Below are 53,266 nucleotides of genomic sequence, written 5' to 3'. Positions count from 1 at the left end.
TAGACCGAACGCTTGTCGTGGAAAGCCTTGTAGAAGGAGCCACGGGAAATTCCCATGGCATCCAGCAGGTCCGGCAGCGTCGTCGCCTCGTAGCCCTTCGACCAGAAGACGTGCATCGCCATTTCCAGGGCTTCGTCGATCTCGAATTCGCGCGGTCTTGCCATCCACTTTCTCTCTGCCGCCAGCCTGCCGAACCTGTATCACCGCCTCCGCGGCCGGTGCAATTTGGCACCGGTATACAGGATTGCGCCTCTCACGCCTGTCTCACGCGCATGTGTTTTGTACCGATCGGTTCCTAATTGTACGGTCACGTACCTTTACCGGCCGCGACAGGCCGGTTCGGGACTGATCAGTACATTATCACGGCCATACGGGAGGCGCGAGCGCCCTCGCTGGCTGTGAGACGCTGGAGAGGACATCAAGATGAAGACCTTTATCCGCCGCGGCCTTATCGCCGCCGCTTTCGCTGCCACGCTCGCCACCAACGCCCTGGCCGCCGGTTTCGACGTCAACGCCACTTCCACCGGTCTCGCCCTGCGCGGCGTCGACCCGGTCTCCTACTTCACCGCCGGCCATCCGGTCGACGGCAAGGTCGATATCGTCTCCGTCTACAACGGCGCCACCTACCGCTTTGCCAGCGAAGACAACAAGAAGGCCTTCGACGCCGATCCGGCCAAGTACGCCCCGCAGTTCGGCGGCTACTGCGCCTACGGCATGGCTCTCGGCCTGAAGTTCGACGGCGATCCGGAGCTGTGGAAGATCGTCGACGGCAAGCTGTACCTGAACCTGTCGCCGAAGGTCGTTGAGCTGTGGAGCGAAGACACGGCTACCAAGATCCACGACGCCGACGGCAACTGGACCAAGGTCAAGGACGCCAGCCCGGCTGACCTCCTCGCCAAGAAGTAATCGTCTGACCCGAGGGTTTCCCTCCAGACGCGAGGCCGCCTGACCGGAAGGACAGGCGGCCTTTCCATGTGTGCGGGGACGATCGCCGCGCGTGGAATTATTGGTGGGCCGACCGCCTGGTTGCGCGGGTGGACAGCCGACCCACCTCCCGGGGTCCGCCGCTTGTGCGACAGGCTCCGGGCAAGGCCTCCTCCCCCTCAGCCCCCTGGAAAGGGGAGGAAGATATCGCTTACGTGGTGGCGGATTTGGTCGCCAACATGCCCGCACCCTTGGCGGATGCCGTGCCGAACATGGTTCCCACCGCCATCGAAACGATGACGAGCGGCAACACATTGCTGAAATTCGCCGCCAGAAGCGCATCGAGCGAGAAGGCGCCCGGCGTCTGGCTCAGATAGGCGAAGGTCGTCGCGTAGCCGAAGACGATACCGGGCACGAAGCCGAGCGCCGGAAGCTGCGAGCAAAGCACGAAGAAGACGATGCTTGCGGCAACCAGGATCCCGAGCCAGATCGGCATGGACAGGCCGGGCACCGGATTGAGCAGTCCAAGCACCGCAACAGCCCAGGCCACGAACGACCCGAAGGAGTTGCAGGTAATATTGAGGGCGATCGCCTTATTGTCGCCGCCGGCGGCAAAATAGGAAGCCCAGGCGGTGAAAACGCCCCATAACAGGATTGTGCCTATCGACAGAAGCGACCATGTCGCCACTCCGCCGAAGAACCCAACACTCAAAGCCATAGCCCAAATACCGGACATCGTCTTAGTCCCCTCTGCTGGTGTACCTCTTGCCTTCCCGGTACGCTTGACGGAGTGGACGATCACACCGTCAAGCGCCGCCGAAGCCTGATTCACGCGCCAACGATGAACCGTGACGCGAACTCCCGCAGCGGGCTGTTGCCCCCTCGGTATCAGAAGTGCCGCCAGTCGACCGAAGCCTCGAAGGCTGCGGCCGCCTGGTAGATCTTGCTTTCCTGGTAATCCGCCGCCGCGATCGACAGCCCGATTGGCAGGCCGTCGCCCATGCCGCAAGGAATGGACATCGCTGGGTGGCCTGTAACGTCGTATTGCGCGGTCGCCCCCAGCATCTCCCAGGAGCGGGAAACGATCTCGGCGATCGGTGCGTCGGGGCCCGGCAGGCGCGTCGCCTTCATGCCGACCGTCGGCGTCAGGATGAGGTCGTATTTGGCGAATGCCGCGTCGTAGATCGCCTTCATGCGCCGCGCGATGTTTTGCGCCTTGCCATAGAAAGCGCCGCGATACTGCTTCTGCATGTAGCGTCCGACGATCATCGCGATCGTCAGCGTCTTTGAGAGGTCGTCAGCCCGATCGCGCCAGCCGGAATGGGCCTCCATCAGGGCGACGTCGTAGAAGCCCTTCCAGTTGTAGCCCATGCCGTTGCCGAACATCATCTGGACGGCCAGGCCTTCCATGCCGATGGGGCCCCAGAGCGCGGCAAGCTGCGGATGCTCGGGAATGGAAACCTCTTCCACGATGGCGCCGAGGCTTGCGAAGTGGTCAGCCGCCGCGCGGACTTTCGCCGCGACGTCGTCTTCCAGCAGCGGCACCTCCAGACCTTCCTTCAGCAAGCCGATCCGCATGCCTTTCACGCCACGGTCGAGCACGTCCGCATATGGCGTGACCTTGGGCGCGTACTGACGAGGATCGAGGCCATCCGGGCCGGCCAGCACCTCGAGCATGAGTGCATTGTCGAGCACGTTGTTGGTGATGGGGCCGGTGTGGTCCACCGTCATTTCGATCGGCATGACGCCGGTATAGGGAACGAGGCCATAGGTCGCTTTCATACCGTAGACGCCGCAGAAAGCTGCGGGAATGCGGATGGAACCGCCCTGGTCGCCGCCGATTGCAAGTTCCACTTCACCCTTGGCGACCAGGGCGGCGCTGCCGGAGGAGGAGCCGCCAGCGGAGTAGCCGTATTTATGCGGATTGTGCACCGGGCCGGGATCGGAGGAGTGGCTGCCGGCCGACAGGCAGAATTGTTCGCAGGTGGATTTACCGACGACGGTTGCGCCTGCGTCCAGCAGTCGGCTGACGATCGTCGCATCATAGGACGGCACGAATCCTTCGAGCGTCGAGGAGCCGTTCATCATCGGAACTCCGGCGACGGCAACATTGTCCTTGATGACGACCCGCTTGCCGGCAAGCTTGCCCGATGGAGCACCCTTGATCTCGCTCTTGAAATACCAGGCGTTCAGGGGGTTCTCGTCCGGACCCGGACGGTATCCGGGCGTCCGTGGATATTTCACCGGCGGCAGGTTGTCCGCCATCGCGTCGACCATGTCGTACGGATCGAAGTTCGCCTGCATGACTGCGAGATATTCCGCAGCCTTTTCCGCAGACATGCTCATTCCCAATTCGCGAGCGATCTCGACGATCTGGTCAACATTTGGCCGGTTAATGGTCATCTCTTTTTCCTTTCGCGGATCCCGGTTGGAACGCATGATTTCAATGAATTTTTTATTGTTGAAATTTCATATATCTACACGCACTTCTCTCGTATGAGGGAGCTTTCCATCGCTCCCGCATCCCTTTGATGCGGGAGCGGTGGAAATGGAGGATCTGTCTGCCCCGGCGGTCCAAAGAGGATCCGCCAGGGATATTCAACTTACCCGCGCCGGCCGCCAAGACCCGCCCGGTAGCGACAAGGCGTCATGCGTCTTCTTCTTTCCCGCGTGACCACAGCCAGCCAAGGCTCGATCCGAGAACCGCCCAGAACACGGCGCTGCAGACAAGCGATGCCGCTGCGAAGTGGCCGGCAAGTTCTGCTGGCGCCGTTGCCTCGAAAGCTTCCGGATGAGGCGCTCCGACGACGTGTGGCACCAGGATCAGGGCGACACCCGCAGCCTTCAAGGCCGGACCGCGTCGAGAAGCAAGCAGCAGCCACAATCCGCCTGCGGTAGCGATGACGGTCGACCACCACCAGGTTTGACGACCGGCCAGATCGGCAGCGGCGGAACCGGGGATTTCGGGCGGCAGGCCGAGGGACGGTGCCAGCGAGAAGGCTGCAAACCCGGCGATGCCCCAGGCGAGCCCGACACTGGCATCGATGCGCTTCGTACCCAGCAGCATGGCCGCAAGCGCCATCAACGCGAAGCCAAAGCCGACAACCAGACTCGAGACGGTGGTGTAGAACGTCCGCTCCAGTCCGTCTTCCGGCGCCCATTCACCGAAGACCCTGTCGAGAAAACCGGGGGCTGCCTCGTGGGCGGCATGCGCCTCGCCGCTGCTCGCCAGCCAGATGCCGACATCATTGGCATGGGCAATGGCGTGCTGCAGCCCCGGCGTCAATGCGGACGCGGTTTCATAGGTTTCCGCTTCCAGAATGATCGGCACGGTAAAGAATGCCTGCAACACCGAAAGCGTCAAACCGGCGATAAGGCCCGCGCCAAGGGCAACACCGAAAAGTCGATTGATCATGTTCCCCTCCCCGTCAACAAGTGACGGTTTGCCGCTGTCGGGTCAGTGGCAAGGAAATCCGAGCGCATGACGGCTGTCATGCGCGGCGTTGTGCAGTACGTTGGGATGGGCGAAGCCCGTGGCATAGACGAGGCCGAAGCCGAAGACCAGTGCCAGCATGGCTGCCTTGAGGACATCTGCACGGGCGCGTCCCTTGACGGAAACGGCCGAGATCGCGGTCACTTGTTCCATGGTATCCTCCTCTACCGCGAGCCTTCCTTCCGGACGCCCTGGTTTGCGGCAAATGGTTGCAACTTTCCCGTCCCCGGCGACGTGGCAGGCACGCCGCCGGGCTGTTTACTCGTATTCCTGGACCCTGAACGCCGTTTCAGCCGGCCTTGGCCATGATTGGCTTGCTTACCGAAATCGGCTCCGGCCGCCGACCGCCATGACCATGATGGTGATGATCGTGATCATCGTCATGATCGTGCGGTTTCTCCAGCCCCCGGCGGAATTCCACCGGATGCCCGTGCGGCGTGACCAGATAGGATCTCCGCCAGTCTTCGGCGGCCGCCGCTATATCGGCATCGCTCAGGACGCCGGACGCCTGGAGGAGGGTTTCGAGCGCGGTTTCCCACTGCCGGTAGTAGGCGGCATTGCTCTCCTCGCCCGGACGCTGCGGTTCCTCGCGAATGACCCGGCTGAATGTGTCCACCCAATCTGCCCAGGTGAACAACCCGGCGCGACTCAGCGCCATTGCGGTACCGAATGCCTGGGCATGCCATGGTTGGGCGAATTTCGGCGCCCCCAGCCCCTCGGCAAGCCGCAGATCGGCTTCCCGATCGGCAGGATCGATTGTCGGAACCGTCGTGGCGGGATCGGCGTGCATCACGCTTTCTCCAGATAGCTCTCGTAGAGATCCGCATAGATCACATCCTTCGGACCGGCGTCGGGCCCCCAGATGTCCGATCCTTCGAAGCGAATGCAGTAGAGATGTTGCGGATGGTCTCCTTCGAGGATCGCCCGCGTGTCGGCGAAGACGAACCCGCCATAGTAGGTGACCACCGTTCCGACCCGGCCACGCAGGTAGCGGGGCAGACGCGTGTGCGTCGGCTTCGCCATGATCTTGGTGTTCACCTTGTCGCCGACCTTGAAGGCGGGCGCATCGGCAACCTCGGCCATCGGCGAGAAGTTCGTCGCGATGATCCCGGGGATCATGTCAGGTGTGACGGGCATCACGATTCTCCCTGGCTGCGCAGCTTCTCGATGCGGGCATCGATCTCGGCTTCGGTGAGGATGTTCTTTTCCAGCAGGCTGCGCGACACGCCGTCCACCCACTGTTCGTAGTAGGAAGACTGCAGCCAGCGCAGAGCGGGAATGCGTTCCATCGCCCAGCGGGTTTCGTCGATGTTGTAGACGCCCTCGATCGCCAGCGCGACTTTGACGCCGAACATCCGCCTTTCCCACTCCTCGTGGAAGAAGGGCTCGTTTTCCTCGAGCGGCAACGGGCCGACGCCGTCAAGGCCGCCAATGTCATGCATGCTGTTCATCAGAAGCTCTCCCTTGCTTGGGATGACGCGCTTGCGCCGTCAGGCCGCCTTGCAGACGCCGGTGCCGATCATGCTGTCGCGGGTGACGAGCTCGGCGAGTTGCTCCTCGCTCCAGCCCTCGGTTCCCTTCGGCCGCTCCGGCAACACCATGTAGCGGACGTCGGAGGTGGAATCCCACACACGCACCTCGACGTTGTCGGGCACATGCAGGTCGAATTCCTCCAGGACGGAGCGCGGGTTCAGCACGACACGGCTGCGGTAGGGAGCAGTCTTGTACCAGTTGGGTGGCAGCCCGAGCACGGGCCACGGATAGCAGGAGCACAGGGTGCAGACGAGGACGTTGTGAATGTCCGGCGTGTTCTCCACCACGACCATGTATTCGCCCTGGAAGCCGGAAAAGCCGAGCGACTCGATCGCCGCCGTACCGTCCTTCAGGAGCCATTCCTTGTAGGCCGGGTCGGTCCAGGCCTTGGCAACGACCTTGGCGCCGTTCTTGGGACCCAGATTGTGTTCGAACACGTCGACGATCGCATCGACGACGCCCTGGTTGAGAACGCCTTTTTCGACAAGCAGCGTCTCGATTGCCTTGACGCGCAGCGCGATCGGCGCCGGCGGCTTTGTATGGGAATGCGACATTTTTCGCCCCTCTGGTGGCTTTCTTGTCGGATCTTGTTAGCGGACTATGAACGCCATGATCACGAAGCTTCTCCGGCTTCGCCGCAAGCGATCATGACTGGTTTCATAATGCCCTCGCGTCATTATTTGACGCCGCAATATCTGAAAATGCAACTACTTTTTTCGATTGCCGCCGAAAGAGTTTATGCTGCGGCGCACAATGCTCTGAAATCCAGTTTACTTAACTACTTTGAATTCAAGGCCTGAAATCAAGTAATGCGCTCGATAACCCTGAATTCGATACCGTCGACCGTGGCCAGATGAACCGGCTTTGGAGCACCGGCAACGGCCGTGGAGTCGTAGCCTCGAGCCGTACGCTCCTGCATGGCGCGCCCCACGCGGCGCTGAATGTCGTTGGGATCGAGAGCGCCGCTGGCGGAGGCCAATCCCGCCAGGCAGTGAATGCCTTCGTAGCAGGACTGGCCGAAGCCGTTGGTCGGTGGCGGGCAGGTGCCGAAAGAGCCGTGATAGCGCTCCAGGAACGCATCGTTGTTGCGCGACCGCAAGGAGGAGAAATAGGCCGAAGTCACATAGAGGTTCTGCGTGCAGTCCGGCCCGAGCGCGCACAGCACCGTCTCGTCGATGGCCGAGGTGAAGCGCAATACGTGGTGGTCGAGGCCGGCCTCCACGAACGCCCGGTCGAAGCCGAGCGCCTCGTAGCCGAGGAGATAGGGCATGACCACATCGGCGCCCGAACGGCGGATCTCCTCCAGCAGGGGTTCGTAGTCGCTGAAGCCGAAGGGCAGGATTCGCTCGCCCACCACCGCGCCGCCCATGCCGCGAATGAGGCGGCGGGCCGTCGCCAGCGTGGACCGCGGCCAGATATAGTCGTTGCCGAGCAGATAGTAGCGGCTGGCGTTCTTGTGTTCGCCCAGCCAGGCGATGCCGGGACGCAGCAGCTCTTCCGACGTCTCCCCCACCGTGACGACGGAAGGGTCGCTCTCGAAGCCCTCGAATTGGGGCGTGTAGACAAACGGGATGCGGGAGTCGATCGCCTTGGAGACCGGCCAACGCGCAAAACTCGGCAGCAGGGCGACGATCGCCTGGACCTCGTCCAGCTCGACGAGATCGAGCGCGGCGCTTGCCGCCTCCCGCGCGGTCGAGCCGCCATTGCCGAGGATAAGTTCGACCTGCCGCCCCAGAAGGCCGCCCGTCTCGTTGATTTCCGCAACAGCCAGGACTGCACTCGCCTGAGCAGACGGTGTCCAGATGCCCGCCGGGCCCGCACCGGGCGTCAGCAGGCCGATCCTGATTGACCCATGCACCATCCCGCTCGCCACTCCTCCTGGCTTTACCCCGGTGCGTTGGCCTCTCGGCCAATCATTCCTTTCCGTCTCCGCGATGCGTCAGGTGGCCTGCGTTCCCCTTATTGTGGCTCACCCGGCATCGAAGCCGACCCTACTCTGCGTCCTTCGTCCGCTCCATTCTTGCGGCGCCTTCCGGCCCTGCTGCCGTCCCCTGTATTCACGCTTTGCGGAATACCATCGAAATCAGCGACGTTTCCGCAATTTTTTCGTCCCCAATCGTCAAATCTACTAAGGAAGCGTCAGGCCAGCAAGTTGTTGATCGATCAAGCACGGCCGTTCATGCCGCGCATGCTCATCGATATCGATATCAAATTCAACCAGAACGCAACCGAGTCAGCCACCGGGATTTTGTCCCGCAGTACTCCATCTTCTTCTTTCCCAAAAGAAAGATCGGCACTTCGTCAGGTCGGCCGGGATCCGCATTACGGGCGCTCCGGCGAGGGAAGCCTGACCGCAAGGTTGCGTAACGGGCGTAGCGCGCGCAGCCATTGCGTTTTTTCTTCGATGACAATAAGCCCTGTAACAACAAATAGTTGACCCCATTTCCGGCGATCGTCGCGAGCAACCCAAGCTTGAAGAAAAATCGCAAAAGAGGTATTTATCTGAACTTGCTGATGTTGAAACAGAGATTTTCAGCCGCTTCGGGATTGAGTCCAATGGAAGACCAACTGGCCTATCTGATCGCCAGCGTGAACCGCCAGCTCGAGGAAGAACTGGCGGAAAAGCTGCGCCCGGAAGGCGTACCGATCGAGCAGATGCGCATTCTGAGCGCGCTTGAGCGCAACGACGGCCTCGCCATGGGTGACCTCGCCGCGCAGGTGCTTGTCGATTCCACCACGCTGACCAAGATCATCGACCGGATGGTGACGGCCTTGCTGGTCTACCGGGCGCCGGACCCTCACGACCGCCGCAAGGTGATCATCTTCCTGTCGCCGCAGGGGCGCAGCCTGATCGGCCGCCTGCAGGGCATTGCCAGCGAGCAGCAGGAAAAGATCATGAGCCGTCTGAAGGGCGGCAAGGCGGACGAACTGAAGCGCCTCCTGCGCGATCTGATGCAGGCCTGAGGCCGCGAAAGCCGAAATTCAGCATGGTTGGGCCGGCCGCGACGTGGCCGGCTTTTTTGTGGGCGGTATCCTGGGCAGTGGATGTTCGGCCCGTTCATATGGCCGACCTTCCATCACAGCGCCGCCGCGACGTTTCAACCAGCGATATGAGCCTGAAAACAAAAAAGCGCGGCAGAACCGCGCTTCCGCCCCCGGCATCCGCCGGGGAGATTTGGAGCGGGCGATGGGATTCGAACCCACGACCCCAACCTTGGCAAGGTTGTGCTCTACCCCTGAGCTACACCCGCACGCTCCGTCCCGGCTGCGCGGTTGCTCCCGGCGCCGAGGTGGGGTGTATATGAACCAACCAATGGCGGAATGCAACAGCGTTTTTTCCGAAACTTTTCAGGCACGCCCAATTGTGGAGGATCGGTGGATATCTCCCCGGACCGGCTGCGGGCAGGCGGCTTGAGGCCTCGGCTTTCTTCGCTTACCAAGAAGCACCGCACCCGTGACGCGCTTCAAGGAGCCGTCTCTTTCCGGCCAAAGATCAGGACCAGCCGATGCCCGCCAGCCGCGCCGAGCTTCTCGCCTTTCTGCAAGACCTTTCCATCCCCGCAACCACCTTCGACCACGAGCCGGTCTTCACGGTCGCCGAGTCCTCGGACCTTCATGCCCGCATTCCCGGCGGCCACACGAAGAACCTGTTCCTGAAGGACAAGAAGGGGCGGCTTTTCCTGGTCGTGGCGCTCCATGACGCGGTGATCGACCTGAAGTCGATCCACCAGAAAATAGGCGCGCAGGGGCGGGTCTCCTTCGGCAATGCCGAACTGCTGATGGAAGCGCTCGGCGTGCAGCCGGGCTCCGTAACGCCCTTCTCGCTGATCAACGACAGGCAGGCACACCGCGTCACGCCCGTATTCGACGCGGCGATGATGCGCGAGCCGCTGCTTAACTATCACCCGCTTGAAAACAACGCGACCACCGCCATTTCCAACGAGGATCTGCTGCGTTTCGCCCGCGCCTGCGGACATGAGCCCGCTGTTGTCGCGGTCAGCGAAGAGGCCGCGTAAAGCAGGTTTGTATTCCAACGGGCCCGGCCCCATGTTAGGCGTAGGATAACGAAAAGGGCCGGCCTTCGACGGACCGCGCCTGAGGTATTGTCAAGGGAATGAGCGGATGAGCGGGCAAGGCTTTTCGGTCGGCGGCCGGCTGGGCAACGTATTCGGTGCGGACGCCCAGAACATGAATGGCGGGGCCAATGGCGCCGGAGCGAATGGCGGCAAGGACACCTATGTGAAGGACGTCACGACGCCGACCTTCATGCAGGACGTGATCGAGGCTTCCCGTATCCAACCCGTCCTGGTCGACTTCTGGGCCCCCTGGTGCGGGCCGTGCAAGCAGCTTACGCCCGTCCTTGAAAAGGCGGTTGCGGACGCTCGCGGCGCGGTCGTTCTCGCCAAGATGAATATCGACGACCATCCCGAGGTCGCCGGCCAGATGGGCATCCAGTCGATCCCGGCCGTGGTCGCCTTCAAGGACGGACGCCCGGTCGACGGTTTCATGGGCGCGCAGCCCGAGAGCCAGATCAAGGCATTCATCGAGCGCATCGCAGGTCCGGTCGGCCCCAGCGACGCGGAGAAGTTCTTGGAGGAAGCCGAAGCCGCGCGTGCGGCCGAGGACTTCGGCCAGGCGGCGCAGCTCTACGGCGCGGTGCTGGCGATGGAACAGCAGAACGCCACCGCGATCGCCGGTCTGTCCCAATGCTATCTCGGCCTTGGAGACGTGGAGCGCGCCAGGCAGGCCCTGGCCATGGTCGACGAAAGCTCGACCAGCGATCCGGCCGTCGCCGCCGCGAAGGCCGCCATCCAGCTTGCCGAGCAGGCCGAATCGCTCGGCGACCTCGCCGAGCTGCAGGCGCGCATCGAAGCCGACCCTTCCGACCACGAAGCGCGCTTCGACCTTGCCGTCGCGCTCAACGCGCGCGGCGACAAGACCGCGGCAGTGGATCAGCTCATCGAGATCGTGCGCCGGGACCGCGCGTGGAACGACGACGGCGCACGCAAGCAGCTGCTTCAGTTCTTCGACGCGTGGGGACCGAAGGAAGCGGCGACGGGCTACGGCCGCAGGCGACTGTCATCCGTCCTGTTCTCGTGACCGTAGAAGATGGGGGCGGCACCGAGGCCGCCCGATCCGATTTGACACGCTCTTCCCGAGGAGATGCCCATGCTTGCGGGCAATGCCAGCTATGATGGGCCTGGAGACCTGCCGCGCGTCATCCCGCTCTTTCCGCTGACGGGAGCCTTGTTGCTGCCGCAGGCGCAGATGCCGCTGAACATTTTCGAGCCGCGCTATCTTGCCATGGTGGAGGCCGCGCTCAAGGGCGATCGGATCATCGGCATGGTCCAGCCGGATTTCAGGCTCGCCGGTGCGGACAGCGTCGAGCACCCGCCTCTATGCGCGGTCGGCTGCGCCGGGCGGATCATCGCCTTCCAGGAAACCGGGGACGGACGCTATCTGATAACCCTCGCAGGTATTGCCCGTTTCGAGATCGTGGAAGAGCTCGAAACGACGACGCCCTATCGCCAGGCAGTTGTCTCCGCCGAGAAATTCGGCGGCGATTTCCAGGAAGGCCTGGGCGAGGATGATGTGGACCGCGACGAACTGGTCAAGACGCTGCGCGCCTATCTCGAAGCCAACGATCTTGAAGCCGACTGGTCGAGCGTCAGCGAAGCGACGACGGAAGTGCTGGTCAACGCGCTTTCGATGATGAGCCCGTACGGGGCGGCGGAAAAGCAGCTGCTGCTCGAGGCGCCGGATCTCAAGACCCGCGCCGCGACGCTGGTGGCGCTCACGGAAGTGCATCTTGCCCGCAAGGGCGACGACGGCGGGCGCCTGCAATGACAGGGCGCTCGCACAGGGATCTTCAGGAGAAAGCCGCAATGTCGCCTGCCGACAGCAAGGGCGCGGAAAAGCCGCGTGCGATCGACCGCAAGCTGCTGGAACTGCTCGTCTGCCCGCTCACCAAGACGACGCTCGAATATGACGCGGAGAATCAGGAGTTGATCTCGCGCGCCGCGAAGCTCGCCTATCCGATCCGCGACGGCATTCCGATCATGCTGCCGGAGGAAGCGCGCAAACTTGAAGACGATCCCGTCGCCTGAGCCCGCCCTCCAGCGCGATTAAATTGCCGGCTCCTCGATGCCGCGAATGCGGCAGGCCGCGCGAACGGTATTGGCGAGAAGGCAGGCGATCGTCATCGGCCCCACACCGCCCGGCACGGGCGTGATGGCTCCGGCCACCCTGGCAGCGCCCTCGTAATCCACATCGCCGACGAGCTTCGTCTTGCCCGGTCCCTTTTCCGGCGCCTCGACCCGGTTGATGCCGACATCGATCACCGTCGCGCCGGGCTTGATCCAGTCGCCCTTCACCATTTCCGGACGGCCGACCGCCGCGACCAGCAAATCGGCGGTGCGACAAAGGGCGGCGATGTCGCGGGTGCGCGAATGCGCCATCGTCACCGTGCAATTCTCGTTCTGCAGGAGAAGCGCCACCGGCTTTCCCACAAGGATGGAGCGGCCCAGAACCACTGCGTTCAGACCAGACAGGTTGCCCAATTCCTCCTTGGCAAGGATCACGCAGCCCTGCGGCGTGCAGGGCACGAGGCCCTCCTTGCCGAGCACGATCCGGCCGGCATTGACCGGGTGAAGGCCGTCCACGTCCTTCGCAGGGTCAATGGCCAGCACGATCCTGTCGCTGTCGATATGGGACGGCAGAGGCATCTGCACGAGGATGCCGTCGACCTGCGGATCGGCGTTCAGCCTGTCCACAAGCGCCAGCAGCTCCGCCTCGCTGGTCGCCTCCGGCAGGAGGTGCTCGATCGAGCGCATGCCGCATTCCTGCGTCTGACGCACCTTGTTGGAGACATAGACCTGGCTTGCCGGATCCTCGCCGACCAGCACCACGGCAAGCCCCGGCACAAGGCCGTGCTCCCGCTTCAGCTTCCCCGCCGCATGGGCGACGCTCTGCCTCAAGCGGGCCGCACGCGCCTTGCCGTCAATCACCCTTGCGCTCATCGAAGCTTCCTTCCTGCTCGATTTCGTACGGGAAAGGACCATACTCACCTGACGACCGCAAGCGCGCGCAGATCTGCGGCAATTTGTTGCGCGTCTCCGTCAAGCGTCAGGATCTTCAGCCGCGCCGTGGCGCCGCTTTCAAGCCGCACCGCCGATTTGGGAAGCTTCAGCTTCGCAGCGAGCAGCCTCGCCACCGCCTCGTTGGCAGCACCCTTGTCGGGTATCGCGCGCACCTTGACGAGCAGCACCGGCCTGCCGTCGGAGAGAACCGAAACACCGGCGATCTCGTCGCGCCCGGCTTTCGGCGTCACCCTGACGGCAAGGCGCAGACCGCCCGCGCAGGCCTGCCAGGGAAGGTCGGCGGCACCCACGAGGCTCAGAAGACGTTCGGGTAGACGTAACGCACGATGATGCTCTGGGCGAGGAAGACGCCGAGCAGCAGGACGATCGGGGAAAGGTCAAGGCCGCCCATGGCGGGCAGGAAACGGCGAATCGGCCGCAGCAGCGGCTCGGTCAGCGAATAGAGCGCCTGACCGATCATCGCGACGAACTGATTGCGCGGATTGACCACGTTGAAGGCGTAAAGCCAGGAGAAGATCGCACTGGCGATGATGACCCACGTATAGAGGTTCAGCACCAGCATGACGACGTCCAGAATTGCACGCATGGATCGGGGAACTCCCGCTCGGTTCAGGTAAAATCGGACCGATCCTCATGTAGCGGGCGGTGCGCCCGCCTGCAAGCGGCGAAGGGATAAGGTTGCGTTACAGAAATTCCGCCGGGCCTTCGGCGGCCCCTTGACAGCACCTGCGGCGCTCTCCTAAATGCCGCATCGCTCGAAGAGCGGGGCCGTAGCTCAGATGGGAGAGCGCTGCAATCGCACTGCAGAGGTCAGGGGTTCGATTCCCCTCGGCTCCACCAAATTCCCCCGAAATTCCAGATTTGCAAAAAATCGAACCGCGTTCGATTCTGCTCCCGGTAAAAGTCGGGCGCAGCCGCTGCGTGGATACGCGGGTCAGGCCCGCGTATGACGAGCCGAGAGGTTGCGGCAGAGAGGCGACTCACTCTGTCATGCTTGCACCAACGCGCCCACAAGCTTTGTCATGCCCGGCCTGACCGGGCATCCAGTAACCACTGACGTGAGAGATTCAGCCACCGACCGATGTGTTTACTCGCTCCCCGCCTGCGGGGGGATGACACCTGAGTATGTGACATGCAGCCTGCCACACCCTCGACCGTCGGAGGACGCACAGCCTCTCCCCTCGTCATTGCCGGGCCTGACCCGGCGATCCATCGGACGGCGGAAAAATGTGCTGGCGCCGCGTGGATACGCGGGTCGAGCCCGCGTATGACGAGCAGAGAGGTTACGGAAAAGTGGCTGCCCACTCTGTCATGCTTGCACCAACGCGCCCACAAGCTTTGTCATGCCCGGCCTGACCGGGCATCCAGTAACCACTGACGTGAGAGATTCAGCCACCGACTGATGTGTTTACTCGCTCCCCGCCTGCGGGGGGATGACACCTGAGTATGTGACAAGCAGCCTGCCACACCCTCGACCGTCGGAGGACGCACAGCCTCTCCCCTCGTCATCGCCGGGCCCAGACCCGGCGATCCATGGTCGGTGGCTAAGAACTCGGGGGCCGCGTGGATACGCGGGTCAAGCCCGCGCATGACGAGCCGAGAGGTTGCGGCAGGGAGGCGGCCGCACAATCCGTCATCCCGGGCAAGTGAGGCGCGGCGAGCGTTCGGACGACTCCCTCCATGCCCCCTGATCGAGATCAAGGACGCAAACAACGCATGGCCGCATAGTTGGTTCAGGAGATTTTCCTGATGAGCAGCGGCATGCTTGAGATCACCAAACCGGCGCCCAACCGTATCGACATCAGGCTTGAGGGCACCCTCGACGCCGAGACGATGGCAAAGGCCCTAGACGATCTTCTCGCGCTTTCCGAGGATGTAACCAACGGACGGATGCTCTACACGATCCCCGAATTCTCGATGCCCACGCTCGGGGCGATCGCCGTCGAGTTGCGGCGGCTTCCGAAGATGTTCGGCCTGCTTGGAAAGTTCGATCGCTGCGCCGTCCTGAGCGACGCGGCCTGGCTGCGCACCGCAGCCGAAATCGAGGGGAGGCTGTTCCCCGGCATCGAGATCAAGAGCTTCAAACTCGACGATGTCGAGGCGGCGGAAGCGTGGCTCGCGGAAGGCTGAGCCTGCAAAAACTCACTACAACGGAGCGCCATCCAGTACGGGTGCCGCGTCTAGGCGTCCGGTGCCGAGCATCTCCGCGACCGCGCCCAGCGCCGCGATGATTTCCCTTTGCCGCTCAGGCGGCAGGGACGAAAAGCGTGTCGAAAAGGCCGCATGCAGCAACGGCGGCGCACCGTTGAGCGCTGTCTCGCCCGCCGCCGTCAGGCGCGAATAGACGGCGCGCCTGTCGCGGCTGTCGCGCCGCCTCTCCACCAGCCCCTTGCCCTCCAGCTTGTCGAGGATCGTCACCAGGGTTGCCGGCGACAGGCTGGCTTCCTCCGCCAGCCGCTTCGAGGTGACGGGTCCGTTGTCGCGGATCGCCTGCAGGATCACCAGTTGCGGGACGGTCAGACCGACAGCCTTGGTCACCTGCTTGGACTGGATATCCACGGCACGCGTGATGCGGCGTATCGCCCGCAGGACTTCCTTGATTTGCGCCGGATTCCTTCCTGATTCGGTTTCGCTCATCGGTGCCGCTCAATCGTTCCTGACCATATAATTTGAACTCAAATCATTTGTACTGTAAATAGATGGCGGGTCGAATTCACAGGCTCGTTCCCTTCCACAACAATCAACGGATTCATGTGCGGACTTTGCGGAGAGATTACGTTTGACGGCGCGAGCGCGTCGACCGAAGCCCTTGAAAAGATGACGGCGGCGATGGCGCCGCGCGGGCCGGATGCCGACGGTATCCTGCGCCGGAGTCGGCTCGGCCTCGGCCACCGGCGCCTGAAGATCATCGACCTTTCGGATCACGCCCAGCAGCCGATGAGCGATCCCGATCTCGGCCTCGACATCGTCTTCAACGGCTGTATCTACAACTACCGCGAGCTGCGCGCCGAGCTGGAAGCCAAAGGTTACCGCTTCTTCTCCACCGGCGACACAGAGGTGATCCTGAAGGCGCATCACGCCTGGGGCGAGGCCGCCCCCACCCGCCTGCACGGCATGTTCGCCTATGCGGTGCACGAGCGCGACAGCGGCCGCCTCTTTCTCGTCCGCGACCGGTTCGGCATCAAGCCGCTCTACTACACGCAGGATGCCAGGCGGCTGCGCTTCGCCTCCACCCTGCCGGCCCTACTGAGGGCGGGTGACGTCGACACGTCCATCGATCTTGCCGCCCTGCACTGTTTCATGAGCTTCCACGCGGTCGTGCCGCCGCCGAGGACGATCCTGAACGGCATCCGCAAGCTGCCGCCGGCGACCGTCCGCCGCGTCGAGCGAGACGGCAGCTTCACCGACACGACTTACTGGACGCTTTCCTTTGCGCGCTCGGCCGAAGATGAGGAAACCTCCTTCGAGACCTGGACCGACCGGCTCGAGGCTTCGCTGATGACGGCCGTCAGCCGCCGGATGATCGCCGACGTGCCGGTGGGCGTCCTGCTTTCGGGCGGCGTCGATTCGAGCCTGATCGTCGCCATGCTCGCCCATATGGGACAAACGGGGCTGAAGACCTTCTCCATCGGCTTTCACGAGGCGAAGGGCGAGAAAGGCGACGAGTTCGTCTATTCCGACCTGATTTCCGAGCGGTTCGGCACCGATCACACCAAGATCTTCGTACCCTCCTCCGACCTGATGGAAGCGCTGCCGCGAACCATCGCCGCCCAGTCGGAGCCGATGGTCTCCTACGACAATGTCGGCTTCTACCTGCTGTCGCGGGAGGTCTCCAAGCATGTCAAGGTCGTGCAGTCGGGCCAGGGTGCCGACGAGGTCTTCGCCGGCTATCACTGGTATCCGAAGCTTGCCGGCTCCAACCGCCCGCTCGACGACTACGCCGAGGCCTTTTTCGACCGCGACCACGAGAAGATGGGCCGCCATCTGGAGGATCGCTGGCTCGGCAACGACGCCAGCCGTGAATTCGTCGCCGGTCACTTCGCGCTGGAAGGCGCCGTCGACCCGGTCGACAAGGCGTTGCGCCTCGACACCGGGATCATGCTGGCCGACGATCCGGTCAAGCGCGTCGACAACATGACCATGGCCTGGGGCCTGGAGGCGCGGGTGCCGTTTCTCGACCACGAACTGGTGGAGCTTGCAGCCCGCATTCCCGCCCGCCACAAGCTGCATGACGGCGGCAAGGGCGTGCTGAAGGCGGTGGCGCGGCGCTTCGTGCCGAACGAGGTGATCGACCGCCCCAAGGGCTATTTTCCGGTACCGGCGCTGAAATATCTCGACGGTCCCTACCTGGAAATGGCGCGCGCCGCGCTTACTTCCGAAAAGGCGCGTGAGCGCGGGCTTTTCCGGGGCGCCTATCTCGACGCGCTGTTTGCCGATCCCGCCGGCCATATCACGCCGCTACGCGGTTCCGAACTATGGCAATGCGCCTTGCTGGAACTCTGGCTGCAGGCGCAGGGTATATAGATATCCACAGGGGGACGGAGGTCACCATGTCGTCGCAGCACGTGAAGCGCCACGACCCGCAGGCCTATGCGCACCGCCTGAAGCGGCTGCGCAACAACAGCCTCAAGCCGCCGATCGGCCCGAAGGGCGAAGCGGCGCTGCCGCGGAATTTCGCCCTCGATGTCGGCTGGGGCCGGCTGCTCTTCGGCCAGACATTCGACAATGCCGAGGAGATCGCGCGGATGCTGCGGGCCGAGACGCCGGGCGCGCGCGATATCGCCTTCTATATCCGGGACCCGCATGTGGCGCTGGCCAAGGCGCCGCAGGAACTGTTCCTCGACCCGTCGCATACCTACCGGCTTGATCTTTCCACCTATCGCGCCGAGCACAAGCCGGTCGAGGGCGTGATCATCCGCCGCCTGTGCACCCAGGCGGACGCGGAGGCGGTGAACCGCATCTACCTGAAGCGCGGCATGGCGCCCGTCGCCCCGGAATTCTTCTGGAAGCGGCGCGACAGCCGGGTGATGACCTTCTTCGTCGCCGAGGACGAGGCGACCGGCGAGATCGTCGGCACGGTGACCGGCATCGACCACGAGCGCGCCTTCGGCGATCCCGAGCGCGGCGCCTCGCTGTGGTGCCTTGCCGTCGACCAGGAAATCGGCCGCACGGGAACGGGAACCGCGCTGGTGCGCAGGCTTGCGGAACTGTTCCAGGCGCGCGGCGCGGCCTATCTCGACCTTTCCGTCCTGCATGACAACGACCAGGCGATCGGTCTCTACGAGAAGCTCGGCTTCCGCCGCATTTCCGTCTTCGCGCTGAAGAAGAAGAACCCGATCAACGAGAAGCTCTTCATCGGCGAGTTGCCGGACGAGCACCTCAATCCTTACGCCCGCATCATCGTCGACGAGGCCCGCCGGCGCGGCGTCAGCGTCGACATTCTCGACGCCGAGGGCGGCTTCTTCCGCCTCAGCCATGGCGGACGGCATATCAGCTGCCGGGAGTCGCTCAGCGAGCTGACATCCGCGGTTGCGATGAGCATCTGCGACGACAAGTCGGTCACCCGCCGTTTCGTGGAGAAAGCAGGCCTCACCGTACCCGAACAGGCGGAGAGCGGCGACGAGGCCGGCTGGAAGGCGATCCTTGAAAAGGCCGGCGCCGTCGTCGTCAAGCCGGCGCGCGGCGAGCAGGGCCGCGGCATCGCCGTCGGCCTGCGCAACGAGGTGGAGATCCGCCGGGCGATCGCCACCGCTCGCGAGATCTGCGACCGCGTGCTGGTCGAGGAGCTGGTGCGGGGGCATGACATGCGGCTCGTGGTCATCGACTACAAGGTGGTGGCGGTGGCGATGCGCAAGCCGCCAAAGATCGTCGGCGACGGAAAGAGCACCATCGCCCACCTGATCGAGATGCAGAGCAAGCGGCGCCGGGCTGCGACCGGCGGTGAATCGGAAATCCCGATGGACGGTGAAACGCGCCGCTGCGTGGCGGAGCAGGGCTTCGGTTTCGACAGCATCCTTGCGGAAGGCCGGGAGCTGGAAGTGCGCCACACCGCAAATCTCCATACCGGCGGCACCATCCACGACGTCACGGAGAAGACCCATGCGGACCTGATCGCCGCCGCGGAACAGGCGGCGCGCGCCATCGACATCCCCGTCACCGGCATCGATTTCGTGGTCGAGGCGCCCGACAGGCCGCACTACGCCTTCATCGAGGCGAACGAGCGCCCCGGCCTTGCCAATCACGAGCCCCAGCCGACGGCGGAGCGGTTCATCGACCTGCTCTTCCCCCTGACCGTCGCCCCTTCGCATCAACATCCGGGATGAAACGGAGAAGCACCCGATGGCGCGACTGCAGATCGATATCGACTATCTCGCCGAACAGCTGAAGGCGCTGCTGGCAATCCCATCGCCGGCCGGCTTCACCGACACGGTCGTGCGGGCAACCTGCGAGGAACTCGACCGGCTCGGCGTTCCCTATGACCTCACCCGCCGCGGCGCGATCCGCGCCTGGGTCAAGGGCAAGACCAGCAACCAGCGCCGCGCCGTCATCTCCCACCTCGACACGCTCGGCGCGCAGGTAAAGATGATCAAGGACAACGGCCGGCTGGAACTCGTGCCCATCGGCCACTGGTCGGCCCGGTTCTCCGAGGGCGCGCGCTGCACGATCATTTCGGAGAAGGGCAGCTATCGCGGCACGATCCTGCCGCTGATGGCCTCCGGCCATACTTTCGGCGAGGAAGTCGACAAGCTTCCCGTGGGCTGGCCCTTCGTGGAACTGCGGATCGACGCGCTTGCCCGCACGAAGGCGGATGTCGGGCGGCTCGGGATCGATGTCGGCGACCTTGTCGCGATCGACCCGGCGCCGGAGTTTCTCGACAACGGCTTCATCGTCTCTCGCTATCTCGACAACAAGGCGGGGGCGGCGCTGATGCTGGCCTGCCTGCAGGCGCTGGCGCGCGAGGAAGCCGTTCCGACCGTCGATACCTACTGGCTGTTTTCCATCTCCGAAGAGGTGGGTGTCGGCGCCTCGGCCGTCGTACCGCACGACGTCGCCTCGCTCGTGGTCGTCGACAACGGCACCAGCGCCCCGGGGCAGAATTCCGCCGAATTCGGCGTCACCATCGCCATGGCCGACCAGACCGGCCCCTTCGACTATCACCTGACCCGCAAGCTCATCCAGCTTTGCCGGGACAACGAAATCCGCTTCCAGCGCGACGTCTTCCGCTACTACCGCTCCGACAGCGCCTCCGCGATCGAGGCGGGCGCGGATGTGCGCACTGCGCTTGCGACCTTCGGCGTCGATGCCTCGCATGGCTACGAGCGCATCAACATGCATGCGCTGCGCTCCGTCGCCGAACTGCTGACCGCCTATTGCCTGAGCCCGGTCATGATCGAACGCGATGCGAAGGAACTCGGCCCGCTGAAGGGCTTCACCGAGCAGCCCCTGGAAGAAGCCGAACAATCGCTCGGCCCCGGCAAACGGAACAATGGCAAGCGGGACAACGACAAGGGCGATCGATAGGTCAGCCAAACCGGAGGCGAGGCCGGACGGTGCAGCTTTGCAACAGGCGATGCGGATTCGTCGCAGTGCCGGTTCAAACCCCTCAAAACTCACGTATAACCATTGGTGAGTTATTTGAATCGCATTGCTGCCGGTCAGACTATTTGCCGACCGTTTGCGGCCCACTCGACGGATCCTTGCCTCATGCGTCTTTCCCGCGCCGCCAGCCCCCTTCTTTGCGCGACCGTGCTTGGTGCTGCCACCTCCGCCCGCGCCGCCGACGACATCACCGCGCCGGAGGATCGGCCGGTTCCCGTCAAGCAATACGTGGTCGACCTCGGCGTCGGCGCACTGCTGCAGCCGGAATATCCCGGCGCCGACGATTATCAGGTCGTGCCCTATCCGCTGATCGCCGTCGGCCGCTTCTATCTGCCGGGCGTCGGCCAGGTTCTGGAAGGCGAGGTCGTCAAGCGCGGCTTCTTCTTTTACCCCTCGTTCGACTTCAACGGCGAGCGCAAGGCGTCGGACTCGTCCAGCCTCACCGGCACCGACACCATCGACTGGGCGCTGGAACTCGGCCTCGGCGCCGGTTACCGCTATGACTGGATCCGTGGGTTCGCGGCCCTTCGCCAGGGCATCAACGGCCACCACGGCCAGGTGGCGGACTTCGGCATCGACGTCATTACCAACCCGCTGGATCGCCTGGAGATCAGCTTCGGTCCGCGCGCGTCCTGGGCTTCGGACGATTACATGTCGACCTATTTCGGCGTCACCGCCGCCGAGGCCGCTGCTTCCGGCGGCGCGCTGACCGCCTATGACGCGGATGCCGGCTTCAAGACCGTCGGCCTTGCCGCCCGCGCCAGCTACGCCATGACGGAAAATACCACTCTGCATCTGCAGGGCGGCTGGGACCATTTCGTCGGCGATGCCGAGGACAGCCCGATCGTCAATGGCGGCGACGATAACCAGTTCACCGTCGGCGTCGGCGTCACCTACCGCTTCGCATTCGATCTCTTCGATTGATCGGATTGATCGCGCGGGCCACTCCAAATCAAAGCCCGCCCGCCGGTCGGCACAGCCCCTGATACGAACGTGGTCCGTTGAGGTTCTCTCCCCGGACCGCATTGTTTTTTATGGCTGTTCGCCGGGTCTGCTCCAGTGTTGCGCGAGCGAAAGTGCCGCGCGTCGTATCCGCGGCCTTGCGGATCAGTAGTGGTAGCGCAGCTGGGCGATCTCGAGGCTTTGAGCGTCGCCCTTTCCGCTCACGCGATAGACGAAGCGGTGGTCGCCGGAGATCCGCCGGGACCACCATCCGGTAAGATCGCCCTTGAGAGGTTCGGGTTTTCCGATCCCCTTGAAAGGCATACGCTTCGCTCCCTTTATGAGCTCATTGACCCGCTCGAGTCCCTTCTCGTTGCCGGGCAACTGCCACCAGAGATAGTCCTCCCAGGCCTGATCTGAGAAGACGAGCTTCACAGTTCGATGTCGCGTTCTGCGCCCTTGCCGGCATTCAACTGAGTGATCGACGCCTGCAGACGCCGCACGTTTTCGGGACTTTTTTGTAGATGGAGCGTTTCCTGAATCGCGTTGTACTCGTCGAGCGAGATCATCACGACCGCCTCGCGCTTCTTGCGGGTCACGACGACCTCGACGCGATCATGAATCACGCGGTCCATTACGTCCTTCAGGGAAGAACGGGCATCCGTATAGGTGATGACGTCCATTGGAACCCCCTTATTCGACTGCAGTATATGCACAGAATTCTGTACAGAACAAGGAGAGCGTCAAGATCGCGAACATGGCGCATAGGACTCTGGGGCCGGATTTTTCGCGCCCCCCCGGTCAAGTCACTGGGCGCGGCGATAGATCGCCGTGTTGGACACCAGCCCCTGTCCCGGCACCTCGACCGTCTGCTCGATCTCCAGCGCGTGCCCGTCGTCGGACAGCGTGCGCCGCGCCGTCATCAGCGGCACGCCGTTGCGCCTGGCCTGGGAGGTCAGCGTCCGGCTTCCTTCGAAATAGAGCACCATGCTGTCGATGAGGCCGCTCTCGCGCATCGGCGTCTCGGGCCCGTCGGGAATCCCTGACAGCACTACATTAAGTTCATCACCGCCCGATTCCACCAGCGACATGCGGATGTTGACGAGGCCGAATTCCTCCTCGATCCGGCAAGAACCCGAGCGCGGCAGCGCGCTCTGGTCGAACTCGCTATCGTCAAGGTCGAGCAGCCAGGTGCCGAGGAAGGGTCTGATCTTGTCCTGCATGGGTGTGGGTCTACCCGAATGATCCCGTAAAAACAAACGGGTCCCGGCCGGAAGCCGGGACCCGGAACTCAGGCTTCAGGGGCTTCAGGCGCTCAGCGCGTCGAGTTCGGCAACGATTGCGTCGCCCATCCCTGCGGTGCTGACGGTCGCCTCCCCCTTGGCCGCGATGTCGCGGGTTCGCAGGCCCTTGCCCAGCGCATTGGCGATTGCCTTGTCGAGCATGTCGGCCTCGGCCACCAGGCCGAAGGAATAGCGCAGCGCCATGCCGAAGGAGGCGATCATCGCGATCGGGTTGGCCGCTCCCGTCCCGGCAATATCCGGCGCCGAACCGTGCACCGGCTCATAGAGCGCCTTGCGCTTGCCCGTCTTGCCGTCCGGAGCGCCGAGCGAGGCCGACGGCAGCATGCCGAGCGAGCCGGTCAGCATCGCCGCCACGTCGGACAGCATGTCGCCGAACAGGTTGTCGGTCACGATCACGTCGAACTGCTTCGGCCAGCGCACCAGCTGCATCCCGCCGGCATCCGCCAGCATATGCTCCAGTTGCACGTCCTCGTAGCCCTGCTTGTGGGTCGCGGTGACGACCTCGTTCCACAGCACCCCCGACTTCATCACGTTGCGCTTTTCCATCGACGTAACCTTGTTGGAGCGGGTGCGCGCCAGTTCGAAGGCCATGCGGGAAATGCGCTCGATCTCGTAGGTGTCGTAAACCTGCGTGTCGATGCCGCGTTTCTGGCCGTTGCCGAGATCGATGATCTCCTTCGGTTCGCCGAAATAGACGCCGCCGGTCAGCTCGCGCAGGATGAGGATGTCGAGGCCCTCGATCACTTCCCGCTTCAGCGACGAGGCGTCGGCGAGCGCCGGATAGCAGATCGCCGGGCGCAGGTTGGCGAATAGCTCCAAATCCTTGCGCAGGCGCAGCAGGCCGGCCTCGGGACGCACCTCGTAGGCTACGCCGTCCCACTTCGGACCGCCGACGGCGCCGAAGATCACCGCGTCGGCGGCAAGCGCGCGCTCCATCGTGGCGTCGGACACCGCCTGCCCGTGGGCGTCATAGGCCGCGCCACCCACCAGATCGTCTTCGGTCTCGAAGGACACGGTTCCGCGGGCATTGAACCATCCGATGATCTTCTTGACCTCGGTCATGATTTCCGGGCCGATGCCGTCGCCGGGGAGGAGCAGGAGCTTGTTGGTCGCCATGGGTCGTCTTTCGTTTGGCTGCGGTCACTGGAACGGCGGGCGGCTCGGGGACGCCGCCGTACCGTGCGTAAGGAAAGATTTCAGGCAATCTGCTAATGACTCACGCGCGCCTTGGCAAGGCCGGCGAAGGCTCGAAGCGGCTCAATCGGCGGCGCGGCAGACGAAATGGAGATTGTAGCTGTCGGCCGCCGGCTTCCCTGACTCGACCGGATCGGCGTTGCAGTCGTAGACTGACAGCACCTCGAACCCATGCTCGCGGAGCTGTCGGCGCTGCGCCGCCTCGTCGATGCAATAGACGAGGCCCGAGCGGCGCAGGGATCCCGTGACGATCGCATGATCGGCCTCCTGCCGCTGGCGGGAGGCGAGACGGATGTGGTTGCGCCGTTCGCGCAGCGTCGTGATCACCGCCCAGACATAATGCGGCAAATCGCCAAAGCCGTGCCGGGTCGGAAAGCTTGGCGGCCGGCCGGAGCCGTGCCAGGCCCGGTTGTGGGTTGAGAAGACGAACAGACCGCCGGGCACGAGCCGCGCCCTGATTGCGTCGATGAGCGCCAGCCGGTCGGCATGGGAAAGAACGTCGATCGTGTTGTAGGCGATCAGCACGAAGTCGAATGGCGGCTCCTCCTCACCGATTGCCCGGTCGATATCGCGTAGGTCTCCCTTAACGAAACGGGCGGCCGGAAAGGTGTCCTTGGCGAGCGCCAGCATTTCCACCGACAGGTCGAGGCCGAGATAGGTCCGCGAGAAGGGCAGCAGGTAGCGCGTCGTGCGACCCGAGCCGACGCCGAGGTCGAGCACGCTCTTGCCGGCATAGGCATCCCGGTAGCGGATGAGGATCACCGCTTCGGCCGGCTGCAGCCGCTCGGCCGCCAGTTGCCGCGCCACCCTGGCGCTGAAAAAAGCCTGCGCGTTGAGGTCCGTCATCTCCGCCTCGCTGTCGCGAGCCGCAGCCTGACGCCCCGATATGGCGGAAGGTTCCATCGGATTGCCTTCTGTTGCTCTTCACCTGCCGCAATACACAGAAAGTTTATCGCAACGGCAACGCCACAAAACCCTAAATTTAATTTCAATTCGAGTTATAGTTTACGCAAAGGAATTTAGATGGATTCCTGGTAATATTGACAATAATCAGGATCGTCAGGCTCCAAACCTCGACAGCGCCTCTGGATCGACATTGCCACCGCAGACCAGCACGCCGACCCGCTCGTCCGCCACCGGCTTGTAGGCCCCGGAAATGAGGGCTGCCAAAGCCGTCGCGCCACCCGGTTCGGTCGCGATCTGCGCATCGCGCCACAGCCGTGCCTGCGCTTCCGCGATCGCGGCGTCGCCGACGAGCACCACGCTGTCGACCTTCTCCCGGCAGATTTCGTAGACGAGATTGCCGCAGCGTTTCGCCCCGAGACTATCGGCGGCGATGCTCTCCACATCCACGTCAACCGGATGGCCCGCCTCCAGCGCTGCCTGCAGGGCACAGGAGCCGACGGGCTCGACGCCGACGACCTTCACGTCGCCGGAAAACCAGGTGGCGATGCCGGAAATCAGTCCGCCACCACCAACCGCGACCAGAACCGTATCGAGATCCGGCGTCTGTTCTTCCCATTCCAGCGCCACGGTGCCCTGCCCGGCAATGGTTTCCGCAGCATCATAGGCATGGATGTCGATCGCCCCGCTATGTGCCCGGTGCCGGGCGCAAGCCTCCGCCGCGTCGGCGTAGCGTGCGCCACCCACATGCAGCCTTGCCCCCATCGCCCGGACCTTGGCGATCTTGGCCGGCGCGGAGGTCTCCGGCACGAAAATATCCGCCGGCAGATCGAGCGAGCGTGCCGCATAGGCTACCGCCACGCCATGATTGCCGCCGGATGCCGCCGCAACGCCCGCTTCCGGCACCGGGCGCGACAGCAGGTTGTTGAAGGCGCCGCGCGCCTTGAACGAGCCGCCATGCTGGAAGAGCTCCAGCTTGAGGCTGAGCGAGCGGTCGATGCCGAAGGAGCCCGCACCGCTTTCCATCACCGGCGTGCGGCGGATGTGCCCGGCGATACGCTCATAGGCGGCTTCGATATCGGCGGTCGTCACGGCCATGGATCATCGCTTCCCGCGTTTCAGATGCCGATCATCTCGGCGACGCCGCGCCAAAGCAGGTTCAGCGCCAGCACAGTCATAACCAGCTTGAAGCCTTTGCGGAAGGTCTGCTCGTTCATGCGACCGAGCAGCTGCGTGCCCGCCAGCGTGCCGAGGAAGCCGCTGGCGATCATCGCCGCCATCAACCCCGCCCAGGGTGCGAAGGCGAAGCCAAGCAGCCCGAAGACGGCGATCTTCAGCAAATGCATCAGCAGCGCGGTGCCTGCCTGCGTGGCGACGAAACCGTGCCGCGACAGGCCAAGCGTGGCGAGCACCGCTCCGCCCACGGGGCCGGCCGCGCCGAAGAACATGCTGAGAGCGGTCGCGACGAAGCCCGTCGCCACCATCACCCGCTTCGGCGCCTCGTGGAACTTCGGCACCGTCCCCCACATCATCCAGAGGATGAACAGCCCGATGCCGAGCCGCAGTACCGGCGCCGGCAGGCTGACGGCGATGGAACCGCCAGCGAGCGCTCCGATCACCGCGCCCGCCGCGAACCAGCCGAGGATCGCCCATTCCATGTGGCGGAACTGTACAATCGCGCGCCCTGCATTGGAGCCGAGCTGGATGACGCCATGCACCGGCACCAGCGCCGTGACCGGCATCAGGTTGGCCATGATGGCAATGAGCGCCGCTCCGCCGCCAAGGCCGACGGCGGCCGTCAGCGCGGAGGTAAAGAAGCTCGCCCCGACCAGCAGCCAGCCGGTCAGCGCGGAAATTTCCGGCGGGAAGAGCGTGAGCATGAAGGGAATATCTGGAAGGAGGGCCGGCGGAGCGGCTCCACGCTCCGCCGGAAGGATTCAAGACTGCTTACGCAGCCGGCATCGCCGTTTCGACCAGCTTCACCCAGTAGGAGCAGCCGACCGGGATCAGGTCGTCGTTGAAGTCATAGGCAGGGTGATGCAGCGAGGCGCTGTCGCCATTGCCGGCGAAGATGAAAGCGCCCGGCCGGGCCTCCAGCATGAAGGAGAAATCCTCGCCGCCCATGGTCGGCGGCACGTTGGTCTCCACATTCGCCTCGCCGACGATCGAGGCCGCGACGGAGGCGGCAAAGGCCGCCTTCTCGGCGTTGTTCACCGTCACCGGATAATCGCGGCTGTAATGCAGCGTGGCGGTCGCGCCATAGGCCTCGGCGGTCAGTTCCACGATCCTGCGGATGCGTTCCTCGGCCATGTCGCGCAGTTCCGGCACCAGCGTGCGCACCGTGCCGCGCAACCGCGCCTGCTGCGGGATCACGTTGTCGGTGAAACCGGCATTGAACATGGTGATAGAAACGACCATCGATTCCAGAGGATCGGTGTTGCGGCTGGCGATCGATTGCAGCGCGTTGACGATCTGACTGCCGACGAGGATCGTGTCGATGCCTTCATGCGGCTTGGCGGCATGGCAGCCCTTGCCCTCGATATCGATCGTGATGCGGTCGGCGGCGGCCATCAGCGCGCCGGGGCGGATGGCGAAGGTGCCCACCGGGGCGCCGGGCATGTTGTGCATGCCGTAGACTTCCTGAATGCCGAAGCGCTCCATCATCCCGTCGTCGATCATCGCCTTGGCGCCGGCGCCGCCCTCTTCCGCCGGCTGGAAGATGACGACGACGGTGCCGTCGAAGTTTCGCGTCTCGGAAAGATACTTGGCCGCGCCCAGCAGCATCGCGGTGTGCCCGTCATGGCCGCAGGCATGCATCTTTCCGGGCACGGTCGAGGCATAGGGTTTGCCGGTGGCTTCCTCGATCGGCAGCGCGTCCATGTCGGCGCGCAGGCCCACCACCTTTCCTGAGGCATTCGACCTGCCCCTGATCACGCCGACGACGCCGGTGCGGCCGATCCCCGGCACCACCTCGTCCAGCCCGAAAGCGGTCAGCTTTTCCGCCACGAGCGCCGCGGTGCGATGCACGTCGTATTGCAGTTCCGGATTGGCGTGGATGTCCCGGCGCCATTCGGTGATCTCGTCGGCAAGCTCGGCAAATCGGTTGACGGTCGGCATGTCGGTCCTCGAAACACTTATGAATACGATGCGGGGGCAGCGCACGAACGACCCGCCCCGGGAGGCGTATCTCACGCCGACTTGGCCCTCAAGGCAAGGCCCGAAAAGAGATTTTCACTTGGCAGGCCATCGCTTGAGCGTGAAGACGCTCGTCTTCTTCACCGCGGCATCCTCCAGCGCGCGGATCACCGGCACCTCGTAGGTGGCGGCCAGCTCCAGCCGCTCCTTCGGCAGGTAGGACCGGCCGGGGTCGCCGACATAAACCGCAATCCCCGCCTCGAGGGCCCGGTCGAGAAAGGCCAGCACCTTCGCCGCCATCGGCTTTTCGTAGAAGACGTCGCCGCAAAACAAAACATCGGCGGCCGGCGGATCGCCCGCCGTCGCATCCTCGCCGGTCGCCGCCACCGTGACGCCGTTCAATTCGGCATTGAGGCGAATGGCGATCAGCGCGAAGGCGTCGATCTCGCTCGCCGTGACTTCTGCGGCACCTGCCTTCGCGGCGGCGATCGCCACCAGACCGGACCCGGCGGCGAAGTCATAGGCCCTCCTGCCGGCGACGATTTCAGGATGATCGAGGATGTAGCGGGCAAGAGCCTGCCCGCCCGCCCAGGCAAAGGCCCAGAACGGCGGCGGCAGGCCCATGGCACCCAGTTCCTCTTCCGTCTTCTCCCACAGATCCATCGCCTCGTCGGCCAGATGGAGGCGGATCTCCGGGGCATGGGGAACGGCATGGACGGCGGTCTCGGCCCTGATGAAGGCCTCGCGCTCCGCCTCGCTCGCCATCACTCCTTCAGTCCGCCCATCTCGCAGACGATCTTCCATTCCTCTTCCGTCACCGGCTGCACGGAAAGGCGCATGCTGGTGACCAGCGACATCTCGGCCAGGCGAGGCTCCGCCTTGACGTCGGCCAGCGTCACCGGTTTCGGCATGTCCTTCACCGCGCGGATGTCAACGCATTCCCAGCGCGGATCGTCCGTCGTGCTGTCGGGATGGGCAAGGGCGCAGACCTCGACGATGCCGACGATCTCCTTGCCCTCGTTGGAGTGATAGAAAAAGCCGAGATCGCCGAGCTCCATGGCGCGCATGTTGTTGCGCGCCTGGTAGTTGCGCACGCCGTCCCACTGCTCGCCGGCGGCACCTCTGGCCTTCTGCATCTCCCAGGACCACTTGAAGGGCTCGGACTTGAAGAGCCAGTAGCGCACGATGTCAGGCCTCCGGGTTCTTGGCGACCCACTTCCAGGGACGGATCTCGACGCTTTCGAAGAGACCGGCGCGGGCATAGGGATCCTCCTGGGAAATCGCCAGGATCTCGTCGCGGTTGGCCGCCTCGATGATGAGCAGCGAGCCGGTCATGTTGCCGTCGTCGTCCATGAAGGGCCCGCCAGCCTTCAGCTTGTCGCCCATCGCCTTCAGGAAGCCGAGATGGGCCTCGCGATTGTCGAGGCGGGTCTGGAGCGAATGGGGTTTGTCGGTGCAGATCAGCGCATAAAGCATCAATTTTCCTCCTGTCGGGCGGGCAAGTTAGGGCGGTCGCGGGGGAAACTCAATCGCCGATCGGAGCGGGCGGAAACCTTCGCGATCCTGACGCCGCGTCGTCAACGAACGCGCTTCTACATCAGCCGCGCATGGCCGGACCGCACAGGCCCGGTTCCTCCCTCAGCTTTCCCGTTTCAGTGGCCGCGTCATCAGCGCTTCGAGCGCATCATCCAGGCTGAGCGATCCGCCGAGGACGGCGGCTACCGCGCCCGAGATCGGCAATTCCACGCCGTGCCGCTTGCCGATATCCACCGCAACCTGCGCGCTGAAGACGCCTTCGGCCAGCTTGCCGCCCTGCGCCATCGGCGCCGTCCCCGCTTTTCCGAGCGCGATGCCGAAGGCGAAATTGCGCGACTGCTCGCTGGAACAGGTCAGCACCAGGTCGCCGAGGCCGGACAGGCCAGTCAGCGTTTCGGGGCGCGCGCCGAGCGCCGCCCCCAGCCGCGACAGCTCCACGAAGCCGCGTGCCGTCAGCGCGGCCCGCGCGCTTGCACCCCAACCCCGGCCCTCCACGGCGCCGCAGGCGATGGCCAGCACGTTCTTCAGCGCGCCGCCCACCTGCACGCCGATCAGATCGCCGGAAGCATAGGGACGGAAACTAGGCGAGGCGAGCGCCGCCGATAGCGCGTCGGCCACTGTCTCGTCGCCCGCTGCAATCGTCACCGCAGTCGGTAATTTGCGCGCGACATCGGCGGCAAAGCTCGGGCCGGACAAAGCCGCCGGCACCGCTTCCGGCAGCGCTTCGCGCAGCACGTCCGACAGCAGCAGCCCTGAGCCGCGCTCGATGCCCTTGGCGGCCAGGATCACCGGCGCGCCCGGCAGGCAAAAGGGCGCGATCCGGCCCGCCACTTCGCGCGTCGTCTGCGCCGGCGTCACCAGAAGCACGGCATCGGCGCCGCGCATCGCCGTTTCCAGCTCCGTCGTCGCGACAAGGCCTCTGTCGAAGGTGATGCCCGGCAGGAAGCGGGGGTTTTCGCGAGCGCCGTTGATTGCATCCACCGTTGCCGCATCGCGCGCCCACAGCGCGACGTCCCGGCCCGCGCGGGCAGCGACCAGCGCCAGCGCCGTGCCCCACGCCCCGCCTCCGATCACCGCAATGCGCCGGATTCCCGCCATCACGCCCTCCCGATCCGCCGGCGCAGCTCGCCGAGCGGTGCCGCGAAGCCGGCAAAGAAAGCGTTCTCGTCATGGGCGAGATCGTCGAAAAGGTCGATCCAGAACAGGCGGAAGCGGATCGGGTCGCCGCCCGCCGACGGCGTCATCTCGAAATGCTCCCATTCCTGCCTGTCGATCCGGGCGGTGCGGGCGTGAAACAGCCTGCGGCGATGCAGGTCGCGGCCGGCGGCATTGTCGAAGAGCACGTCCTGGTCGCCCAGGTGGTCGAGGCAAAGCGGCAGCGCCAGCCCGGTTTCCTCCGCGAATTCCCGCCTCGCGCCATGCAGGTAGCTTTCGCCGGGATCCAGCGTGCCGCCCGGCACCTGCAGACCCACATCCGGTTCGTCGGGTTGCGCGAAGACCAGCAGCTTCGATCCGCAGGTCAGGTAGATATAGGCCTTGTGCTTGAGGCCGAAAGGCGGCAGCGGCGGGGTCGGACAGACGACGCCATTGCGGTAGATCTCGTCCATCAGGCCTTCGCCCCCTTGCGTCCCGACCCGAGCACCGCATCGGCCGACGCATCGAGCGGCCAGCGCGGACGCGGCGCCACGTGCCGGTCGTCGACGGGTCCGAGCAGCATCCGCTCGATGCCGGCCCAGGCGATCATCGCCGCATTGTCGGTGCAAAGCGCGTGCGGCGGCGCCACCAGCCGCGCGCCGGTTTCCTGGCCAAGCTCTTCCAGCCGGCCGCGGATCGCGCTGTTGGCAGCCACGCCGCCGGCGATCACCAGCACCGGCTCCCGGTCCGGATGCAGGTCGCGGAAATGATCGATCGCCCGGCGGCTCTTTTCGCCCACCACGTCGGCGACCGCCTGCTGGAAGGCGGCGCAGAGATCGGCAACCGCCCGGTCCGAGAGAGGGGCCGCCTGATAGGCTGCGTTGCGTACCGCCGTCTTCAGGCCGGCGAAGGACATGTCCAGGCCGGGCCGGTCGAGCAGGGGGCGCGGCAGGCGGAACGCCGCCGGGTCTCCGGCAGCGGCCATCTTCTCCACCGCCGGTCCGCCCGGAAAGCCGAGGCCGAGCAGCTTGGCCGTCTTGTCGAAGGCCTCGCCGATCGCATCGTCGATGGTGGAGCCGAGGCGCCGGTACTGCCCGACGCCCTCCACCAGCAGGAACTGCGTGTGACCGCCGGAAACCAGCAGCAAGAGATAGGGAAGGTCGAGGCTGTCGGTCAGCCTGGCCGTCAGCGCATGGCCTTCCAGGTGGTTGACGGCGATGAGCGGCTTGCCGCTCGCCGCGGCCACGGCGCGCGCAGTCAGCAGTCCGACAATCACGCCACCGATCAGGCCGGGGCCGGCGGTCGCGGCCACCGCGTCGATCCCGTCCCAGCCGAGATCCGCCTCGCGCATCGCCTTCGCGATCAGGCCGTCGAGAATTTCGATATGGGCACGGGCAGCGATCTCGGGTACCACTCCGCCGAATTCGGCATGCTCGTCCACTTGCGAACGGATGACATTGGAGAGAATGTGGCCGCGCCCTTCGGGCGTGCGGCTGACGACCGCGGCGGCGGTTTCGTCGCAGCTCGTTTCAATGCCAAGCACCGTCAGGGGGGAAGACATGATTTCGGCCTGCCATTCGTGCGCCGCCGAAGCGCAATCGACCGCATTGGCCTAGTGCATCGCAGCGCCTATCATCGCGCTCCGCTCTAACATCGGGATCGGGACCCTTGCAAACGAAGAATAGACCAAAATCCATTCGCATCGGTACGCGCGGCAGCGCGCTGGCGCTCGCCCAGGCGCACGAGACGCGCGATCGCCTGATGAAGGCGCATGGTCTTGGGAGCGATGCATTCGAGATCGTCGTCATCAAGACGTCGGGCGACAGGATCCAGGATCGCCCGCTGTCGGAAGTCGGCGGCAAGGGCCTTTTCACCAAGGAAATCGAGCAGGCGCTGATCGACGGCGACATCGACCTTGCGGTCCATTCCTCCAAGGACATGCCGACCGTGCTGCCGGAGGGCCTTGGCCTTACCGCCTTCCTGCCGCGCGAGGACGTGCGCGACGCCTTCATCTCGCCCAAGGCGAAGCGGCTGCAGGACCTGCCGCAAGGCGCCGTGGTCGGCTCCTCGTCGCTGCGCCGGCAGGCGATGATCAAGCGTCTGCGGCCGGATATCGAGGTCGTCACCTATCGCGGCAACGTCCAGACCCGCCTTGCCAAGCTCGCCGCCGGCGAGGTCGACGCCACGCTGCTCGCTTTCGCCGGGCTGAAGCGTCTCGGCCTAGCGGGCGAGGTCACCTCGCTGCTCGAGACGGAGGATTTCCTCCCCGCCGTCGGCCAGGGCGCGATCTGCATCGAAACGCGCGCCGATGACGGCGAAACCATCGCCCTGCTGCAGGCGATCCATCACACCGAAACGGCGACCTGCCTTGCCGCCGAACGCGCCTTCCTCGCCGAGCTCGACGGTTCCTGCCGCACTCCAATCGGCGGGCTTGCCCGGCTCGAAGCGGGCGAGGTGACCTTTCGCGGGCTGATCCTCAAGCCCGACGGCAGCGAGGTGCATGAGATCGAGAGCCGGGGCGCTGCCGGCGAAGCCGCCGGAATCGGCGCCCGCGCCGGTCAGGCGCTGAAGGCACGCGGCGGCCCGGATTTCTTCAGCCACTGAGGTCATCCGTGCGCCTTCTCGTCACCCGTCCAGAACCTCAGGCCAGCCGCACCGCGACCCGTCTACGGCAACGGTTCGGGGCGGAAGTGGTGGTGGCACCGATGCTCGAAATCATCCCCCTTGAGGCCGATGCGATCGACCTTGCCGGGATGACCGCCGTCGCTCTGACCAGTGCGCGGGCAATCGAAGCGGTTCGCGATCGCGCCGAATGGACGAAGCTTTGGCGGCTTCCGGTCTATTGCGTCGGGACGAGGACGGCGGACGCCGCCCGCTCCGCCGGGGCGGTAAGGGCGATTGCAGCGCAAGGCACGGCGGAGGATCTCGCCCGCCTCATTGCCGGAGAAGCTCTGCAGGGCGCGGTTCTCTACCTCGCGGGGCAGGAGCGCTCCGCCGATCTGGCCGCCATGCTGGCTGAGACCGGCGTGCCCTGCCGCATGGTCGAGGTCTATGGCGCTAAGCCCATCGAGGTTTTCCCCACCAGCGTTGCCGCCGAGTTGCAGGCCGGGCACATCGACTGGGTGCTTGTGTACTCCCGCCGCACCGCGCAGGCCCTGACCAAGGCGTTCGCCCGGCTGCAACCCATGCCCCGGCTTCGCTTTGCCTGCCTTTCCGAAAATGTGGGCGAGCTCCTGCGACCCTTCGGGGCGGTTCACATTGCCGCATCGCCGGATGAGCACCACCTCTTCGCCCTCCTTGAAGGGGCGTGATATGGGTAGCGGGGAATCACCGCCCCGGCCCCTGTCATTTTTCTGCTTTGGAAGCAGTGCATTGGGTCGCCTTTGGCAGTTATAGTCTGAGTGTCCGCGGCAAGCGGATGATCGATGGAGGACGATGCGATGGCAGCCGACGAGAAAAAGCCGGGCAGCGCCAGCAAGAGCGGCCCCGCAGGCAAGCCCGGGGAGAAGCCCGGCAGCCAGGCGGCCGGCGCGCGCAAGTCCGTGACCATCGACCTGGAAGCCAGGGAAGTCGGCAAGGCGGCCGCTGCCGCTTCTGCGGGCGCGAAGTCCGAAGCGTCCTCTGCCAAGCCTTCCTCCGCCGCAAGCACCGCACCTGCCAATCCTGCGAAGGAAAAGCCCGCCGAAGCCTCGAAGCCGGAAGCCGCCAAGGCGGAAGACAAGAAGCCTGAGAAGGCGGGACCGGAAAGCGACAAGCAGGCCGACCAGCCGTCATCTCCGCCGAAAGACGAAAGGCCCGCGCCTGAAAAATCGGCAAAACCCGCCGACTCGACCGCGAAGGCGACCGCCGAGGCGTCGCCGCCTGCCGAAGAGACGACCGAGCGTCGCGGCCACGGCTTCGGCGGCCTGCTCGCCGCCGGCATCGTCGGTGCCGCGGTGGTGGCCGCCGCCGGCTACGGGCTCAATCAGGCGGGTTATCTCTCGTCGGGTTCCGGAGCCGTGGACTCCGAACTGCGCAGCCTGATCGACGCTTCCCAGACCCGTGTCGCCGAACTGGAAAGCCGGCTTGCCGAATTTTCCCGCGCCAATCCGGGCGCAAGCGGCGTGCTCGAAAAGCGCCTCGCCGACCTGGAGAACCGGGTCTCGTCGGGAACAAACGAGGCAAGTCAGGCGCTCAGCCAGGAGATCGACAAGCTGGGCCAGGGCCTGAGCGAGCTTCGCCGTTTCGTTTCCTCCGGCAATGCCGGGGAAACGGCGGGTCTTGCCAGCCTCCAGCAGGACCAGGAAACCCTCAAGTCCTCCCTGTCCGAACTCTCGACGAAATTCGAGGCGTTGCAGGGTCAGGCCAGCGCCATCGCCACGCTGCAATCCGAGGCGAGCGGCCTCGGCGACAGGCTTGCGGCCACCGAAGCCGGCACCAAGGCGGCGCAGGAAACGGCCGCCGCGCTGGCCGGGCGCCTGGAAGAGCTTTCCGGCAAGGTCGCCGCCAACACGGAAATCCTCGCCGGACTGAAGGCGGATATTGCCGCCGTCCGGAACCGGCTGGAGCCGCTGGAAAGCCGGGTGGGCGACGCGACCGCGCGCGAAGTCGCCGCCCGTGCACTGGCGGTGGCTGCCCTGCAGACCGCGCTCGATGCCGGCCGCCCCTATGCTACGGAACTTGCGGCCCTTTCCGCAACGCTGCCGCAGGAAAAGGACCTGTCCGCCCTGTCCGCCCACGCGGAGAGCGGAGTGCTTTCCGCCTCGCGGCTGATCGCCGGGTTCCCGGCCTCAGCGCGCGCCATGTCGGCGGCGCTCGACCAGCCGGCAGGCGACGATCTGGTCGGTACGTTCCTGTCCAATGCCCGCTCCCTCGTCAACGTCCGGCGGCTCGATGCCGGCGACGGGGCATCGCCCGAGGCCGCGCTCGCCCGGATGGAGGCGAGCGTCAGGGCCGGCGACCTCGACGCGGCGCTTGCCGCCTATGACACGCTGCCGGAAGCCGCCAGGGCCGCCGGCGCGGACTGGGCAGGCAATGCAAGGGCGCGGGTGGAGGCCGAAAAACTGGCGGGCGAAGTCGCCGCCACCGTGTTGCAGGGCCTCGGCAGTTCGGGCGGCTGAACCGGCCGGGCAGGAAAAAATAGGGTTTTGGGCTGCTTGCAGTTTCGTGCAAGCATCAAATCCCGGGTGAGATTTTGTGCAATCCCCTCTTCGGGGACGGAGTGAGTATCGGGAGAACGACGCCATGATCCGCGTCCTGGTCTTTATCGCCGTCGTCTTCGCCGTCGCGCTCGGCGCATCCTGGGTAGCGGACCGGCCGGGGGTGATTACGCTCGACTGGCAGGGCTACCGGATCGAGACGGCGCTGATGACCGCGCTTATCGCCATCGCGGCGCTGTTCGTCGCCGTGATGATCGGCTGGGGCCTGCTGCGCACTATCCTGCGCTCGCCGGACATCGCCTCCCGCTTCTTCCGCCGCCGCCGCCGCGAGCGTGGCTACGAGGCCCTGTCGCGCGGCCTGGTGTCGCTCGGCCTTGGCGACGCGCCCTCCGCCCGTCGCTATGCCACGGAAGCCTCCAGACTGCTGAAGAGCGAGCCCGCCGCTTCCCTGCTTCTGGCCCAGACGGCCCAGCTTGCCGGCGACCGCGACGAGGCGCGCAAGCGCTTCGAGGCGATGCTCGACGACCCGAAGCTGAAGCCCGTCGGCCTGCACGGCCTGTTCGTCGAGGCGGAGCGTCTGGGTGAGCCGGTCGCCGCGCGCCACTATGCCGAAGAGGCGGCGTCGCTGGTGCCGGGTCTGCCCTGGGCGGGGCGCGCGGTGCTCGGCTATCAGGCGATGGCGGAAGACTGGCAGGCAGCGCTTGCCTCGCTCGAGCGCAATTACGGCGCCAAGCTGATCGACAAGAAGACCTTCCGCCGCCACAAGGCGGTGCTGATGACCGCCCGTGCCCTGCAGCTTGAGGATCACGAGCCGGATCAAGCCCGCGGCCTTGCGCTCGATGCCCACGGGCTGGCGCCGGATCTCGTTCCCGCCGCCGTCGTCGCGGCCCGGCTGTCGTCGCGGCGCGGCGATATCCGCAAGGCGCTCAAGGTCGTCGAGACCACCTGGAAGCTCGAACCGCACCCCGACCTTGCCGACGCCTACGCCCATGCGCGGTCGGGCGATTCCGCCCATGACCGGCTTGCCCGCATCAAGACGCTGATCGCCCTGCGGCCCAACAGCACCGCCGGCGCCCTCGCCTTTGGCGCGGTGGCGATCGAGGCGCGCGAATGGTCGATGGCGCGCGAGCAGCTTGCCGGCGTGGTCCGCAGCCACCCGACGCGCCGCGCCTGCCTGCTGATGGCCGAACTCGAGGAAGCCGAACATGGCGACCGTGGCCGCGTGCGCGAGTGGCTGGCCCGCGCCGTCCGCGCCCCGGCGGACGAAACCTGGGTCGCCGATGGTTTCATCTCGGACGAATGGATGCCGGTTTCCCCGGTCACCGGCCGCATCGACGCCTTCGAATGGAAGGTGCCGGCAGTGCTCAATCACGAGGAAACGGTCGAGGAGATCGACGAAGCGCTGATGGCCGAACTGCCGGCCATTGCCGCCGCCGAAAAAGCCCCGGAGCCGGAGCCCGTAAAAGTCATCGAAGCGGCACCGGATACGGCAAAGGCGGAAGCAAAGCCCGCGGAACCGGCAGTGCCGAAGGAGAGGCGCGAGGAGGCACCCGCAACGGGCGCCGCGCCCGAACCCGCGGCACCTGCAAGGGAAACAGCGCCCGGCAATGGCTCGGCATCATCCGCCGCCGCGCGCCCAGCGCAATCCGCTCCGGCGGCCGCCAGACCGCAGGAAAAACCGGCTACGCCCAGATCTTCGGAAACGATCGATTTTCCGCTGAAGCACATGCCGGACGATCCGGGCCCCGACATGGACGAGGACGAGCCCGCCCAGAAGCCGGGCTTCCGCTTCTTCAATTGACGGCTGCGGGAAGAGCCTTCCCTTCCGCCTTCCAGGGCAGGGCGAAGGCAGCGCAATGACGGGACGCGGCCGCCCGTGACGGCGGCCGATCGCCTGAGCGGAAAGGGCAATTTCGGCGTTGTTGCGGATTACCGGCCAAGCCTCTTGCATCCGGCCTGCCTCTCCGCTATCAAGCGATCACTCCGCTTCGCCGCAGGCGCTCGACTGGCGGGCTTTGCTCACGCACCCGGCTTACCGGTGCCGCGAAAGCCTCTTGAAACCAACGGGCCGGCAGCGCGGAGCCTGACATAGCAGGGCCGATGCCTGAAGGCCCGTGCGTCTGGTGCGCCGGTGTAGCTCAGTTGGTAGAGCACGTCATTCGTAATGATGGGGTCGGCGGTTCGAGTCCGTTCACCGGCACCACTTTTTCAGTAAAGACTTACCGAGTCGGATTTGCACCGAAGGATGGCACTTGAGTGCAGCGCCTTCCTGACCCAAATCGCCAAAGGCACTTGTCTCTCACCACACCACTCGGAGCAGATGGTCTGTGCGGATACATGGCGGATATCCTCCCCAGAAACCTAAGCCTTGGCGCGCGATACCTGCTAAAGATCTTCAAAAAACGGCTTCAGGGCCGCCGCGAATTTCGGCATGCCCTTTCTAGTCAGGTCCGTCAGAAATTCGCTTTTCGTGAAACTAGGCTTGTCTAGGCGCTGGCGGACAGACCGAACCGCATTGACGGCCAGAGAACGGTTGAGTTCAAACTGACCGACCAGGAATGTATCCGGATCGATTGCTTCCAGCTCATACGACTCCAGCACTTCAGCGGGAAAGTCCTTCAGGTTGCTGGTGACGATCTGTTGAGCTCCTGCCGCCAGAGCTGCAGCGACCACATGACGGTCGCCTTCATCCGGCAATCCTTCCATACCCGCGATCAATGGCCTGTGATGGTAGACCCAGCATTCTTCGAAGGCGTCTCTCATGACTGCCAAGGTACGCCGGATTTGAGCCTCGCTCGCCGCGTGATTTGCCAAGACGTTGCGCGACCATTCATCCATGATTTCGTCGGTCCACATGGCCCGGAACAAGCCTTTGTGGACCATCGTCAGAAGAATGTCGCGCATCCGGTTCGGGTACAGCACGTTTGCATCCAGAATGACGCAAAAGCCGTCCGCGACGAAATTATCCGGCATCCATTTCCTGACCCAGCACAGCCAATTCCGCCAGAGCGTCCTCCTGCTTCGCATCCCTTCTGGCCTTGTAGGCCATCAGGTCATCAAACCTGATACGCCGGTGCGAGCCGACCCTGAAATGCTTGATATCGCCGCGTTTCAGGAGTTTCGTCAAAAAGGGACGCGAAACGTTCAGCATGCTGGCAGCCTCGGCCGTTGTCAGGTCTGCGCCGGTTGGTACGAGCGTAACCATGTTGCCGCTCGCCACTTCGGATAGCAGGTCGATCATCAAGCGACCAATGGCAGGAGCGATATGCAGGTCATTGCCCCGCGTACCTCGAACGACAAGCGCGCCGTTAGAATCGAGTGAATTGGCCAAGGCAGAGGCAGCCTGCGCTGCGCTTTCGACCTCTTCGGGCGTCGGCAGGCGGTGCTCCAGGACATCTTCGTCCAATTTTTTCAAGGTCTTAGCCATCGTTTCTCTCCCTCCCGATCTTTAAAGATAGGATCGCCGGCGCAGGCTCTCAAGTGAAATAAGTGAAATAAGTGAAATATATATAAGCATGTGACGCGCGTGCATCGGATGTGACGAGGCTTGCCGCGCGCTGCAGCGCGAAGCGAACCGGGCAACCTTGCCGCCGGGAACGGCCTGAAGAAGCTGCAGGCGACGGCGATTCCTACCCCGCCTCGCTCTCCACCCGTTCCATGTCCTCGTCGGACAGGCCGAAATGATGGCCGAGTTCGTGGATCAGCACGTGGGAAATGATCGTGCCGAGCGTTTCCTCGTTTTCCGCCCAGTAGTCGAGGATAGCGCGGCGATAGAGCCAGACGGCATTCGGCATCTGCCCGGTCCAGCTGGCAGCGCCGCCCTGCGCCAGGCCGACACCCTCGAACAGGCCCATCAGGTCGAGTGGATCCTCCACGCCGACGCTGTCGAGCGCCGCCTCGTCGGCGAAGTCGGCGATACGGATTTCGACGTCGCCGCACAGGTCGCGGAAGGCCTCGGGCAAAGCCTCATAGGCGGCGATCGCCATTGCCTCGAAGTCGTCGAGGCCGGGCGCGAAACGGTCGCGCCAGAAGGATGTGGCGGAGAGGGATTTCTGCGAACCCAAGGGCAGTCTCCGGCTGCTGCTACACCGGCTAGAGATAGGTGACGGCGAGATAGATCACCAGACCGATAGCGAAGAACAGCCCGGCGATGCGGCCGATGCGCGAGCCCCATACCTCGATGGCGTCGTCCGGGTCCTTGTCGCCGGCCATGAAGTGATCGCGCGCTGTATCCGCCGCCCTTGCCACGGACGACGGCAGGATCGTTTCGCTGTCGCGCTCCACCGCCCGCAGTGCCCTTCGGGCTTCTTCGGTCTTCTCGCGGTCGAGTTCCTCGCGTTTCGACATCGCTTGCCTCCCGGCCTCGCCCCGATTGACAGCCTACGCCTGCTTGCGCCGCCGAGCCACCAGCGCGACGAGCGCCAGCGCGGCAAGCGCGGCCGAGGCCACCGCGTTCCAGCCGGCGAAGGACAGGCCAAAGAGCCGCCAGCTTGCTTCCGTGCAGCTAACGACCCGGGTGGTGCTGAGCGCCGACAGCAGGTTTTCCGCAGATGTCGGCGCAGCCGTGCCGCCGCCGCAGTCGCTCGGGCCGGGCCAGAAGCCCCATTCCGCGCCCGCCTGGTAGATGCCGAGGCCGCTGCCATAGGCGAAGGCGACGGCCACGGCGGCCAGCAGCAGCCCGACGAGGGCGGGCACCCTGTCCGCCAGGGCCAGCACAAGCGCCAGGGCTGCGAGCGGCAAGCCGACATAATAGGGCACGCGCTGTTCCAGGCAGAGCTTGCAGGGCACGTAGCCGCCGATCAGCTGGAAGCCCCAGGCGGCCGAGATCGTAGCAAGGCCGAGAAGCAGGAGCAGGGAAAGCGAAAGTTTCGACAGGGTCTTGCCGGCTGGCATGCTCATATCACCTTCAAAGATACCGGATTGCCGCGAAGCCGCCGATCAGCGCGATGACGAAGACCGTAAAGACGAGGCCAAGCCGCTTTTCGATGAAATCGCGGATCGGCGGGCCGAACAGGTAGAGCAGGCCCGAGACGACGAAGAAGCGCAGGCCGCGCGACACGAGGCTCGCCGCCATGAAGACCGGCAGGCTGAGGCCGGTCGCGCCGCTGGCGATGGTGATCACCTTGTAGGGAAAGGGCGTCAGCCCGGCGATGAAGACGATCCACGGCCCGAAGGCGTTGAAATCGGCGCGGAAGCTCTCGAACTTCTCGAGATAGCCGTAGAAGCTCAGGATCGGCTCGGCGAGCTGCACGAACAGGAAGGCGCCGATCGCATAGCCGAACAGGCCGCCGACGACAGAGGTGACGGTGCAGATCACCGCATAGGCGAAGGCGCGGTCCCGCCGCGCGATCACCATGGGGATCAGCAGCACGTCGGGCGGGATCGGAAAGAACGAGCTTTCGGCGAAGGACACGGTGCCGAGCGCCACCGGCGCGCGGGGGCCGGAAGCGAGCGACATGGTCCAGTCATAGAGGCGGCGCAACATGAGCGTTCCATAGCGGTAGCCGCGAGGCTTGTCACGTACCGGTATGTGGCAGACGGCGTTATCGCAAATAAAAAGGGCGGCACCGCGCCGCCCTTCCGGGTTTCGAACGGGGGCGTTGCCGCCTATTTCGCGGCCTTGGCCCGCTCGATCGTCTCCAGCACCAGACGCTTGGCGTCGTCCGGCCCGCCCCAGCCGACGACCTTCACCCACTTGCCGGCTTCCAGGTCCTTGTAGTGCTCGAAGAAGTGCTGGATCTGCTTCAGCGTGATCTCCGGCAGGTCCTCGTAGTGGGCCACGCTCTCGTAGCGACGGGTGATCTTGCTGGAGGGCACGGCGATCAGCTTTTCGTCCATGCCGGCCTCGTCTTCCATGAACATCACGCCGATCGGGCGGCAGTTCATGATGGCGCCGGGAAGGATCGGCCGCTGGTTCACCACGACCACGTCGAGCGGATCGCCGTCGCCGCACAGCGTGTGCGGCACGAAGCCGTAATTGCCGGGGTAGCGCATCGGCGTATAGAGGAAGCGGTCGACATACATGGCGCCGGCTTCCTTATCCATCTCGTACTTGATCGGTTCGCCGCCCACGGGCACTTCGATGATGACGTTGATGTCCTCGGGCGGGTTCTTGCCGATGGGCACAGCATCGATACGCATGGCAGCTTGGGCTCCTTGTCAGATTTTGCGGGCTGTATCGCAGCCGCGGGCGACGAAGGCAAGCGACAACGTGTGCGTTGCAACGAAATGCTGAGGAGGCGGAATTCGCCTGTCAGGAGCCGTCGCTGTCGGCGAACCAGCCGAAAATCGCCAATTCCACGGTAGTGGCGGCGATCTGCTCACGCGTGGTCATCAGCACCTGGCCGCCGAGCGACTGGTAGAAATGCATTGCGGCGTCATTGTCCTTGAGCACGCGCACGGCAAGGCCGGAAAGGCGCATGCGATGCAGCTCGCGCCGCGTTCCCCTGAACAGTTTGGAGCCGAAACCGAGGCCCTGGTATTCGGGCAGGATATAGAGCTCGTAGATCTCGCCCTCGAAAGGCAGTTCGCGCATGCGCGAGCGACCGTAGGTGGCATACCCGGCGGGACGTCCGGCCACTTCCAGCACCTGCATCATCACGCCACGCGTCAGCGCGCCGCGCCACCAGCGCGGACCGCGGCGCGACAGCATCCGCTCCAGGTCGACGCCGGACAAAAGACCCCGATACGCTCCGCGCCAGGCCTGCAGGTGGATGGCGGAGAGCGTGGCGGCGTCGGCCGGGCGGGCGGGCCGCATGGCGATCAGATCCGTGCTCATGAAAACAGGATAACGCGCCTCGAGCCTCGACAAAAGCACCGATCGGAGCCCGGATCGCGAAAGACCCAGGAAAGATAGGAAGGGGCCATCCAATGGAAATGGGCAAAAGAAAAGGGCCGGCTCGAAAGCCGGCCCTTCGGGTCACCTTAGGGGATTGTTCCTGTGAGGAACACCTGTTCCAATCTGCGACCGACCCCGGGGGGCTGGGGGGCTAGTGCGTTCCGAAGCCGGTGCCTGATCGGATATCTGAGGCAACGATATATGTATGACCGTCCAACGTGGCTTCCCAAGGGCTGGATTAAGGCAAAATTATGAAAAATTCCGTGATCGGAAGCGCTCTTTTTTGCAGTGCGGTCTTCGCGTCACGACCGACGTCGTTTCCACGCTCCCGGCGCAAGGGCTTCCACGCGACACAAGCTTTTGAAGTTGTTCCACGCTTTGCCTGCCTCCGTCTTCCGGCCGGCTTGAAGGTGCTGGGCACGAGTCCCATTTGCCGCTAGATCACTTCGTGTAACGGCGAAAAAAGAAGGTTGATGCGGCAATGACGGCAGACCAGTCGACGCGGGCGGAAAACGCCAGCTTTCCCGACAGCTTGCTCGAAGGTTACGGGCGCTACCGCGAAAAGGGCTATGTACGCTTCCGCGAGGATTACGAGCGGCTGGCGATCTACGGCCAGACGCCGGATGTCATGGTCGTGTCCTGCTGCGACAGCCGGGTAACGCCGGAGGGTATCTTCGGCGCGGGCCCCGGCGAACTCTTCGTCGTGCGCAACGTGGCCAATCTCGTGCCGCCCTACGAGCCCGACGGCTATTACCACTCGACCAGTGCGGCGCTGGAATTCGCGGTGCAGGCGCTGAAGGTCAAGCATATCGTCGTCATGGGCCACGGCCGCTGCGGCGGCGTTTCGGCCTTCCTCAACCAGAATGCCGTGCCGCTGTCGCCCGGCGATTTCATCGGCAAGTGGATGACATTGCTGGAGCCGGCGGCCGATACCCTCGCCTGCCTCGAAATCGGCAAGGAAGACGACCGCCAGCTTGCGATGGAATATGCGGGCGTGCGCCAGTCGCTTGCCAACCTGCGCACTTTTCCCTGCGTGAATATCCTGGAGGACAAGGGTCGCCTTGCCCTGCATGGCGCCTGGTTCGATATCGGCTCCGGCGAGTTGCGCCTGATGAACCCCGAAACCGGCGAGTTCCATCTGGCTCCAACGGGCAAGGCTGGCGACGCCGGGTAAGGCTTCACGCGGGTTTTCAGCCGGCGACAAAAGGTGTATTGGCCCGCCCGTCAAAGGAGAATAGGTTCACGGACGCAACCTTTTCTCCTTTGATTGCATTGGTATAGCCTTTTGATTTTCCTTCGCAATTACCGCCATGGCCTGGTGCTGGGCATGGGACGTTCCGCTGCGATCTGCGGCGATCAGATTCTCGAGATCATGCTTGTCTGGGCCGTCTGGCAACTGACGCAGTCGTCCACCCTGACCGGTCTTGCCGTCTTCATCCAGCGTGCGCCCTTCTGGCTCTTCGGTTTCGTGGGGGCGACATTCACCGACCGGCTGGGCGCGCTGCCGATCTTAAAGCGGGCGAACGGTTTTGCGATCCTGGTCGCAGCCCTGGCGACGCTCGCGATGGCCGCAGGATCGTCCGAGGCACTGACGATCCTGTGCGCCGCCTTCGCGATCGGCTGCGCCAGAGCCTTCGAGTCGCCGGCCCTGACGGCTATCGTACCGGCATTGCAGCCGGTCTGGTCAACCAAGAACCTCAACAACCTGCTGGACAACGCCAAGCGTCTCGGGCGCCTTGTCGCGCCGTTTCCCGCCATGCTTCTCGGCAAGACGGCAACCTTTCTCGTGCTCGATATCGCCGCGGCGAGCTTTGCCATCATGGTGACGGCCGCAACCGTCCTGTCACGCTCGATCAGACCGGCGACCAATCCGCTTCCGACAGGGATCGGCGAACAACTGCGCGCCATCCGCACTATCTGCGCATCGCGGGTGCTGGCGGCGGTACTTGTCTGCTCGGCGGTCTACGCACTCTTCCATGGCGCGGCCTATTTCGTGATCCTGCCGCGCATCCTGCTGGAAGGCGGCAACGGCGAGGCAGGTGCCTATGCCAGCGTCATCGGAGCTTTCGCCTTCGGCGGCATCGCGGCAAACCTGATCATTGCGTGGCTTCCGGCAAGCCGATCCAATCTGATGGTCGGCTTCGGCATGTTCGTCGCGGGCCTTGCCTTCCTGCTGGTCGGCCAGACCGGAACGCTTGCCCTGCAAATGGCGATCGGCCTTGCCGGCGGAGCTTCCTTTGCCTTCCAGGATGTCTTCATCATCACATTGATCCAGAAGCACGCGGCCGCGACCCATCTGGCGCGCGCCCATGCGCTTTGGCGGCTCGGGTCCGAGCTTGGGCTCGGTGCCGGCGTACTCTTGGGCGGCATAGCGGCCGACAATTTCGACGCCGCATGGCTTTTGCTCGTCGTCGGCGCAAGTATCGGACTTGTAAGCCTCGTCCTCGTCCTGCGGACTTCGCCCGAAGCCGAAGACCGGCATCCCGCCTAACCCGCGAAGTTCAATGCACTGCCGAGGACGGCACGGAACACGCCGGCCCAGGCCCGCCTCGCGGGTCTCTGGCCGTATGGGAGGACGGCGGAACGAAAAGCCCCGGGCGCGGCGATGCACGCGCCCGGGGCTTTCAGGTAGATGACGCCGGCAGGCGGAGCTTTCGTCAGGCGGCCCGCTTCTTCGGCTGGATCAGCTTGCGGTTGACCAGAACCTCGGCGATTTGAACCGCGTTCAGCGCCGCGCCCTTGCGCAGGTTGTCGGAGACGACCCAGATATTGAGGCCGTTTTCGACTGTCGCGTCCTCGCGGATGCGCGAGATATAGGTCGCGTCCTCGCCGGCGCATTCGAACGGCGTGACGTAGCCGCCGTCTTCCTGCTTGTCGACGACGAGGCAGCCCGGCGCCTCGCGCAGGATCGAGCGGGCGTCCTCAGCCGTGATCGGCTTCTCGAATTCGATATTCACGCTCTCCGCATGGCCGATGAAGACGGGCACACGCACAGCCGTGCAGGTAACCTTGATCTTCGGGTCAAGCATCTTCTTGGTCTCGGCCAGCACCTTCCATTCTTCCTTGGTGTAGCCGTCTTCCATGAAGACATCGATATGCGGGATGACGTTATAGGCGATCCGCTTGGTGAACTTCTTCGCCTCGACCGGATCGTTGACGAAGATCGCCCGCGTCTGGTTGAAGAGCTCGTCCATTGCGTCCTTGCCCGCGCCCGAGACCGACTGGTAGGTCGACACGACAACGCGCTTGATGGTGGCCGCCTCGTGCAGCGGCTTCAGCGCGACGACGAGCTGTGCGGTGGAGCAGTTCGGATTGGCGATGATGTTCTTCCTGGTGAAGCCGGCAATCGCATCGGCATTCACTTCGGGCACGATCAGCGGCACGTCGGCGTCGTAGCGCCAGGCCGAGGAGTTGTCGATGACGACGCAGCCTTGCGCCGCGATCTTCGGCGACCATTCCTTGGAGGCCGAGCCGCCGGCCGACATCAGGCAGATATCGGTGTCGGAGAAATCGTAGTTCTCAAGCGCCTGGCACTTCAGCGTCTTGTCGCCGAAGGAAACGTCGACGCCCTGCGACCGGCGGGACGCGATAGCCACCACCTGGTCGGCCGGAAAGCCGCGTTCCGCGAGGATATCGAGCATTTCGCGGCCCACATTACCCGTGGCGCCTACGACTGCGACCTTGTAACCCATCGTGATAGTTCCTCTTTTTCCGCCCCCCGCGAGCCATCCGGCGCATCAAGCGACCGTGGCCCTCGGCGCTCCCCTCGTGACCCGGGGGAGCGCGGGACGAGAGGCACCGTCAGGCGGTGGTTTTAGTGGTCGTGGTTTTGAGGGTGGTCTCGCGCGGATCGTTCGCGCACGTCATCGCCGCCGCAAAAAGGGCGGTTGCCGAAAAACCGGCGATGTCGTCGTGCCGCAAGGCCATTGGATCGAACGTCCGACTGAAACGATTGCGAACGTCATGACGAAAAAGGGGGATCAAGTCAACCGGAATGCGTGTGATCCGGCACGGGGGAAGACCGCGGGCTTCGAAATTCGCCACACGGATTTTCCGCCCCATTTATGCGATCGGGAAACGAATTCACGCATCAGGGAGGCCGGGAGATGTCGGAAGTAACGGGCAAATCGGGAAACGCGAAACCGGACAGGCGCCTGTTCATCGCTTCCGCGCTGGCGCTTCTGGTGCCGGCCCGGGCGTTTGCCCACCACGGCTGGCGATGGGCGGAAGACGGCCAGTTCGAGCTGACGGGCATCATCCGCTCGATCTATCTTGGGCCGCCGCACGGCCTTCTCGATGTCGACGTCGAGGGGGCAATGTGGAAGGTCGAACTTGGTCCACCCTCGCGCATCCGCGGCGCCGGGCTGAAGGAAGGCGGCATTTCCGAGGGCCAGGAGGTTTTCGCCTCCGGCCACCGGTCGAAAAACCGGTCGGAAAACGTCATGAAGGCGGAAAGAATCACCGTGGCCGGTATAGTCTATGACTTCTATCCCAATCGCTCGGGCTGAACTTCTTGGACTTGACTAGCATTCTTCATCTCGACGAGGCGGCGCGTTTCCTGCAGGCGTCGCAGGCGGCGACGCTCATGCGGCGCGAGCCGTGGCTCTATCCGTTCGTCAATTTCGGCCATGTCGTGGGCATCGCGCTGCTGTTCGGGGCGATCCTGCCACTCGACCTGCGCCTGATGGGTTTCTGGAAGGCGGTGCCGCTGGCCGAGTTGAAGCGCGTGCTTGTGCCGGTCTCCATGCTCGGCCTCCTGATCGCGATCACGACAGGCACCTTGATGATTTCGGTAAAGGCGACCGACTATCTCGCCATGCCGGTGATGCAGGCCAAGCTTGTCCTCGTCGCGCTCGGTATCCTGAACGCCCTGTCGCTCAGGATCGTGCCCGCCTGGCGCCTTCTGGCGCAGGTTGATTCACGCGGCACCATTTCCCGCTTCCGCTGGGCAGGCTTTTTCTCCGCCGCGATCTGGCTTTCGGTGATCGGCTGCGGCCGGGCGATCGGTTATCTGTGACGGCGCGCTGCAGCCCCGTCATTCGCAGGCCTTCAGCGTGATGCCCTCGGGCAGCTTCGTCTTCTCGTCGCCGCAGGCATTGATGATGCGCTCGGGCGACAGTCCCCGCACGCCGGTCAGGTCCGCTCCGGCAAGCCGCGTGCGGCGCAACAGCGCATCGGTCAGATTGGCGCCGGACAGATCGGCCCCCGTCAGATCGGTACTGGTCATGTGCGCGCCGGTCAGGTCCGCGCGCCTGAATGTCGTACCGGCCGCCCTGACCCGGTCGAAATCGGCGTATTTCAGCCGGGCGCCGTCGAAATTCGCGCCTTCGATCATCGCCCGCTCGAGATCGACGCCGTCCATCTTCGCACCCTTGAAGATGGTATTGGCCGCCTTGCTGCGCACCAGATAGGCGAAGCGCATGTCGGCATCGGTGAAATCGCTCTCGCTCATGTCCGCTTCGGCGAGATCGGCGTCCCTCAGGTCCGCGTCGGCGAATATGGTCCTCACCAGTATCGCCTTCTCCATATCCACGGCACGCAGGGAGCCACCGGTAAGGTCGCTGCCCGACAAATCCGCGCGTTCGAATTCGGCGCGGCGCAGATCGGCCCCGCGCAGATCGGCGTTGGTGAGACGCGCCTCCTTGAGATCCGCCTCGCGCAACACCGCCCGCTCCAGTTTCGCGCCGTCGAGCGAGATTTCGCGCATTTCGTCGAACTTGAAGTCGCAGCGCGGACAGGCGCCCGTCGACAGGAGCCGGTCAATTGACGACTGCCCGGCCAGTGCGCTGCCGCCGAACAGGGCCGCGAGCGCGATCGCACCTGCGATACTGCTGAAATTCCGCGTCTTTCTCATGCGACCGTTCCGTTCGATCCTCTTGATGAATGTAGGAAATCTATGCGGGCCTTTCCAGAAAAACGGCAAATCTTGAAAGCCTTTTCACCAGCCAGCGGGCGGGTGGCCATGGCGCGGCCGCATCCTTGCGCAATGCGGTGTTGCGCGATGCGGCGAAAAGTGAAGCAGGCGCCTGGGACAGGCGGTTAAAGCCGTGTTAATCTTTTCCCGATGCCACAAGAAGGGAAATACTTGTAAAATTCAGGCAAGCAGTGGGGGTGTGTAATGAGTCGGCCCATTTGCGGAACAATGCTATCTGCTTTCTTTTTGACAGTGTTTCTGAGCCTCGTTTCCTTGCAGCCGGCCAGGGCCGGCACGGTCATCGCCCGGATCGACCTTTCCGAACAAAAAATGGTGGTCTACGTCAACGGCCGCAGGCTGCAATCCTGGCCGGTCTCAACGGCAAGGCGCGGCTACCGCACGCCCACCGGCACGTTCCGGCCCGGGCGCATGCACCGGCGCTACTTCTCGAAGAAATATCACAATTCGCCGATGCCCTGGTCGGTCTTCTTCTATGGCGGCTACGCCATCCACGGCACCGATGCGGTCAGGAGCCTCGGACGGCCCGCCTCGCATGGCTGCATCCGCCTGCATCCGGCGAATGCGCGGCACCTCTATTCGCTGATCCAGCAGCATGGAAAGAAGAATGCGCGAATCGTGATTACGCGCTAACCTGTCGTTTACGAAATGGACGAAGGCCGCTTGCCTGGGTGGCGGGTTTCGCTAGTGTCCGTTTCGAATAATCCGGCGGGACGAAGAAGGAGGCGGGGTCGCATTTGCCAACCTTCCTCGTCCGCCGATAGCTGACGACGCACAACCTGACAGTCAGCGTGTCGATGATGGCGCAAAACCCTTGCTAAATCGTTGGCACGCTGACGCTCAAGATCACGGGCAAGCGGGCAGGAAAACCACAATATCTTGAGTATCTTTAGAGTTTGGTAACGATACCTGTCGTTTGCTCGTGCACAATGCGACGGCCTTCCGGTGCAGGTTAACGAACCGGCAAGGCTTGTTTCCGGCGCCTGTGGAAATCAGCCGAATTCGGCGCGCAGATCGACCGTCGAACGGCTGCCGATGGCCTCGAAATTCTCCTTCGCCCAGTGCCTTGCCGTCTCGCGGCCGATGTCGCGCAATTCGGTAAGGAAAGCCCATTCGGCGTTCATCTTGGAGGAAGCCTGCAGGGGCCGCAGGTCGCTCGCCGCGATGCGGTGGAAATGCACCTTCATGTAATGCTCGTTGCTAAGCTTGCCTTCCTCGATCAGCCTGGTGACGAAGTCGACGGCGCGCAGTTCGCGCAGCAGCGTCGAATTGAAGGTGATCTCGTTCAGCCGATTCAGGATCTCGCGCGCGGTGCGCGGCGTCTCGCGCCGCTCCAGCGGATTGATCTGGATGAGCACGGTGTCGGGCGTGTTGGTGCTGTAGAACAGCGGATAGAGTGGCGGATTGCCCATGTAGCCGCCGTCCCAGTAGGGCTCGCCCTCGATCTCGACCGCCTGGAAGAGATGCGGCAGGCAGGCCGAGGCCATCACCGCGTCCAGTGTGATCTCCGATGCGGAGAAGACGCGGATCTTGCCGGTATAGACATTGGTGGCGGCAATGAAGAGCTTGATCCCCTTGCAGTGCCGGACATTGTCGAAATCGACCGTCTCTTCCAGCACATCGCGCAAGGGATTGTAGTTCAGCGGGTTGAACTCGTAAGGCGAGGCGAAGCGCGACACCAGGTCGAAGGCGAGATAGCTCGGCGAGAAATCGAGGCTCCACTGGCCGAGCGCCACGTCGACCGGCGACCGCCGGATCGGGCTGAGGAAGGAGAAGTCGCTGACGGCGCGCCAGAACTTCTCCAGCGTCTCGCGCGCGCCGTCCGGTCCATCCCTTTGATAGCCGCAGGCAAGCGCGACGGCGTTCATGGCCCCCGCCGAGGTACCGGTGATGCCGTCGATCTCGAAATGCTCGTGCTCCAGCAGCCAGTCGAGAACGCCCCAGGTGAAGGCGCCATGCGCGCCGCCGCCCTGAAGCGCCAGATTGACCCGCTTGTGAGGAAGCTTCCCGGCCGCCATCGCGCCCTCGCCTGCTCTCGGTTGAACTCCTACTGCGCCGTCCAGCCGCCATCCATCGGCAGGATCGCGCCGGTGATCGCGCTTGCCGCGTCCGAGCACAGGAACACCGCAAGGGCCGCCACCTGGTCCACCGTGACGAACTGCTTCGTCGGCTGGGCGGCCAGCAGGACGTCCCGCTTCACCTGCTCCTCGGTCATGTTGCGCGCCTTCATCGTATCGGGGATCTGGCGCTCGACAAGCGGTGTCCAGACATAGCCCGGGCAGATGGCGTTGACGGTGATGTTCTGCTGCGCCACTTCCAGCGCCACCGTCTTCGTCAGGCCGGCAATGCCGTGCTTGGCCGCCACATAGGCGCTCTTGAAGGGTGACGCGACCAGGGCATGCGCCGAAGCCGTGTTGACGATACGCCCCCAGCCCTTGCGCTTCATGCCCGGCAGGGCTGCGCGAATGGTGTGGAAGGAGGAGGAAAGGTTGATGGCGATGATCGCATCCCACTTCTCGATCGGGAATTCGTCGATCGGCGACACATGCTGGATACCGGCATTGTTGCAGAGAACGTCGACGGCGCCGAACTCCCTCTCCGCATCCGCGATCATCGCGGCGATCTCGTCGGGCTTCGTCATGTCGGCGGGCGAATACCGGCACTGCACGCCGAACTCGCGCTCGATCCCGGCGCGCTCCTTCTCGATCGCCTCCGCCTCGCCGAAGCCGTTGATGACCACGTTGGCGCCCTGCGCCGCATAGGCGCGCGCCAGGGCGAGGCCGATGCCGGAGGTCGAACCGGTGACGGCGGCTGTCTTGTTGGCGAGCATGATGGGTCTCCCTTGCTGCATGCGGTTGCCGGCTGCCTCCCTCGGCCGCCCGGGTCCGCCTTCGCCTGCATATGACCCCAACCGCCGCTGCACTGCAACATGAAGCTTTGGCGACGAGATGGCCGCCGCGCGGAATTGAACGCTCAGCTCGGGAAGGCCTAGTCGATGCGCTCCTGCATGATGTAGTAGCCGCCGGTCAGGATCGTCGTCAGCAGAGCCAAGGAAACCGCGTCGAAAAGCGGTCCAACAGCAGGTATCTGCGGGCTGAAGAGGATATTGGGAAAGTCTGTCGATGCCGAACCCCCTAACAACAGGTTAAGAACGAGATTGATTGGCCAGAACGACAGATCGACGGCAATGATCGCGAGCATCATGGGCACGCCGAGACCGCGGCTTTCGCGCCAGGCATCCTTGAGCGTAACCGGCCTGTCGACGGCGATCGACGGCAGAACGAGCGAGCATCGCATCAGTGCCGGCAATACAAGATAGGCCGAGCAGATGGATGCCAGTTGCGCTGCCGGACCGGGCACCGCATCCCGCCATTCGGCTTGAAGCCACAACAAAAACATCAGAAAGGGCGCTATGACGACCAACCCCAGTCCTGCAAGAATGAGCATCCGGGCAAAATAGCGGGCTTCCCTGCGCCCAAACTGAAGGCGAGGTTCGGCGGAAGCTCCGCCGACCAGCAACACCCTGTGCCAGCGGACACTTGCAGACACGCAAAAGATGGCAGACAGCGCCGCCACGAGAAATATGACCGTGGCACCTTGAGAAAAGAGACTGACCAGAAAAAGGAAATAGGAGGCGACGGCCAACCACCCATAAAGCTTGGCGAATTCTCTGAAATTTGCGGACAGTGCTTCAAAAGTCCCCTTGAACAGACGAACGGTCGTACCCATGCCGGCCTCATTTGAACGAACTAAAAAATCAATGCTCCGTGTGTGCTATCCGACCCCGCTTTCGCGAAGGTAAAGATTGGCGGTTGAATTTGCGGGGCCTGCACCGACCGGTCGGCTTCGCTCCCCCTGTCCAGTATGATGCCCGAGAATGGGGGGCTGCTTCTCTGTCGCAGCCCTTCGGTTCGTCATGCGCGGGCTTGACCCGCGTATCCACGCGATATCCCCCCTTGCCGCAGCCTTTCGATGGATCGCCGGGTCTGGGCCCGGCGAAGACGAGAGGAGAGGCAGAGCGTCACGTCGAAGGTCGGCGGTCAGGCAAAGCGCTTGCTCCATACACGGTGTCATCCCCGTGAAAACGGGGACCCAGTAGACACCCGCCTCAGTGGCTGCTTCTCTGCCTTAGCCCCTCGGTTCGTCATACGCGGGCTCGACCCGCGTATCCATGCGGCCTCACCCCTTGGCGCACTCCTTTCGGAAAACTAATCCCCGCCTTCTAGCCTGCCCTTATCCTTGTCCCATCGCCCGGCTGCTCGTGGGACCGTGATCGGACCGACCGTTCATGTAAGCCGGGGGCGTGACGGCTCTGGCTGAAAGGGTGTAACGGCCCCGAGTAGGCTGGGGTGATCCCTATGCCAGGGGGAGCACCGAGAGGTGTCCGGGCTGGGCACGCCCGACCGTTGGCAGGACGCCTGCCCCGTTCCAAGGGGGCAGGTGCCGGCGGAAGGGCGGCAAGAGGTCGAACGGCGCCCGTCAAGGGTCATCCGTTCTGCTGGTCCGGCTCGTGGAAGTTGGTATGGGCGGCGGGAGATAACGTCACGGGCAAGGCGCGGCA

62 protein-coding genes and 3 tRNA genes (1 of these 65 cut by a window edge) are annotated in these 53,266 nt (G+C 64.3%); 22 read left to right on the top strand and 43 right to left on the bottom strand.

Features of this window, described 5'->3' with window-relative positions:
• On the bottom strand, positions 1-164 hold the 5' portion of the coding sequence (locus H2509_RS15450; protein WP_182166882.1) for a TetR/AcrR family transcriptional regulator. Its footprint begins 418 nt before the window's first position; 164 of the gene's 582 nt are visible here — the first part of the coding sequence; it begins with the start codon at positions 162-164; the stop codon falls past the left edge of the window.
• 259 nt (positions 165-423) lie between these two features.
• On the opposite strand from H2509_RS15450, the gene H2509_RS15445 reads away from it, so the two are divergent.
• Complete coding sequence (locus H2509_RS15445) at positions 424-906, top strand: YHS domain-containing (seleno)protein (RefSeq protein WP_182166880.1); 483 nt, start codon at positions 424-426, stop codon at positions 904-906.
• A 229-nt stretch (positions 907-1,135) separates the two neighbouring features.
• Here the strand turns inward: H2509_RS15445 and H2509_RS15440 are convergent, their stop codons facing one another.
• From H2509_RS15440 to H2509_RS15400, 9 genes are all read right to left on the bottom strand, one after another.
• Positions 1,136-1,642 (bottom strand): DUF1097 domain-containing protein, encoded by a 507-nt coding sequence (locus tag H2509_RS15440; RefSeq protein ID WP_182166878.1) that lies wholly within the window; start codon positions 1,640-1,642, stop codon positions 1,136-1,138.
• Positions 1,643-1,812: 170 nt separating this feature from the next.
• Entirely contained in the window at positions 1,813-3,327 is a 1,515-nt protein-coding gene (locus H2509_RS15435) for an amidase (RefSeq protein WP_182166876.1), read from the bottom strand.
• A gap of 244 nt (positions 3,328-3,571) precedes the next feature.
• Complete coding sequence (locus H2509_RS15430; protein WP_182166874.1) at positions 3,572-4,339, bottom strand: CbtA family protein; 768 nt, start codon at positions 4,337-4,339, stop codon at positions 3,572-3,574.
• 42 nt (positions 4,340-4,381) lie between these two features.
• Positions 4,382-4,570 (bottom strand): CbtB domain-containing protein, encoded by a 189-nt coding sequence (locus H2509_RS15425; RefSeq protein WP_182166872.1) that lies wholly within the window; start codon positions 4,568-4,570, stop codon positions 4,382-4,384.
• Between the two features lie 136 nt (positions 4,571-4,706).
• Positions 4,707-5,207, bottom strand: coding sequence for a nitrile hydratase accessory protein (locus tag H2509_RS15420; protein ID WP_182166870.1), 501 nt, complete (start codon positions 5,205-5,207; stop codon positions 4,707-4,709).
• Positions 5,207-5,554 carry an SH3-like domain-containing protein gene (locus tag H2509_RS21100; RefSeq protein WP_182166868.1) on the bottom strand — a complete coding sequence of 116 codons (348 nt, stop codon included), beginning with the start codon at positions 5,552-5,554 and terminating at the stop codon, positions 5,207-5,209. Before H2509_RS21100 ends, H2509_RS15420 begins: the two co-directional genes overlap by 1 nt.
• Positions 5,554-5,868 carry an SH3-like domain-containing protein gene (locus H2509_RS21095; protein WP_182166866.1) on the bottom strand — a complete coding sequence of 105 codons (315 nt, stop codon included), beginning with the start codon at positions 5,866-5,868 and terminating at the stop codon, positions 5,554-5,556. Before H2509_RS21095 ends, H2509_RS21100 begins: the two co-directional genes overlap by 1 nt.
• Positions 5,869-5,907: 39 nt before the next feature.
• On the bottom strand, positions 5,908-6,504 hold the full coding sequence (gene nthA, locus H2509_RS15405; protein WP_182166864.1) for a nitrile hydratase subunit alpha: 597 nt from the start codon (positions 6,502-6,504) through the stop codon (positions 5,908-5,910).
• Between the two features lie 248 nt (positions 6,505-6,752).
• Positions 6,753-7,811 carry a substrate-binding domain-containing protein gene (locus H2509_RS15400; protein WP_182166862.1) on the bottom strand — a complete coding sequence of 353 codons (1,059 nt, stop codon included), beginning with the start codon at positions 7,809-7,811 and terminating at the stop codon, positions 6,753-6,755.
• Positions 7,812-8,506: 695 nt separating this feature from the next.
• On the opposite strand from H2509_RS15400, the gene H2509_RS15395 reads away from it, so the two are divergent.
• On the top strand, positions 8,507-8,914 hold the full coding sequence (locus H2509_RS15395) for a MarR family winged helix-turn-helix transcriptional regulator (RefSeq protein WP_182166853.1): 408 nt from the start codon (positions 8,507-8,509) through the stop codon (positions 8,912-8,914).
• 212 nt (positions 8,915-9,126) lie between these two features.
• On the opposite strand, the gene H2509_RS15390 is transcribed toward H2509_RS15395, so the two are convergent.
• Positions 9,127-9,201, bottom strand: a tRNA-Gly gene (locus H2509_RS15390).
• Between the two features lie 255 nt (positions 9,202-9,456).
• On the opposite strand from H2509_RS15390, the gene H2509_RS15385 reads away from it, so the two are divergent.
• The 4 genes from H2509_RS15385 to H2509_RS15370 all read left to right on the top strand — a co-directional run bounded on the left by H2509_RS15385 (position 9,457) and on the right by H2509_RS15370 (position 12,057).
• The gene (locus H2509_RS15385; RefSeq protein ID WP_182166851.1) at positions 9,457-9,966 is read left to right on the top strand and encodes a prolyl-tRNA synthetase associated domain-containing protein; all 510 of its coding nucleotides are present in this window, start codon (positions 9,457-9,459) and stop codon (positions 9,964-9,966) included.
• Positions 9,967-10,072: 106 nt separating this feature from the next.
• Positions 10,073-11,050: a thioredoxin gene (gene trxA, locus H2509_RS15380; protein WP_182166849.1), complete on the top strand. Its 978-nt coding sequence runs from the start codon at positions 10,073-10,075 to the stop codon at positions 11,048-11,050.
• A gap of 69 nt (positions 11,051-11,119) precedes the next feature.
• Positions 11,120-11,797 (top strand): LON peptidase substrate-binding domain-containing protein, encoded by a 678-nt coding sequence (locus H2509_RS15375; RefSeq protein WP_182166847.1) that lies wholly within the window; start codon positions 11,120-11,122, stop codon positions 11,795-11,797.
• A gap of 38 nt (positions 11,798-11,835) precedes the next feature.
• Entirely contained in the window at positions 11,836-12,057 is a 222-nt protein-coding gene (locus tag H2509_RS15370; RefSeq protein WP_182166845.1) for a Trm112 family protein, read from the top strand.
• Positions 12,058-12,075: 18 nt separating this feature from the next.
• Here H2509_RS15370 and folD read toward each other — a convergent pair whose 3' ends face one another.
• From folD to H2509_RS15355, 3 genes are read right to left on the bottom strand one after another with little or no spacing between them, the layout of a single operon-like run.
• Complete coding sequence (folD, locus tag H2509_RS15365) at positions 12,076-12,969, bottom strand: bifunctional methylenetetrahydrofolate dehydrogenase/methenyltetrahydrofolate cyclohydrolase FolD (protein WP_182166843.1); 894 nt, start codon at positions 12,967-12,969, stop codon at positions 12,076-12,078.
• Between the two features lie 44 nt (positions 12,970-13,013).
• On the bottom strand, positions 13,014-13,340 hold the full coding sequence (locus H2509_RS15360) for a DUF167 family protein (RefSeq protein ID WP_328805090.1): 327 nt from the start codon (positions 13,338-13,340) through the stop codon (positions 13,014-13,016).
• 5 nt (positions 13,341-13,345) lie between these two features.
• On the bottom strand, positions 13,346-13,636 hold the full coding sequence (locus H2509_RS15355; RefSeq protein WP_182166841.1) for a YggT family protein: 291 nt from the start codon (positions 13,634-13,636) through the stop codon (positions 13,346-13,348).
• A gap of 178 nt (positions 13,637-13,814) precedes the next feature.
• Here H2509_RS15355 and H2509_RS15350 point away from each other — a divergent pair.
• Positions 13,815-13,890, top strand: a tRNA-Ala gene (locus H2509_RS15350).
• 909 nt (positions 13,891-14,799) lie between these two features.
• Entirely contained in the window at positions 14,800-15,180 is a 381-nt protein-coding gene (locus H2509_RS15345; RefSeq protein WP_209001994.1) for a SpoIIAA family protein, read from the top strand.
• Between the two features lie 15 nt (positions 15,181-15,195).
• Here H2509_RS15345 and H2509_RS15340 read toward each other — a convergent pair whose 3' ends face one another.
• On the bottom strand, positions 15,196-15,687 hold the full coding sequence (locus H2509_RS15340; RefSeq protein WP_182166839.1) for a MarR family winged helix-turn-helix transcriptional regulator: 492 nt from the start codon (positions 15,685-15,687) through the stop codon (positions 15,196-15,198).
• Between the two features lie 114 nt (positions 15,688-15,801).
• Here H2509_RS15340 and H2509_RS15335 point away from each other — a divergent pair, with 114 nt between their 5' ends.
• The 4 genes from H2509_RS15335 to H2509_RS15320 all read left to right on the top strand — a co-directional run bounded on the left by H2509_RS15335 (position 15,802) and on the right by H2509_RS15320 (position 21,573).
• Positions 15,802-17,574: an N-acetylglutaminylglutamine amidotransferase gene (locus H2509_RS15335; protein ID WP_182166837.1), complete on the top strand. Its 1,773-nt coding sequence runs from the start codon at positions 15,802-15,804 to the stop codon at positions 17,572-17,574.
• 26 nt (positions 17,575-17,600) lie between these two features.
• A complete protein-coding gene (gene ngg, locus H2509_RS15330) occupies positions 17,601-19,373 on the top strand; it encodes an N-acetylglutaminylglutamine synthetase (protein ID WP_182166835.1) in 1,773 nt (590 codons plus the stop codon).
• Positions 19,374-19,389: 16 nt separating this feature from the next.
• The gene (locus H2509_RS15325) at positions 19,390-20,571 is read left to right on the top strand and encodes an osmoprotectant NAGGN system M42 family peptidase (protein ID WP_182166833.1); all 1,182 of its coding nucleotides are present in this window, start codon (positions 19,390-19,392) and stop codon (positions 20,569-20,571) included.
• A 183-nt stretch (positions 20,572-20,754) separates the two neighbouring features.
• Complete coding sequence (locus H2509_RS15320; protein ID WP_182166831.1) at positions 20,755-21,573, top strand: MipA/OmpV family protein; 819 nt, start codon at positions 20,755-20,757, stop codon at positions 21,571-21,573.
• A 183-nt stretch (positions 21,574-21,756) separates the two neighbouring features.
• Here H2509_RS15320 and H2509_RS15315 read toward each other — a convergent pair whose 3' ends face one another.
• From H2509_RS15315 to tsaD, 14 genes are all read right to left on the bottom strand, one after another.
• Positions 21,757-22,026, bottom strand: coding sequence for a Txe/YoeB family addiction module toxin (locus tag H2509_RS15315; protein ID WP_182166829.1), 270 nt, complete (start codon positions 22,024-22,026; stop codon positions 21,757-21,759).
• Positions 22,023-22,274 carry a type II toxin-antitoxin system Phd/YefM family antitoxin gene (locus H2509_RS15310; RefSeq protein ID WP_182166827.1) on the bottom strand — a complete coding sequence of 84 codons (252 nt, stop codon included), beginning with the start codon at positions 22,272-22,274 and terminating at the stop codon, positions 22,023-22,025. Before H2509_RS15310 ends, H2509_RS15315 begins: the two co-directional genes overlap by 4 nt.
• Before the next feature lie 123 nt (positions 22,275-22,397).
• Complete coding sequence (locus H2509_RS15305; RefSeq protein ID WP_182166825.1) at positions 22,398-22,814, bottom strand: hypothetical protein; 417 nt, start codon at positions 22,812-22,814, stop codon at positions 22,398-22,400.
• An 84-nt stretch (positions 22,815-22,898) separates the two neighbouring features.
• The gene (gene leuB / locus H2509_RS15300; RefSeq protein WP_182166823.1) at positions 22,899-24,011 is read right to left on the bottom strand and encodes a 3-isopropylmalate dehydrogenase; all 1,113 of its coding nucleotides are present in this window, start codon (positions 24,009-24,011) and stop codon (positions 22,899-22,901) included.
• 141 nt (positions 24,012-24,152) lie between these two features.
• Positions 24,153-24,992, bottom strand: coding sequence for a class I SAM-dependent methyltransferase (locus H2509_RS15295; RefSeq protein WP_182166821.1), 840 nt, complete (start codon positions 24,990-24,992; stop codon positions 24,153-24,155).
• A 156-nt stretch (positions 24,993-25,148) separates the two neighbouring features.
• Positions 25,149-26,090 carry a threonine/serine dehydratase gene (locus H2509_RS15290; protein ID WP_182166819.1) on the bottom strand — a complete coding sequence of 314 codons (942 nt, stop codon included), beginning with the start codon at positions 26,088-26,090 and terminating at the stop codon, positions 25,149-25,151.
• 20 nt (positions 26,091-26,110) lie between these two features.
• Positions 26,111-26,872, bottom strand: coding sequence for a sulfite exporter TauE/SafE family protein (locus H2509_RS15285; RefSeq protein ID WP_182166817.1), 762 nt, complete (start codon positions 26,870-26,872; stop codon positions 26,111-26,113).
• A 67-nt stretch (positions 26,873-26,939) separates the two neighbouring features.
• Positions 26,940-28,109 carry a M20 aminoacylase family protein gene (locus H2509_RS15280; RefSeq protein ID WP_182166815.1) on the bottom strand — a complete coding sequence of 390 codons (1,170 nt, stop codon included), beginning with the start codon at positions 28,107-28,109 and terminating at the stop codon, positions 26,940-26,942.
• Between the two features lie 114 nt (positions 28,110-28,223).
• On the bottom strand, positions 28,224-28,892 hold the full coding sequence (locus tag H2509_RS15275; RefSeq protein WP_235975006.1) for a class I SAM-dependent methyltransferase: 669 nt from the start codon (positions 28,890-28,892) through the stop codon (positions 28,224-28,226).
• Positions 28,892-29,311 (bottom strand): EVE domain-containing protein, encoded by a 420-nt coding sequence (locus H2509_RS15270; RefSeq protein WP_182166811.1) that lies wholly within the window; start codon positions 29,309-29,311, stop codon positions 28,892-28,894. Before H2509_RS15270 ends, H2509_RS15275 begins: the two co-directional genes overlap by 1 nt.
• 4 nt (positions 29,312-29,315) lie before the next feature.
• Complete coding sequence (locus tag H2509_RS15265; RefSeq protein ID WP_182166804.1) at positions 29,316-29,603, bottom strand: YciI family protein; 288 nt, start codon at positions 29,601-29,603, stop codon at positions 29,316-29,318.
• A gap of 162 nt (positions 29,604-29,765) precedes the next feature.
• On the bottom strand, positions 29,766-30,761 hold the full coding sequence (locus tag H2509_RS15260) for an NAD(P)H-dependent glycerol-3-phosphate dehydrogenase (RefSeq protein WP_182166785.1): 996 nt from the start codon (positions 30,759-30,761) through the stop codon (positions 29,766-29,768).
• Positions 30,761-31,270 carry an NUDIX hydrolase gene (locus H2509_RS15255; RefSeq protein ID WP_182166783.1) on the bottom strand — a complete coding sequence of 170 codons (510 nt, stop codon included), beginning with the start codon at positions 31,268-31,270 and terminating at the stop codon, positions 30,761-30,763. Before H2509_RS15255 ends, H2509_RS15260 begins: the two co-directional genes overlap by 1 nt.
• Entirely contained in the window at positions 31,270-32,358 is a 1,089-nt protein-coding gene (gene tsaD, locus H2509_RS15250) for a tRNA (adenosine(37)-N6)-threonylcarbamoyltransferase complex transferase subunit TsaD (protein ID WP_182166781.1), read from the bottom strand. Before tsaD ends, H2509_RS15255 begins: the two co-directional genes overlap by 1 nt.
• A gap of 107 nt (positions 32,359-32,465) precedes the next feature.
• On the opposite strand from tsaD, the gene hemC reads away from it, so the two are divergent.
• The 5 genes from hemC to H2509_RS15225 all read left to right on the top strand — a co-directional run bounded on the left by hemC (position 32,466) and on the right by H2509_RS15225 (position 38,138).
• Entirely contained in the window at positions 32,466-33,401 is a 936-nt protein-coding gene (hemC, locus tag H2509_RS15245; RefSeq protein WP_182166779.1) for a hydroxymethylbilane synthase, read from the top strand.
• An 8-nt stretch (positions 33,402-33,409) separates the two neighbouring features.
• Positions 33,410-34,108, top strand: coding sequence for a uroporphyrinogen-III synthase (locus tag H2509_RS15240; RefSeq protein ID WP_182166777.1), 699 nt, complete (start codon positions 33,410-33,412; stop codon positions 34,106-34,108).
• A gap of 114 nt (positions 34,109-34,222) precedes the next feature.
• Entirely contained in the window at positions 34,223-35,896 is a 1,674-nt protein-coding gene (locus H2509_RS15235) for a hypothetical protein (protein ID WP_182166775.1), read from the top strand.
• Between the two features lie 124 nt (positions 35,897-36,020).
• Positions 36,021-37,736 (top strand): heme biosynthesis protein HemY, encoded by a 1,716-nt coding sequence (locus H2509_RS15230; RefSeq protein ID WP_182166773.1) that lies wholly within the window; start codon positions 36,021-36,023, stop codon positions 37,734-37,736.
• A 326-nt stretch (positions 37,737-38,062) separates the two neighbouring features.
• A tRNA-Thr gene (locus tag H2509_RS15225) sits at positions 38,063-38,138 on the top strand.
• A gap of 182 nt (positions 38,139-38,320) precedes the next feature.
• On the opposite strand, the gene H2509_RS15220 is transcribed toward H2509_RS15225, so the two are convergent.
• The 8 genes from H2509_RS15220 to H2509_RS15185 form a co-directional block, all read right to left on the bottom strand.
• A complete protein-coding gene (locus H2509_RS15220; RefSeq protein ID WP_182166771.1) occupies positions 38,321-38,908 on the bottom strand; it encodes a PIN domain-containing protein in 588 nt (195 codons plus the stop codon).
• Positions 38,898-39,362, bottom strand: coding sequence for a helix-turn-helix domain-containing protein (locus H2509_RS20990; protein ID WP_182166769.1), 465 nt, complete (start codon positions 39,360-39,362; stop codon positions 38,898-38,900). The genes H2509_RS15220 and H2509_RS20990 overlap by 11 nt, the downstream gene beginning before the upstream one ends.
• Positions 39,363-39,564: 202 nt before the next feature.
• Positions 39,565-39,999: a metallopeptidase family protein gene (locus tag H2509_RS15210; protein ID WP_408022683.1), complete on the bottom strand. Its 435-nt coding sequence runs from the start codon at positions 39,997-39,999 to the stop codon at positions 39,565-39,567.
• Positions 40,000-40,027: 28 nt separating this feature from the next.
• Positions 40,028-40,282 carry a hypothetical protein gene (locus H2509_RS15205; RefSeq protein WP_182166767.1) on the bottom strand — a complete coding sequence of 85 codons (255 nt, stop codon included), beginning with the start codon at positions 40,280-40,282 and terminating at the stop codon, positions 40,028-40,030.
• A 33-nt stretch (positions 40,283-40,315) separates the two neighbouring features.
• Positions 40,316-40,834, bottom strand: coding sequence for a disulfide bond formation protein B (locus tag H2509_RS15200; RefSeq protein ID WP_209001992.1), 519 nt, complete (start codon positions 40,832-40,834; stop codon positions 40,316-40,318).
• A gap of 7 nt (positions 40,835-40,841) precedes the next feature.
• Entirely contained in the window at positions 40,842-41,420 is a 579-nt protein-coding gene (locus H2509_RS15195; RefSeq protein ID WP_182166765.1) for a YqaA family protein, read from the bottom strand.
• A 122-nt stretch (positions 41,421-41,542) separates the two neighbouring features.
• On the bottom strand, positions 41,543-42,076 hold the full coding sequence (gene ppa, locus H2509_RS15190; RefSeq protein WP_182166763.1) for an inorganic diphosphatase: 534 nt from the start codon (positions 42,074-42,076) through the stop codon (positions 41,543-41,545).
• Between the two features lie 112 nt (positions 42,077-42,188).
• Positions 42,189-42,713, bottom strand: a complete 525-nt coding sequence (locus tag H2509_RS15185; RefSeq protein ID WP_182166761.1) for a GNAT family N-acetyltransferase — start codon at positions 42,711-42,713, stop codon at positions 42,189-42,191.
• Positions 42,714-43,254: 541 nt separating this feature from the next.
• Here H2509_RS15185 and H2509_RS15180 point away from each other — a divergent pair.
• Complete coding sequence (locus H2509_RS15180; protein ID WP_182166759.1) at positions 43,255-43,947, top strand: carbonic anhydrase; 693 nt, start codon at positions 43,255-43,257, stop codon at positions 43,945-43,947.
• 153 nt (positions 43,948-44,100) lie between these two features.
• Positions 44,101-45,264, top strand: coding sequence for an MFS transporter (locus H2509_RS15175; protein ID WP_182166757.1), 1,164 nt, complete (start codon positions 44,101-44,103; stop codon positions 45,262-45,264).
• Between the two features lie 166 nt (positions 45,265-45,430).
• Here H2509_RS15175 and H2509_RS15170 read toward each other — a convergent pair whose 3' ends face one another.
• The gene (locus tag H2509_RS15170) at positions 45,431-46,465 is read right to left on the bottom strand and encodes an aspartate-semialdehyde dehydrogenase (RefSeq protein ID WP_182166755.1); all 1,035 of its coding nucleotides are present in this window, start codon (positions 46,463-46,465) and stop codon (positions 45,431-45,433) included.
• Between the two features lie 109 nt (positions 46,466-46,574).
• Positions 46,575-46,817, bottom strand: coding sequence for a hypothetical protein (locus tag H2509_RS15165; RefSeq protein WP_182166745.1), 243 nt, complete (start codon positions 46,815-46,817; stop codon positions 46,575-46,577).
• A gap of 62 nt (positions 46,818-46,879) precedes the next feature.
• On the opposite strand from H2509_RS15165, the gene H2509_RS15160 reads away from it, so the two are divergent.
• Together H2509_RS15160 and H2509_RS15155 are read left to right on the top strand one after the other, a co-directional pair.
• Complete coding sequence (locus tag H2509_RS15160) at positions 46,880-47,281, top strand: hypothetical protein (protein WP_182166743.1); 402 nt, start codon at positions 46,880-46,882, stop codon at positions 47,279-47,281.
• An 11-nt stretch (positions 47,282-47,292) separates the two neighbouring features.
• On the top strand, positions 47,293-47,790 hold the full coding sequence (locus tag H2509_RS15155; protein ID WP_209001991.1) for a DUF2214 domain-containing protein: 498 nt from the start codon (positions 47,293-47,295) through the stop codon (positions 47,788-47,790).
• An 18-nt stretch (positions 47,791-47,808) separates the two neighbouring features.
• On the opposite strand, the gene H2509_RS15150 is transcribed toward H2509_RS15155, so the two are convergent.
• A complete protein-coding gene (locus H2509_RS15150) occupies positions 47,809-48,627 on the bottom strand; it encodes a pentapeptide repeat-containing protein (RefSeq protein WP_182166741.1) in 819 nt (272 codons plus the stop codon).
• A 333-nt stretch (positions 48,628-48,960) separates the two neighbouring features.
• On the opposite strand from H2509_RS15150, the gene H2509_RS15145 reads away from it, so the two are divergent.
• On the top strand, positions 48,961-49,338 hold the full coding sequence (locus tag H2509_RS15145) for a L,D-transpeptidase (protein ID WP_235975002.1): 378 nt from the start codon (positions 48,961-48,963) through the stop codon (positions 49,336-49,338).
• Between the two features lie 359 nt (positions 49,339-49,697).
• Here H2509_RS15145 and H2509_RS15140 read toward each other — a convergent pair whose 3' ends face one another.
• The 3 genes from H2509_RS15140 to H2509_RS15130 all read right to left on the bottom strand — a co-directional run bounded on the left by H2509_RS15140 (position 49,698) and on the right by H2509_RS15130 (position 52,434).
• Positions 49,698-50,723, bottom strand: coding sequence for a patatin-like phospholipase family protein (locus tag H2509_RS15140; protein WP_182166737.1), 1,026 nt, complete (start codon positions 50,721-50,723; stop codon positions 49,698-49,700).
• Between the two features lie 29 nt (positions 50,724-50,752).
• Positions 50,753-51,535: a 3-hydroxybutyrate dehydrogenase gene (locus H2509_RS15135; RefSeq protein WP_182166735.1), complete on the bottom strand. Its 783-nt coding sequence runs from the start codon at positions 51,533-51,535 to the stop codon at positions 50,753-50,755.
• Between the two features lie 158 nt (positions 51,536-51,693).
• Positions 51,694-52,434, bottom strand: coding sequence for a hypothetical protein (locus H2509_RS15130; RefSeq protein ID WP_182166733.1), 741 nt, complete (start codon positions 52,432-52,434; stop codon positions 51,694-51,696).
• Positions 52,435-53,266: the final 832 nt, after the last annotated feature.

The sequence above is a fragment of the Stappia albiluteola genome (assembly GCF_014050225.1).
GTDB lineage: Bacteria > Pseudomonadota > Alphaproteobacteria > Rhizobiales > Stappiaceae > Hongsoonwoonella > Hongsoonwoonella albiluteola.
This window is presented reverse-complemented; position numbering and strand designations above follow the sequence as displayed.

What these genes read in the sequence shown, in the direction of transcription:
- H2509_RS15230 (WP_182166773.1), top strand. Translation starts at nt 36,021, where the DNA reads ATGATCCGCGTCCTGGTCTTTATCGCCGTCGTCTTCGCCGTCGCGCTC.
- H2509_RS15275 (WP_235975006.1), bottom strand. Translation starts at nt 28,892, where the DNA reads ATGGCGAGCGAGGCGGAGCGCGAGGCCTTCATCAGGGCCGAGACCGCC.
- H2509_RS15195 (WP_182166765.1), bottom strand. Translation starts at nt 41,420, where the DNA reads ATGTTGCGCCGCCTCTATGACTGGACCATGTCGCTCGCTTCCGGCCCC.
- H2509_RS15285 (WP_182166817.1), bottom strand. Translation starts at nt 26,872, where the DNA reads ATGCTCACGCTCTTCCCGCCGGAAATTTCCGCGCTGACCGGCTGGCTG.
- H2509_RS15255 (WP_182166783.1), bottom strand. Translation starts at nt 31,270, where the DNA reads ATGGACGAGATCTACCGCAATGGCGTCGTCTGTCCGACCCCGCCGCTG.
- H2509_RS15335 (WP_182166837.1), top strand. Translation starts at nt 15,802, where the DNA reads ATGTGCGGACTTTGCGGAGAGATTACGTTTGACGGCGCGAGCGCGTCG.
- H2509_RS15340 (WP_182166839.1), bottom strand. Translation starts at nt 15,687, where the DNA reads ATGAGCGAAACCGAATCAGGAAGGAATCCGGCGCAAATCAAGGAAGTC.
- H2509_RS15175 (WP_182166757.1), top strand. Translation starts at nt 44,101, where the DNA reads ATGGGACGTTCCGCTGCGATCTGCGGCGATCAGATTCTCGAGATCATG.
- nthA (WP_182166864.1), bottom strand. Translation starts at nt 6,504, where the DNA reads ATGTCGCATTCCCATACAAAGCCGCCGGCGCCGATCGCGCTGCGCGTC.
- H2509_RS15370 (WP_182166845.1), top strand. Translation starts at nt 11,836, where the DNA reads ATGTCGCCTGCCGACAGCAAGGGCGCGGAAAAGCCGCGTGCGATCGAC.
- H2509_RS15260 (WP_182166785.1), bottom strand. Translation starts at nt 30,761, where the DNA reads ATGGCGGGAATCCGGCGCATTGCGGTGATCGGAGGCGGGGCGTGGGGC.
- leuB (WP_182166823.1), bottom strand. Translation starts at nt 24,011, where the DNA reads ATGGCGACCAACAAGCTCCTGCTCCTCCCCGGCGACGGCATCGGCCCG.
- H2509_RS15140 (WP_182166737.1), bottom strand. Translation starts at nt 50,723, where the DNA reads ATGGCGGCCGGGAAGCTTCCTCACAAGCGGGTCAATCTGGCGCTTCAG.
- H2509_RS15440 (WP_182166878.1), bottom strand. Translation starts at nt 1,642, where the DNA reads ATGGCTTTGAGTGTTGGGTTCTTCGGCGGAGTGGCGACATGGTCGCTT.
- H2509_RS15265 (WP_182166804.1), bottom strand. Translation starts at nt 29,603, where the DNA reads ATGCTTTATGCGCTGATCTGCACCGACAAACCCCATTCGCTCCAGACC.
- H2509_RS15420 (WP_182166870.1), bottom strand. Translation starts at nt 5,207, where the DNA reads ATGCACGCCGATCCCGCCACGACGGTTCCGACAATCGATCCTGCCGAT.
- H2509_RS15280 (WP_182166815.1), bottom strand. Translation starts at nt 28,109, where the DNA reads ATGCCGACCGTCAACCGATTTGCCGAGCTTGCCGACGAGATCACCGAA.
- H2509_RS21100 (WP_182166868.1), bottom strand. Translation starts at nt 5,554, where the DNA reads ATGCCCGTCACACCTGACATGATCCCCGGGATCATCGCGACGAACTTC.
- H2509_RS15320 (WP_182166831.1), top strand. Translation starts at nt 20,755, where the DNA reads ATGCGTCTTTCCCGCGCCGCCAGCCCCCTTCTTTGCGCGACCGTGCTT.
- H2509_RS15160 (WP_182166743.1), top strand. Translation starts at nt 46,880, where the DNA reads ATGTCGGAAGTAACGGGCAAATCGGGAAACGCGAAACCGGACAGGCGC.
- tsaD (WP_182166781.1), bottom strand. Translation starts at nt 32,358, where the DNA reads ATGTCTTCCCCCCTGACGGTGCTTGGCATTGAAACGAGCTGCGACGAA.
- H2509_RS15130 (WP_182166733.1), bottom strand. Translation starts at nt 52,434, where the DNA reads ATGGGTACGACCGTTCGTCTGTTCAAGGGGACTTTTGAAGCACTGTCC.
- H2509_RS15385 (WP_182166851.1), top strand. Translation starts at nt 9,457, where the DNA reads ATGCCCGCCAGCCGCGCCGAGCTTCTCGCCTTTCTGCAAGACCTTTCC.
- H2509_RS15400 (WP_182166862.1), bottom strand. Translation starts at nt 7,811, where the DNA reads ATGGTGCATGGGTCAATCAGGATCGGCCTGCTGACGCCCGGTGCGGGC.
- H2509_RS20990 (WP_182166769.1), bottom strand. Translation starts at nt 39,362, where the DNA reads ATGGCTAAGACCTTGAAAAAATTGGACGAAGATGTCCTGGAGCACCGC.
- trxA (WP_182166849.1), top strand. Translation starts at nt 10,073, where the DNA reads ATGAGCGGGCAAGGCTTTTCGGTCGGCGGCCGGCTGGGCAACGTATTC.
- H2509_RS15135 (WP_182166735.1), bottom strand. Translation starts at nt 51,535, where the DNA reads ATGCTCGCCAACAAGACAGCCGCCGTCACCGGTTCGACCTCCGGCATC.
- H2509_RS15305 (WP_182166825.1), bottom strand. Translation starts at nt 22,814, where the DNA reads ATGCAGGACAAGATCAGACCCTTCCTCGGCACCTGGCTGCTCGACCTT.
- H2509_RS15395 (WP_182166853.1), top strand. Translation starts at nt 8,507, where the DNA reads ATGGAAGACCAACTGGCCTATCTGATCGCCAGCGTGAACCGCCAGCTC.
- H2509_RS15345 (WP_209001994.1), top strand. Translation starts at nt 14,800, where the DNA reads ATGAGCAGCGGCATGCTTGAGATCACCAAACCGGCGCCCAACCGTATC.
- H2509_RS15200 (WP_209001992.1), bottom strand. Translation starts at nt 40,834, where the DNA reads ATGAGCATGCCAGCCGGCAAGACCCTGTCGAAACTTTCGCTTTCCCTG.
- ngg (WP_182166835.1), top strand. Translation starts at nt 17,601, where the DNA reads ATGTCGTCGCAGCACGTGAAGCGCCACGACCCGCAGGCCTATGCGCAC.
- folD (WP_182166843.1), bottom strand. Translation starts at nt 12,969, where the DNA reads ATGAGCGCAAGGGTGATTGACGGCAAGGCGCGTGCGGCCCGCTTGAGG.
- H2509_RS15310 (WP_182166827.1), bottom strand. Translation starts at nt 22,274, where the DNA reads ATGGACGTCATCACCTATACGGATGCCCGTTCTTCCCTGAAGGACGTA.
- H2509_RS15180 (WP_182166759.1), top strand. Translation starts at nt 43,255, where the DNA reads ATGACGGCAGACCAGTCGACGCGGGCGGAAAACGCCAGCTTTCCCGAC.
- H2509_RS15170 (WP_182166755.1), bottom strand. Translation starts at nt 46,465, where the DNA reads ATGGGTTACAAGGTCGCAGTCGTAGGCGCCACGGGTAATGTGGGCCGC.
- H2509_RS15375 (WP_182166847.1), top strand. Translation starts at nt 11,120, where the DNA reads ATGCTTGCGGGCAATGCCAGCTATGATGGGCCTGGAGACCTGCCGCGC.
- H2509_RS15185 (WP_182166761.1), bottom strand. Translation starts at nt 42,713, where the DNA reads ATGAGCACGGATCTGATCGCCATGCGGCCCGCCCGCCCGGCCGACGCC.
- H2509_RS15290 (WP_182166819.1), bottom strand. Translation starts at nt 26,090, where the DNA reads ATGGCCGTGACGACCGCCGATATCGAAGCCGCCTATGAGCGTATCGCC.
- H2509_RS15435 (WP_182166876.1), bottom strand. Translation starts at nt 3,327, where the DNA reads ATGACCATTAACCGGCCAAATGTTGACCAGATCGTCGAGATCGCTCGC.
- ppa (WP_182166763.1), bottom strand. Translation starts at nt 42,076, where the DNA reads ATGCGTATCGATGCTGTGCCCATCGGCAAGAACCCGCCCGAGGACATC.
- H2509_RS15150 (WP_182166741.1), bottom strand. Translation starts at nt 48,627, where the DNA reads ATGAGAAAGACGCGGAATTTCAGCAGTATCGCAGGTGCGATCGCGCTC.
- H2509_RS15295 (WP_182166821.1), bottom strand. Translation starts at nt 24,992, where the DNA reads ATGGAACCTTCCGCCATATCGGGGCGTCAGGCTGCGGCTCGCGACAGC.
- H2509_RS15355 (WP_182166841.1), bottom strand. Translation starts at nt 13,636, where the DNA reads ATGCGTGCAATTCTGGACGTCGTCATGCTGGTGCTGAACCTCTATACG.
- H2509_RS15445 (WP_182166880.1), top strand. Translation starts at nt 424, where the DNA reads ATGAAGACCTTTATCCGCCGCGGCCTTATCGCCGCCGCTTTCGCTGCC.
- H2509_RS15325 (WP_182166833.1), top strand. Translation starts at nt 19,390, where the DNA reads ATGGCGCGACTGCAGATCGATATCGACTATCTCGCCGAACAGCTGAAG.
- H2509_RS21095 (WP_182166866.1), bottom strand. Translation starts at nt 5,868, where the DNA reads ATGAACAGCATGCATGACATTGGCGGCCTTGACGGCGTCGGCCCGTTG.
- H2509_RS15425 (WP_182166872.1), bottom strand. Translation starts at nt 4,570, where the DNA reads ATGGAACAAGTGACCGCGATCTCGGCCGTTTCCGTCAAGGGACGCGCC.
- H2509_RS15430 (WP_182166874.1), bottom strand. Translation starts at nt 4,339, where the DNA reads ATGATCAATCGACTTTTCGGTGTTGCCCTTGGCGCGGGCCTTATCGCC.
- H2509_RS15205 (WP_182166767.1), bottom strand. Translation starts at nt 40,282, where the DNA reads ATGTCGAAACGCGAGGAACTCGACCGCGAGAAGACCGAAGAAGCCCGA.
- H2509_RS15235 (WP_182166775.1), top strand. Translation starts at nt 34,223, where the DNA reads ATGGAGGACGATGCGATGGCAGCCGACGAGAAAAAGCCGGGCAGCGCC.
- H2509_RS15220 (WP_182166771.1), bottom strand. Translation starts at nt 38,908, where the DNA reads ATGCCGGATAATTTCGTCGCGGACGGCTTTTGCGTCATTCTGGATGCA.